Genomic DNA, 40,480 nt, shown 5'->3' with positions numbered 1-40,480 from the left:
GTCGCGTTACTGGATGCAAAAGTGCCTGTGGTGGCGATTGCCATGCCGGGAGCGGTGTATGAGAAAGTGATTTCTAACGCTCAAGAAGCGAAAGCTCGTGATGCGCGTTTAATTGGTGTGACACCGATGAATGATGCTCATGCGGCGGAAGTGTTTGATGATATTCTGCCCGTGCCTTCGGTCGAGGAACTGCTTTCTCCAATTCTGACGGTCATTCCACTACAATTCCTGGCGTATCATATTGCGTCGCGCCGAGGCTTAGATGTGGATCAGCCGCGTAATTTGGCGAAGTCAGTGACAGTTGAATAGTTTAACGAAGCTGTTCTAACGAAGCTGTTCTCGATGTTTGTATGCAAACAATAAAGTCTTGAACTCGCGCGTAAAGTTCTAAACTCGTGCGTAAAGTCTTAAACTAACTGTCACACTGAAGGAAGGTTGTGGCAGTTAGCTTGTCTATATGGAGAATGTTCTAACCTAGAAGATGAGAAAAACGGTGGCTTGTCCCTTGTGTACGCAATCAGCCCATCAAGTTCGTTTGCCATTCAGATATTTTTTGCGACGCAACACTGTGGCTACATTAGCCTAATTGAGACAGTCCCAATTAAGACAGTGAAGCTGTTCCTATAGTAGATATTACAAACATTATAAATATCACAAACATTGCTAAGCCCGACTACCGTTGTCAGTCGAGAGTTTTTTGTTGGCAGTCTTGCGCCTTGTCATTCCTGTTTAACTCGGTGCAGTTCTTTCCAGTTGGCTATTTAGCGGCTGGAACAGCTTAACAACAAAGGTTGTTCCTTCGCCCACTTCACTCTCTACATCAATTTGCCCGCCATGCAAGTCTAAGCAATGTTTTACGATGGTTAGCCCTAGCCCAGTTCCAGGAATTTTGCCCACATTGTTTGCTCGTTGAAAAGGTTCAAACAAATGCTTTTGAGCATCAGAAGGAATTCCAATTCCCATATCTCGAACTTGTAAGGTGACTTGTTCTTCATGACAGGAAAGGTCAAAATAGACGGGGCGATCTTGGGGAGAGTATTTAATTGCGTTTGAAATTAAATTCGTGAGAATGTGCCTGAGGAGTTTTTGATCCAGACAAGCATTCTCGCAGTGCCCCTGACTGTTGAAAAGGATGCGGTGCTTTGAACCTGTGCTAAATTGGATTTCCTCGACTAGTCTTCGACAGAAGCGATCTAAATTTAAAGAGGCTGGCTTAAACTTCAAGCTTCCACCTGCGGCTTGACCAACAGATAATAAATCATCCAACAATTGATTCATCGATCGAACCGATTGTTGAATTATGTATAAAAACTCGCGTCGTCTTTCTTCGGTTAAATTATGATTTTCCTGCTCCAGCAATTGGGCACAGCCCAGAATTGAGGTCATCGGACCTCGAAGTTCATGAGCTGCCATTGACCAAAACCGAGATTTTAGCTCACTCAACTCTTTCTCTTTTTCTAGAGCGACGCGAATCGCAGTTTCTGACAATTTCCGGCGGAGGGCAACTTCGACTGCAACATGCAAGTCCCGCTCATCAAACGGCTTCACGATATATCCAAAGGGGTCTGTCACTTTGGCTCGTTGCAATGTGGCTTCATCAGCATAAGCCGTTAAATAAATGACAGGCGTATCAAAATCGGCTCGAATTTGCTCTGCCGCTTCGATGCCATCCATTTGACCTTTAAGTCGGACATCCATTAAAACTAACTCTGGTCGTAATTCCGCGACCTTTTCAACCGCTTCTTCTCCAGAGGCGACTGATGCAGGTACACTGTACCCCAACTTTTTCAATCGCTTCTCGATATCACGGGCAACAACTCTTTCATCCTCAACGACTAAAATCCTTTCATTAGCCATTTATTGTTCCCTTCCTATACTTTCTAATTCTGAAAATGTAATTCTAAAGGTCGTTCCTGTTCCTTCTGTTCGATCGAGTTCTATAGTGCCTTCGAGTTGTTCAGTAAAGACGCAGACAAGTTCCAAGCCGAGTGATTCTGTGTTACGGAAGTCTAGCTCTAACGGAAAGCCAATTCCATTATCCTGAACAGTTAATATGAATCGATTGTCAGAAGTGGGGGAAATTTCAATAAGGATTTCATTTTCTGAGGTTGGCGTAGGAAAAGCATGTTTTAAGGTATTGGAAACTAATTCATTGATGATTAATCCACAGGGAATGGCTGTATCAATATTGAGCCAAACGCCTGCTGCCTCAGCTCGTAGCGTTGCTGCTTGCGAATTTGCCGTATAGGACCGAAGCAGATTATTCGCCAAGTCACGAATATATTCATCAAAGTTGATTTTGAGTAAATCACTCGATTGATGCAGTTTTTCATGAATCAGCGCCATTGAACGAATTCGATTTTGGCTGTCCTTGAACAGTGCAAGTACCCTTTCGTCCCTGATGTAGTCCGATTGAAGTCTCAAGACACTTGAAATCACCTGTAGATTATTTTTGACCCGATGGTGGATTTCTTTCAATAGGGCTTCTTTTTCCTTCAATGACAGTTTTAGCTGCTCCTCGGTTCGCTTGCGTTCTTTCAGTTCGTTCTGGACTTGCTGATACAGCTCAGATTGTTGAATCGCGATCGCCATATGAATTGCGAGTTGCTTCAATAAATCAACTTCAAACGATCGCCATTGTCTGGGGCCAGAGCAGTGATAGGCACATAATAATCCCCACAAGTGTTCTCCTTGCAGGATCGGGACAACCAGGCTTGCTCGTATATCGTATAGGACCAGAATGTCAATATGACACTGAGTTAAACCAGCTGTATAAATATCCTCACAAACCTGAGTCCGTCCATTCTTATAAGCTTGGGCATAGTTTTGCCCAAAGCACTTATCCTGGATGCTGCTATTGAGTGCAGGCCTCCAACCGTCTTCGACTGACTCGACCACGACGGTGCCACTCCAGTCTGGATGGAACTGGTAGATAATCACTCGATCTGCTTTGAGAAATTGCCGGACTTCCTCGACACTCCGCTGCAGGATGTCATTAAGATTCAGGGACTCTCGGATGTGGAGTGCCATCGCGGCTAGAATCTGGCTGCATTGCAGCTGTTCCAGCAAGCCTACCGGATTTTCTAGCAGATGAAGAGCCAATTCTGAACCCTGTTCTTGAGCCAATTCACCGCTTGATGCCTCAAACTGCTCGATCGATCGCTGCAGTTGTTCCGCAGCGTCATACATCTCATTAAGAGCCAGAACCTCTAGAAAACTTGTGGGTGAGACAACGCCTAAAAGTTCTCCCTGGGGTCCGTATACCCCAAACCGCTGCACTTTTGCTTGCTGCATCTTCCAGTAAGCAACTAATATCGACTCTGAGGATGGGAAGTGCAGGAATGGGCTGCTCATCACTGTCTGAGCTTGTATCTGCGATAAATCTAGCCCTAATGTCCAAAGCTGAAGCACATGCCGCTCTAAAAGTAATCCCACAGGGTGGGAATTATCCTGCGTATCATCTGCTGCTGTCAGCACGACACAATCCGCTTCACAATCAAGCATTAATTGAGCTAACTGGAGAACTGATGTAGCTGCAGGTGCTTGAACGATCGGCGGAGAAACAATTTCTGCTAACTGCTTTAATTTCAGTAGTTCATCTAGTTGTAAGACACAGCGGAGACTCGCCGGGGTGATGATACCGAGCCACTGCTCCTGCTCATCCACAACAGGAAGATGATAAATCTGATGCTGACGGAGCTGAGCGAGGGCAGTAAAAACGTTTTGATCTTCAGTTTGGGTCAAGGCGATGACTGGTTGACGCACAACGTCAGCAACTTTCACTGCCGTTAAATCTCGCCCTGAAACAATCGCCTGTAGGGCGTCTCTCTCTCCGAATACCCCCAGGAGCCGTACCCCTTCTACAATCAGAATGCCACTTGCTCGCGCTTCGCTCATCAGTACGGTATTGAGCGAGAGTTCTAAACCCGGAAGAACACAGCTGCTCTGCGCTTTGCTCATCATCCTAATCGCGCTGCCCAGGGACGCATCAGGAGCTATGGTCAACGGGCGTCGATCAATTGCAGAATCTAAAGATAAGGAAGGGGCTGATGAATTTTGCGGATGCATGAATCAGTGTTTTTAGCAGCAGGGCTTTAACAAGAGGTTTTATTCGGCAGTAGTTAAGTTAACGTAACTTAACTCAAAATGATGAATTGAGCTAATTCCTATACAAACTATAAGTCATGAATCATAAACTTCTTCTTGGCATGTGGCATTGCTGAACCGGAGTAGGATTAGCCCCCCTAGCCTTCCAAAGTTGGAGGGAACTGGTGCTCAAAGCCCCCCTCGCTCTGGGTGTCGTGCTCCGAGGACTCCGTAGCCCTTTACCCTCTTACCCTTGTGCCCTCTGCCCTTTTTTCTCTTCCCTCTGGCGCGAAGTGCCTCAAAATTTTTTCTAAACATCAGCCACCCGTATGCTTCGCAGTTCCCCAAAGGGGTAATCGCCCCTTCCCCACGCTCCTCTCCCTCCTTCCCTTCTCTCGCTTCACCACAGGCGGTTGTGAAATGCCACCTCTCAAGGACTCTTGGACTGGAAAAATATCAGGTCAGGCGTAAATCCTTTTTCTCCCAACCGCATGACAACATCCCGAACAAACGATCGCTCTCCTATCCACAGCGCCTCGATTCATATTTCAATAGGAGCAAAATTTCAATGGGAGCAAACGTGATCGCCGCAATCGCTCGCCAACCCTGAAGAATCTGTCGCAGCAGTAGTTGGCTACCGACGATCAGGTGATCTTCGATCAGTTCGAGCTTGCCCTCCGGTCGGTGGTGCAAGAACGATTCAAAAATTCTTTAGTAGTAGGATACAAGGTACGATCGCCTCCTCATTGTGGGTCGGCTGCCATGTGGAATGTAGTACCTGAAAGCCTTAATTTACAAAGGCATCAAAAATTGGCAATCCATTTTATCACAGAGTAGGATCAAGAAATTGCAACAAATGGAGTAAATTGGCAAACCATTTTTTCGTACCGCCTAAAAACTGTACCTAAAGATGAGGGTTCTAGACGACGAGATTGGCGATTCGTTTTATTGCTATACAATTTTTGTTCTTAAATTGCGCTTAGCCTGGGTTTCTCCTTGCTGGGCGCATTCTTTTAGAAATTCATAAAGCTGTTCTTTTGACGTTTGCGGAAAGGTAGCACTAGCTTCTACTTCTTGATATTGCCCATTGTGCAATTCGTAAATTCTTAGCTGTTTACCGTTGTATCGCCAGAATTCAGCTACTCCTATTTCTGCATAAAGCACATTTTTGTTGACATCGGTGTGAGTAATATCCACTTCGACAATCAGATCAGGAGGTGGATCAACTGCTAAATCAACGGTTTTGCCTCGCACGATCGGCTCATTCGCAATATAAAATCCTTCGTCGGGTTCCGCTCCAACTTGCAAGTCAGGACGATTCAGCGTCGTTGACCCCATGCTTTTAATGTTGAGATCCAGCTCATCAACCAGGATTTTAATAAAATCACTGATTAAACGACTCAGATTCTCATGTGCCTCCAAGGGGGTCATAATCTCTAACGTTCCTTTGTAGTAGCGCAGAAGAGCCGCTCGCTTCTCCCCCAACGCTTCTAGAATTTTCTGGTAAGCCTCCCAACTCACACCATGCAATGTGACGCGCTTCTCGGCAGGTAAGCGATCGATCGGTTGAGCAGAAATGGAATGGGCAGTAGGCATAATTGCACCTTTCCCGGCTTCACGGCTGGCGATGCAGCGTTTTATCTAGATTTGTGTTTACGAGTTTAGCACTGGCACAAGGCACGGTTGGCAGCAAGGACGCATGACAGGCAGAAACGATCGCGTGATGCCCTCATGATAAAGGCGGTATGCGAGCGCTCCCTTTTGTTTGACTGTGTTAGCTTGCGATCGGATTTCTTTTTCAGCCCTACCGCTTGTGCTTCGTTGCTGTTTGACCCAAACTGTCCTTTCATGACACTGTGAAAAGTAACAACGCTTTTGATAATTGATTCTGGGGACGATCAGAGAGACGATCGAACAATTTGTAAAGCGATCGAATAATTTACCTCAGTCAAACTATAATCGCTGAAGGGGAGTCGATCGGTGAGTTTTCTCAATCTGAAGATATTGTTGAGCAGACGAAAGCGATCGAGTGGTGTTGATCGAAAACAAATTTCCCAACAGAACAATCATGCATCTTTTCTGGGAGAACTGTAAGCGACCGATTCGTAACCGGCTGAAACAGGGTAAAGCGTTTTTACGAGGCTATCCCTTTTATTACGCTCGAACGCAAGACCCCGAATTTGCTGACCGCTACGGTTATTTATGGAGTGAATTTAGAACGCCGATTCCCGATCGCGGTACTCCCGAAATTCGTGCCAATCGTCTGTGGAATTTGCAGCTTGCAGCCGAACGGATTCACTGCTTGCGCTTAGCACCGGGAGCAGTTTTCAGTTTTTGCGATCGGATCGGTGAACCTACTTTAAAGAATGGATTTCGAGCCGCTCCAGTCTTTATTCGAGGTAAAGTTTTGACTGATGTGGGTGGTGGTTTATGTTTGATTGCAACCAATTTGTTTAACACATTTTTGCAGGCAGGCTGCGAGATTTTAGAACGTCATTGTCACAGCATTGATGCCTATGGCGACGAACGCTTTTATCCGCTGGGGCAAGATGCTGCGGTTGCCTATGGCTACAAAGATTTAGTCGTGAGAAACTCCAGTCAAATTGCTTTGCAGTTGCGCTTTCAAGTTCTGGGCGATCGGGGTGAAGTGCATTCCAGCGTATGGGGTGAACAGCCTTACTCGATTCAAATTAAGATTGAATCTCAAGTGTTAGAAGAGATTCCTCCTGCCAAAGCAGACGATTGCTCCGGCTGGATTGTGGAAACAACGCGCTCCGTTCAAAAGACTTCCGATCTGTCCCTGTCCCCTCAATGGCAGTTAGACTATCGCACCGTTAGCCATTATGCCCCCTGTGAACGATCGTAGATAATGAGCGATCGTAAAAAAACACTGCTTTCCTGACTGCTCCCATTGCCTCGAACTGTGGCTTAGATATCAAGATTGACGGTGAGGGGAATCGTTTCGGTGTGAATCAGGAGGGTTGTTCTGATGAATCAGCAATCAAGGGCAGAAAACGATGGTAGAAAACGATCGACTGCCTTTGTGATACTGGCTACTTGCGATCGTCTCCGCTTGCTGATGCGTTAATGTGCGATCGATGCTGCCTTGGGGTAACAAGCCCTGGAACTAAATTTAGTTATCTAAGAACCTTTTGCGTTTCGCGATCGTCTATCTTATGAGAGGCGCAGTGGAGATCGGGCAGTGCAATTTAAGATTCGTTCGTGGATTATTGAAATTGGGTTTGGTATTGGCCTTTTGCTGCTAGCAAGTCTGGCTCTGCTGCTGGCGATGGAGCATCATCCTCAAATTCCTCAGCCCCATAGCTCGACAAGACAGATCATGCCAGGCAGTTCTCTAGCGAGAACAATTATCCCTTTGGGAAACAGCGAAGCGATCGGCTGAGAGACGTAGAAACTTAGCGACAATTTAGACACAGGGGAGTCCGCAAAATCTGGTATCCTGCTGTCATTTGTGTTGCTCCCTCTCCCAAAGACTCGGCTATAGTGCTTAAGGACAATTTGAGAAAACGATTCTGAAGAAACGGGTAAAATCTTTCGGCAGTTCTGTCCGTCGTGAGGCGGGTTGCGCTGGTGCACAGCCGAAGGACAGCGGTGGGAAAGGCGAGTGGGGTGAGACGGATGACGAATTCTCCCAATGATAATAAAGAGAATCAGCCTGAGCAGCAAACGTCTACAGCGAGGCAAAACCGTACGGGGGGCAGGCGGCGCACGGTAATTCGGGCGGGTTTCGTCGCGGGGGGTCTGCTGCTCGTGGGGCTGGCAGGTGGCGTGTGGTGGGCATGGCGATTTGTGAACGAGGGTTTGTCTCCCCTGATTGCTCGTCAGGTCAGTACGCAGCTCAATCGTCCGGTGCAGGCAGGCGAGGTCGAGCAGATTTCTTTGACGCGGATTGTCTTTGGTCCTTCTGCAATTCCGGCAACGCCAACCGATCGCGATCGGCTAGAAATGCAGCGGGTTGAGGTCACGTTTAACCCGTTTGAAGTGTTGTGGGATCAAACGCTCAGCGTAGATGTGACGCTGGTAAACGCCCAAGCATTTGCCGACCAGAATGCAGAAGGACAGTGGATCACCACAAGGGCAAGAAACAACGAAAATGCACCTGACCCTTTTATTGCCGTTGAAGTCGATGCGCTGCGCGTGCGGGATGGCACATTAACGCTGCTGCCCTATGGAAACGTAGAGGAATCAGAAGTGGTTGACCCGGATGAGCCGAATCCGCAAAACCCGACGCCCGAACCGCGTGACGATGATTCGCCGGAAACCCTTTCCCGCAATGCCGTTGCCCGTCCGCAAATTGTGATCCGAGATGTGGATGCCGCTACGCTGTTTCGGAATCAAAACAGGCTGATTTCCTACGAAGTCACGGGCAGACCCGATACTGGGGGCGAACTGCGAATCGAAGGCGAGTCTAACCTTGATCGCGAACAAACCACGCTCCGCGCCAGAGGTGAAAATCTGCTGGGTCCTGATGTGAATCTGCTGGTTCCGCTGCCTGTGGAAATTAGAGCCGGACGCTTATCGAGCGATCTGGAGGTGGTGTTTCCCCCCGAAGACGAGTCGCTTCAGCTCAACGGAGTCGTGCAGTTTCAAAACGCGACGGGCAAAATTAAGCAGGTTCCACAGCTCTTGACGCAGGTCAACGGCAGGCTGCGGTTTCGCGGTCAGGATGTGTTCTTTGAAAACGTGCGCGGCAGATATGGCTTAATCCCGACTCGGGTGGGCGGCAGCCTCAACACCCAGCGCAACTACAACCTGAGGGCGCAGGTCGATCGCACCACGATTCGAGATCTCTTCAATACGTTTGACGTGGATTCTCCGGTTCCCGTATCCGGTGAAGTGCGCTCTCAGCTTCAAATTACTGGGGCGATCGATAAGCCAGTGGTTTCGGGCGTGGCGGAGAATTTAACGCCTATCGTTGCCGATCGCGTGACGTTTCAGTCGGCGCAAACTCGTTATCGGGTCGGGGATAGCGTTCTGGCGTTTGATGGGATTCGGGCAGTGCCGCGTGGGGGCGGCTTGGTTACGGGCAGTGGACGCATTGGCTTTGGCGAAAACAGCAGCGTTGCCTTTAATCTACAGGGACAAAACCTGCCTGGTGACACGATTGCCCGTCAATATGGCGCGAATCTGAATAATTTTACGATCGGCTTAGTCGATGCCCAGGCGCGGCTTTCGGGTTCTCCCGATAATCTGGTGACGACGGTAGATTTTCAGGCTCCTCAGGCAACCTATGCGGCACGGGGAAGAGTGCGAATTGCGGGCGATCGAATCCAGTTGCAGGATGGGGCAGCTCTGGTGGCAGGCGGCATTGTTCGGGCAGATGCAGAATCCGTCAACGGACGATTCACCGCAGATGTTCAGACTTCGGGGGTTGCGCTGCGGCAGTTTTCGCCGGATTTGCGGGGCTTGCTGAGCGGTGATTTCCAGCTTGCAGGCAGTTTGAATAACCTGAGTCCAAGGGCGATCGCGGCATCGGGACAGGTGCGGCTATCGGAGGGGCTAGCAATTATTAACTCGCCTTTAACGGCAGATGTGCGCTGGCTGGGCGATCGGCTTCAGGTTCGCAATGCGACGGCGACGGGCTTTCAGGCAGACGGATTGGTGTTTGCGCGGCTGGAAGGCACGCCTGCGATCACCAATCTGGATTTGAATGTGAATTTGCAGGATTATGCGCTCTCTGAACTGCCGATTAATACTCCAGAGCAAATCCGGCTGGCAGGACGCACCAACTTTAGCGGACGAGTCACGGGAACACCCGATGCGCCACGAGTCGCCGGACGGCTGGGCTTAAACGATTTCCGCGTGAATCAGGTTGCCTTTGAACCGCGCCTGACCGGAGACTTTCGCTACACGAATCGCGGTATCAGCCTGGATGTGGCAGGACAGCAGGATCGAGTTGCCCTGACGCTGGACGATCGCAACCGTCCGGTGAGTTTCCTGGTGCAGCAAGGAGAGTCGATCGCGCAAGGACGCACCGCAGGCGACATTCTCACGGCAACGCTGGAAAACTTTCCGCTTCAGGTGTTGGGTCTTGCCCCCGCTGCAGATTACGGCATTGGCATTGTCGCGGGTGAGGCAAGCGGTCAGATCGAGGCGAATATTGCCAATTTGAATAATCCCAGCGTCATCGGGCAGTTGACGATCGATCGTCCGGCGTTAGGCTATATTGCAGCCGAGCGGTTTGCGGGACAGTTCCGCTATGTAGACGGGGTGGCGGTGCTGCAACAGGGCGAACTGCAACAGGGCGGTAGCCGCTATTTGCTATCGGGAACGTTTAATTCGCGATCGGACAATCCGCTGCAAGCTCGCATTGTGGCAGATCAGGGGCGGATCGAAGACATTCTCACGGCACTTCAGTTCTTTAATTTTTCTGACTTTGGGCGTGGGCTACGTTCCCCGGTTTTTGCGACTGCTGCCGAGGTTCAGCCCTTTTCGGTGGGTCAGCCGGATGCCGCTCTCATCAATCAGCTTCGCCGTTACTCAGAAATCAATTTGTTGCTGAGTCAGCAGGCTGCTGCGCGGGAACAGTCTTCGTTTTTGCCCGATCTCTCGAAGCTGCAAGGCGTGTTTACCGGGGCGATCGACATTGCCTCTTCTGCCCAAACTGGCGTGGATGTTCGATTTGACCTCGCTGGGCGAGATTGGCGATGGGAAGATTATCAAGTCGATCAGGTAATCGCACAGGGACAGTTTCAGAATGGCGTGCTGACGCTGCTGCCGCTCCGGTTTCAGTCGGATGAGTCGTTTCTCACGTTTTCGGGGCAGGTGGGCGGTGAACAGCAGTCTGGACAGTTGCTTGCCGAAGGAATTCCGGTAGAGGCACTGCGCGATGTGTTCCGGCTGCCGATCGACATTGAGGGCGATCTAACCGCAAACGCCACCCTGGCAGGCTCGATCGGAGATCCGCAGGTGATCGGGGAAATTCAGCTCAATAATACGATTGTCAACAATACGGAACTGCCGCCGCTTCGCAATTTGTTTGGCTACAACGATGCACGGCTGACCTTTGATACAGACTTTGTGCGTGAGCAGCCGCAGACCACTGCAAACAGTGCGACAAACAATAATGGGACAAACAATCCAGATGGCTCCAGAAACATCACGCCCGAACCCGCCGAACCCACCTCAACCGACGAGTTTTCACTCACGGGCAGCATTCCCTACAAGTTTCCCTTTATGACAGTGGAGCCAGCGTCGAGTGCCTTTAATGTCAATCTGAATGTGCGAAACGATGGGCTGACTCTGATTAACGCCTTTACCGATCAGGTGGCATGGCGCGAGGGACAGGCAGATGTGCAGGTTCAGGCAAGCGGCATTTTGACCGACACTCAGCAAGATCTGACGATCGGCGGCACGGCTGAATTTGCTAATGCTCGCGTTTCGGCGCAGGCTCTGCCCGAAGATATCACCAATCTCAACGGCACGATCGTCTTCAGAAACGATCAGGTTCAGGTGCAAAACCTGCAAGGTGAGTTTAGCGACGGGCAAATCGTAGCGCAGGGAACGCTGCCGATCCTCCTGCCGCTGACCGTGAATAACCCCGACAACCAGCCGCCGCTCACACTCAATCTGGACAATATCGCGCTCGATCTGCAAGACCGCTACGAAGGTGATGTCGCCGGACGGGTCATTCTCACCGGAACAGCTCTGGCTCCAGAAATCAGCGGCGAAGTTTTGCTAAGCGATGGGCAAGTGCAGTTACCCGAAGACAATGGCTCAACGATCGCCGCCGCCCCAACTTCCCAGTTTGGCAATACAGAGTCCTCGCTTTTCACACCCCCTCTCTTGCAGAGTCTGCGGCTCACGCTAGGTGATGATTTGCGCGTCACCCGCGATCCGCTGCTGAGCTTTGTGGTGACAGGAGATTTAATTGTGGATGGCACGATCGACGATCTGCGCCCGGAGGGAACTGTGCAGTTGCGGAGTGGTCAGGTCAACCTGTTTACAACGCGCTTTAATCTCGATCGCGATTACACCAACACGGTCGTTTTCCAGCCCAGTCGCGGGCTTGATCCATTACTGGATGTGCAGTTAGTTGCCTCTGTCCCTGAAATCACCCGATATCCGGTTCCCAATACTTCTCCGTTTGCCGCTGCTGAAGTTGCCGATCTACCCTTAGCTGCCGATTTTGGTCGCCTGGAAACTGTGCGAGTGCAGGCAAGCGTCGCCGGACCTGCCAGCCAGGTGTTCAACAATCTAGAGTTAACCAGTAGCCCCAACCGCAGCGAAACCGAAATTCTCGCGCTGATCGGCGGTGGCTATGTTAGCACCCTGGCTCAACAAGGCGGCGTGACAACCGCGATCGCCTCCCTTGCCGGATCAGCCGTATTAAGCCAGCTCCAAAACCTGATTAGCAACGCCCTCGGCTTAACCGACTTCAGCCTCTTCCCCACTACCCTCGTTTCCGATGATGCCCGCACTTCCACCCTGGCGATCGCCGCTGAGCTGGGCTTTGACATCACTGACAACCTTTCTGTTTCCGCTCTGCAAATCCTCACCGCCCCCGAACCTACCCAATTAAACCTGCGCTACCGCCTCACCAATGAGCTCTCTGTCCGAGGCTCCTCCAACTTCCAGGGAGAAAGCCGCGCCATCCTGGAATTCGAAACTCGCTTCTAACCTCGCCCCTCCATCCCTCTACCCCTCCACCCCCTCCGCATCCCCCACTCGGTAGAATAGAAAAGGAGAACCTCACCGATATCGATCGCCCCCAATGCTGGATTCGCTGCAAACTTTCCTTTATCACCTTGCCCATTCCGCCGATACGTTGGTATCCGATCAGCTCGTTCACCTGAGTCCGGTCAGCGTTGGGGTGATTTTTCTGGCGGGACTGCTTACCAGTCTCACTCCCTGTATGCTGTCGATGTTGCCCATCACGATCGGCTATATCGGCGGCTACGAAGCCAGAAGTCGGATTCAGGCAGCCGTTCAGTCAGCATGGTTTGCGCTGGGCTTGGCGACTACACTGGCAGGGCTGGGTATTGCAGCGGCGATCGTCGGTCAGGTTTACGGTCAGGTCGGGATTGGTTTACCGATCGTCGTCAGCATGATTGCAATTTTGATGGGGCTGAACCTGCTGGAGCTACTGCCATTGCAGTTGCCCAATTGGGGCGGAACCGAATGGATTTCAAAAGAGCTACCGGAAAGCGTGCGATCGTATCTGGTCGGCTTAACGTTTGGCTTAGTCGCTTCCCCATGCAGCACCCCCGTTCTCGCCACCCTGCTGGCATGGATCACCGAAACCGGAAACCCGCAATTGGGCGCAATGCTGCTGCTGGCTTACACGGCAGGCTATGTCTCTCCCCTGGTATTGGCAGGAACATTCACTGCATCGATTAAAAAACTGTTAGAGCTGCGTCGCTGGTCGGGCTGGATTACGCCTGCAAGCGGTGCGTTGCTGGTCGGGTTTGGCTTATTCTCGCTGCTGTTTCGATTATTTCCCACAGGGGTTTAGCACAGCGAATTTCTAAGAGGAGGTTTGAATTACGATCGCGATTCGAACCGTCCCCCTTAACCCCCCTCGATTCTGGAGGAACCGAGCCGTCCCCCAACCTCTCACCAGTTAACCCTTTACCTGTGAAGCATTTCCGATCTAGTTCTCAATTCAAAGCCTCCCGTTTATACCCATCGATAGCGGATTTAGGGGCTGTAGCACTCCAATCCTCACAGACATTTCCTAAACAATAACTTTTCAAATTTCCACGTTTATTATTCTCTGTTTTTTCTGTCCTCAAAACTATCTTTAACCATGTCTGCCGATTCCTCCTTTCGCTCTGCCCTGGCTCAATTCACAAATGTTCCCAAACAATATTTCAAAAAAGAACTATTGCCGTTACTTGCCGATTTGCGATTGGCGATCGTCCTCCTTCTCGTAATTGCCATTTTTAGCGTCTCTGGAACCGTGATTGAGCAGGGTCAAACCCTTGCCTTTTATCAGGCGAACTATCCTGAAGATCCAGCTTTGTTTGGCTTTCTAAGCTGGAAGGTCATTCTCACGCTAGGATTCGATCATGTCTACCGAACCTGGTGGTTTCTGGCACTGCTGATTTTGTTTGGCTCCAGCCTCACTGCCTGCACCTTTACCCGCCAGTTTCCCGCCCTCAAAGCTGCCCGTAAATGGAAATATTATGAGCAGCCACGCCAGTTTGAAAAGCTTGCCCTGAGTGCCGAAGTGGATAAGGTTTCGATCGACTCACTCTCCCACCTGCTGAGCCAAAAACGCTATCGCATCTTTCAGGAAGGCGACAAGCTCTATGCGCGGAAAGGCATTACCGGACGCATTGGTCCGATCGTGGTTCATGCCAGTATGCTGCTCATTTTGGTGGGGGCAATCTGGGGCGCAATGACGGGCTTTTTTGCCCAGGAAATGATTCCCAGCGGCGAAACGTTTCAGGTGAGGAATATCTTTGATGCAGGGCCGTGGGCAGCGGCGCAGGTTCCCAAGGACTGGTCAATGCGGGTGAATCGCTTCTGGATCGACTACACACCAAACGGCACGATCGATCAGTTCTACTCCGATTTATCCGTTCTCGATCAGCAAGGGCAGGAAGTCGATCGCCAAACCATTCATGTGAATAAGCCCTTGAGACACAAAGGAGTTACTTTCTATCAGGCCGATTGGTCGATCGCCGCTCTCAAGTTCCACATCAACAATAGCCCCAGCCTTCAACTTCCGATGGCGCAGCTTGAAACTGGAGGCGCAGGTCGCCTGTGGGGAACCTGGATTCCTACCAAACCGGATTTAACGGCAGGCGTGTCGATCGTTGCCAAAGATCTTCAGGGCATTTTGCTGGTCTACGATATGCAGGGCAAGCTGATCGCAACCGTCCGCGAAGGAATGTCTACTGAGGTGAATGGCGTGACGCTGGCGATCGAGCAGGTGGTTGGCAGTACGGGACTTCAGATTAAAGCCGATCCGGGTATTCCACTGGTTTACACCGGGTTTGGCTTGCTGATGCTGGGCGTTGTCATGAGCTACGTTTCCCACTCGCAAATCTGGGCACTGCAAACTGCAAACAGAACCTACATCGGTGGCAAAACGAATCGGGCACAGGTCGCATTCGAGCGGGAGATGATCGAAGTCCTGGAACAACTTGAAACGCCCCAGCCTGACACGACTGAAGCGTTTGCAGAAGCAAAATCCTGATTGACTGACAAATCTAGATCAAGCGACAGAGGCACATCACGGCGGCTCCCATCTTTCGATTGCTTTTACAGCAGGTTTCCAGCGGCTTTGGCAAGCAAGTTAAATTTACCGGATGAGAGTGAAACCATCGCTGCGACCAAGCTGACAACGATCGCGATCGCCCCAAATGACTCGTTCAGCTCTTTGAGCTTATCCAGTGCCTCTTTTAAGTCTTTGGACGCATCGTTGATCGTCTTTTCATAACTACTCATGCCAGCAATAATCTTTGTTAAAAGAGTACTGTTGAGTTTGGCTCGAAGATTAATCAGCTCAAGTTCCAGGGCGTGAACTGTGGGTTTGGCAGGGCTACTTTTTGCCAGTAGATCTGTCACTTCTTTCACCAGATTTTTCTTTTCTGAATCGGTCAAGCCAGTCCTATCTGCCACTGCTTTCACATAGTCCAGAACTGCGGTTTGATCTGCTAACTCCCATTTAACTGTGGAAATCTTGCCTGCTTTGAAGAGTGCTGTTCGTTCAGCAAACGAAGCATCTCCAATTTCTTTGACTGTCGTAATGAGTTCGGCTAACTTTGTTGTGCTTGACATAAGATCTCCTGAAGAAACTTGTTAAAGATCGCTCAATCGAAGACAGGAATTACTGCTTGAAATCAACTCGTTTCATTTTTTCAATCATGGGAGCCGTAGTTCTTTCGTAATCCTTCAAGATGTTGACAATTCTGCTGACATCCGACGGCGTGAGCTGAATCGACACGGGTTCCTGATAACGCTGAGTCGCACGCTCGGCACAAAAAGCATCTTGTTTAAGCGGATCAATTTCTGGCTGTTTCTCCTGATTCAACTTCGTTAAGTCAAGCTTTTCTGCAAAGACTAAACTAATCGATTTGTGGCTCCCACGAGTTGCGTCCAGAACTTTTACAAATTCTTCAGCAAATGCTTTCTTCTCGTTAATCTTGTCGATCGCCTCGTTATATTCGCGATCGAGCCGAAGCAAGCTAAGAGCCTCAGACGGTGTGAAAACAGTGCCTGGTGGTGGCGTCAGGAGTCCGAAATATTGTCGATGCTGGTCTGCTTCTAGCTGAAGCTGATTCACATAAACAACCGACGCAATTTCGATTAATCCCTGGGTGTAGCTGTCAATCGCTTCGTCTGTACAAACCATCACCGGGGGAATTGTGTCTCCGCGAATGTCAGCCGCAACCGCATCAAAAATGACGTTCAGGATACTTGAACCTTGTTCCAGAATTGTGCTGACTGGCTCTGGAACCGAGCCGCTTGTATCGCTCAGCGAGGTAGACAAATCTCCCAACGCGCCCTGTAGCTTTTTCTGATTTTCAGGCGTAATCACGCTGGAGCGATTGTCCGCTAGCATCATCAGATTGTTCAGGTAAGCGATTATCACTTGATTTGCATCTGCGATTCGCCATCCCTAACTCACGATCGTTTTGCCGACAAGCCTCTTCTGCCGCCGCTCTAGTATTGGCAATATCTGGAAATGTGTCGATCGGAACCCTGGCACGCCTGAGGCAGGACTGATAGTAATCAGTTGCCATTTCCTGTGATTTTGCCGCAATTTCTTTGGAGTTCTCGCCTAGCTTTCGCACATTGCTAAAGTCTCGGCATCCCACCAGAGACATTCCAACCAAAAAGCAGAGAGAAACTGTCCTGAACCTGAATTTGAATTCTTTGTGACGCATCGAAACGACTCCCATCGAAAAGCACTAGGCTGGCGATCGTCCACCGTCTGACATAGCAAGTTGAGGAGATTGCTTTAGCTGCTGAATGCTATGTACCGAGCGACCTTTGACGATTTCTGCCTTTGTAAGAACTTATCCAGCCTATAAAAGAAAAAACTGAAAGTCAGCTAACAAGCATTAGGAACTTTCAAGGAACTAAGGTAAGAAAGTGAGGTTATACGGTTAGGAAAAAAGAGCGAATGAGCGGTGAGCAGCAGTTTTCTCCAGAAGAAAATCGGATTGGGAAGGTTTATCTGGTGGGTTCCGGCGTGGGGACGATCGACCTGCTTACGGTCAAGGCGTATCGGCTGATTAGTCAGGCAGAGGCGATCGTGTATGATGCGCTGGTGGATCAGGAAATTCTCGATCTTGCGCCCCCAGGCTGTGAAATTTTGAACGTGGGCAAGCGAGGCGGACAGCCCAGTACCCCTCAAGCGGAGATAAACCGTCTCCTAGTCAGCCTTTGCCAGCAGGGAAAGCAGGTGGTGCGGCTCAAGAGTGGCGATCCGTTTATTTTTGGGCGATCGACCAGCGAGATTCAGGCATTGATGGAGGCAAGCTGCCCGTTTGAGGTGGTTCCGGGCATTTCCTCGGCGTTAGCGGCTCCGCTCTTGGCAGATATTCCCCTGACCGATCCGGTGCTGAGCCGAGGCTTTGCAGTGGTGACGGCACATGAACCTGATGCATTGAACTGGCAAGCGTTGGCACAGCTTGAAACGCTGGTCATTTTAATGGGCGCAAAACAGCTCCCGACCATCATTGAGGAATTGGTGCGGCACGGGCGATCGTCTACTGCCCCGATTGCGATTGTTCGCTGGGCAGGACAGCCCAATCAGCAAATTTGGACAGGAACGCTGGAAACGATTGTGCGGCAAACCGATCGCCAGTCTCTCTCGCCTGCGGTCATGGTGATCGGAGAAGTTGTGCGGCTGCGCCCCTATCTTCAGTTCCCCTTAAACAGGCACAATAGTCGTGATCAGTAAGATCAGTAGATTTACATAAAAACAACGATAGCGATAGAACCGTGGTAAACCTTTTTCTTCCCCGACTACCGCTGCCGCTTGCGGGCAAAACCGTTCTGGTTACGCGAGCGGCTGGACAATCGAGCCAGTTTACGCAACTGCTCCAGCAGCAGGGTGCAACGGTGATCGAGCTGCCTGCAATCGAGATCACGCCCCCCTCAAGCTGGCATGGCTTAGACCAGGCGATCGATCGGCTGCACGAGTTCGACTGGCTGATACTCACCTCGACCAACGCCGTCGATTATTTCATAGAACGATTAATGGCTCAGGGTAAATCCCTCAGTGTGCTGTATCAGCTCAAAATCGCGGTGGTCGGGCAAAAAACGGCTGCCTGTCTTCAGCAAAAAGGAATTCAGCCCAATTTTATTCCGCCCAACTATGTTGCTGATTCACTGGTCGAGCATTTTCCCGATCGCGATCGGTTGCCTGAACTAAAGCTGCTGTTTCCCAGAGTCGAGACGGGTGGACGGGAAGTGCTGGTGAAAGAGCTATCTGCACAGGGCGCAACAGTGGTGGAAGTCGCAGCATACGAGTCGGGCTGTGTTCGCACGATCGCTCCTGAAATTGCCCAGGCACTGCAAAAGGACGCGATAACCTCAGGCGAAGCTCCCTTGCACATTGATGTAATCACGTTTGCTAGCTCTAAAACGGTGAAATGCTTTCATCAGCTTGTGCAAAGCATCGCCCCTGCTGCATCTCAGCCGATTCCTTCTCCCCGCACCTGCCTTGCCTCGATCGGGCCCCAAACCTCGATCGCTTGTCAGATGTACTTCAAGAGGGTCGATGTAGAGGCAGCCGAGTACACCCTGGAAGGACTCACGCAAGCGATCGGGCAATGGGTTACCGGAGGAAATTGCTCTAACCGCTATGACTGATTCAAATCAACCATCGGGGAATTCACGTTCAAATTCTGCATCTTCTCGTCAGCGCATTATTGGCATTACTGGGGGCGTTGGCATGGGTAAAACAACGGTTTCGGGCTATCTCGCACAAACCTATCAAATTCCGGTTCTGGACGCCGATCTGTATGCCAGAGAAGCCGTTCATCCCGGATCGCGGGTGCTGCGCGAAGTTGTCGAACGCTATGGAAAAAGTGTACTCCAGTCAAATGGGCAGCTCGATCGCCGTCGATTAGGCGACATCATATTCAGCAGTTCGGCAGAGCGGCTCTGGCTGGAGCAACAGATTCATCCCTACGTGCGCGATCGAATGCAGAGCGATTTACGCCTACTCCCTGCAGACACTTATCCGATCGTCGTGCTGGTGATCCCCCTTTTGTTTGAAGCCCGTATGACTGATCTAGTCACCGAAATCTGGGTGGTGCGAACGTTTCCAGACCAGCAGCGACAGCGGCTTCGGCAGCGCGATCAGCTTGACTCAGTCCAGATCCAGGCACGGATTGATAGCCAAATGGCGATCGAGCGAAAAGTTCAGCAGGCAAACGTGGTGCTGGACAATACCGGAACGCTGGAAGACCTGTATCACCAGATTGATGCCCAGATCTGCAAAGCTCAGGACGGTGCTTAAATAGGTGCTTAAACAGGGGCTCAAACGGGGGCTTAAACAGATAACTGAATCTGCGATCCCTGCTCGGTTTTATGAACTTCGATCCGGGTCTGAAACGCCTCTTTCAGGTGGGGAATGTGGGTGACGGTGAGAATGCAGGCAAAGTCCGGGGCGATCGCATTAATGGCAGCAATTAGCCGATCGCACCCCGCATCGTCCTGCGTTCCAAAGCCCTCATCGATAATCAAGAGCTGTAAGGCAGTGCCCGATCGCTGTGCCAAAAGTCTTGCCAGGGCTAAGCGAATCGCAAAATTGACCCGAAACGCCTCGCCGCCGGAATAGGTTTCATAAGGGCGCGTGCCCTGGGTATCGCTGATCAAAATATCCAGCGTGTCGATCAGTTTATTGGCAGATTGATGATTCCCTGACTGTGCCGATTTGCGGCTACGCTGGGTGACAAACTGTACATGAAGCTGGTTTGCGCTGAGCCGTCCCAAAATTTGATTGGCTTCGGCTTCGAGCTGGGGCAGCACGTTTTCGATCATGAGGGCCTGAAGTCCGTTTTTGCCGAAGGCTTGCGCGAGTTCCTGATGCACCCGGTACTGGCGGTGCAGGGTTTGAAGCTGTTCGACCAGGGCGGTTTGCTGATTGCTGAGTACGAGGAGCTGCTGTCGCTGCTGTTCAAGCTTACCCAGGGCGGCAAATTGGGTATCGAGGCGCGATCGTCTCAGCAGCAAATTTTGCTCGATCGATCGAATGTCTGCTGCAGGATCGGGCGTTTGGGCGAGGGTGTGATCGATCGCCTGAAGCTGGGCGGCAAGGGTTTGAAGGGCCTGGGTGCGATCGTGCCAGAGTTCGGTCAGGTCACGCATTCGCTGACGCAACTGAGGATAGTGCTGCTGTGCCTGAAGCAGTTCCTGATAGCGCAGCGGGATATCCTGCGCCTGTTTGAGCGTTTGCCGCAAAGCCGTATGCCGTTCCAGGTCATAGCCGATTTCCTGAATGTGACGATCGATTGCCTCGATTTGCTGCTGCAAGGGCGAATGGGGAATCTGCTGAAGCTGCTGTTCCAGGGCGGCGATCGTTTTGGCAATGTGCGGTTCGCGTTCGAGGAGCTGGCTTTGTTTGCGCTGAGCCTGCTTTAGCTCTGCCTGCTTGACTTCTGCCCATCGCCAGCGATCGACCTGTCCCCGTGCCAGGGCATGATTGCGATCGTCGTAGCCGAGTTGGGTAAGCCGCTGATCCAGTAACCGCAGTTCTTCCTGAAGGTCGGCGGCGTAATCCTGCTGCTGAAGTGATCGTTCCAGATGGATTTGTTCTGATATCACCTGCTGAAGTCGGGTTTGTGCTTCCGAAACGCCGTAAAGCTGCTGCTGTAACTGTCCGCGCCGCTCCAGAACAGTGCCATACTGCTCTAGCTCGATCTCCACTGCCCGATATTCCTGCCGCAAGACGCGAATTTCACGATCGGAGGTCGTGAGCTGCTCCCGAATTACCCAGAGCTGATTGCGGATTTCCTGCTGTTGTGCCTGATGCCGCTCGATCACCAAATGCCAGTGATCCTCATCCAGAGGACGATCGCACAACGGACAGGGCGGAAAGGCGGAAGGGAATCGAGATTCAATTGCTGCCACGACCGAGAGTTGCGCGTCTTCGCCGTCGTGGATTGCGGGTCTACTCGCCTGAAGCAATTGCTGAACGCCTGCTTGAATCCCAGATTCGGCGGCATCGTGCTGAAGCATTCGCAGTTTGTGATCGAGTTCGGCGAGTTCTCGTTCGCATTTGCGCTGCTGTTCCTGCAAGCGTTCCATAAAGGTGCGCCGCTCCATGCCTTTCTCGCGAACCTGCTGCTGATAAAGGCGGCGTTTTTCCAGATAGCTGATCTGTTCGGAAACCGTCAGGGTTGCTTTTTGCAGGTGAGGCTGGGTTTGCTGCTGTGCTTCTAGCTGCTGCCGTAAGGATTGGACTTCCTCAAGACGGGCTGTGAGCTTTGCTTGAGCGCGATCGAGCTGAGTCTGCACTTGCTGTCTGCGCTGTGTCAGCGGAGAAGCCTGCATCTGTATTTGATCAAGCTGTGCGAGGTGCGATCGCGCCTGCCGGAGTTGTTCCAGTGCCGCTTCGATTTCGGGTGCTCGGCTGAGAATCTGTCCAATTTCTTGCTGCTGTTGGGCGATCGTCTCTTGCTGTAACTGTGCCTGCCGAAGCTGGTCTTTAATCTGCCCCAGGGCTGCTTGCTGCTGTTGCTGGAGTTGGCTCCGCTGTGCCAGAGCATTCTGATGCGCCTGAAACTTTGCCGTGAGCTGCTCTTCTTCGCGCTGAAGCTGCTGATATTGGGCGTACTGTGCGCCGATCGCCTCCCCGTTTTGCAAAAGCGACTCAAGCTGAAGCTGCTGCTGCTGAAGGGTTTTTAGCTCCTGCTGAAGCCGCTGGCAGTCCTGCTTTAGGGGATGAACCTGCTGCTGCTGAAGGGTTTGCTGCTGCATCCACGCCTGCCGCTGCTGCTGCAACTGACGCAGTGCTGAGAGCCGATCGCCATCCTGCTGCTGTTCGGTCTGCAACTGCTGAATGGTGTCGCGTAGGCTGGCTTCGTCTGCTTCTAGACTGGGCTGTGCCAACTGAGCCGCGATCGATTCTAGCGTGCGTTCCAGCACGGTCATTTCCGCTTTGAGCTGGCGCGATCGTTCTTTTGCCTGCTCGGCTAAATCATCGTACTGTTCTAGCTTGAGCAGATCGGCGAGAATTTGCTTGCGATCGGTAGGACGCTTGAGCATAAACTCGTCTGCCCGTCCCTGACGCAAATAGGCGGAGTTGATAAACGTTTCATAGTCCAGCTTCAAATGCTGCAAAATCAGCTGCTGCGTTGCCCGAATTCCCTTTTCCGTTAAGGTGCGAAATCCATTGGGCGTTGAAATCTGAAACTCTAGCGAACTGGCTTGCCCTCGCCGCCGGGTGCGAATCACGCGATAGGCGTGCTGCTGATACTCAAACACAAAATCCACCTGGGCCTCGATCGCTCCCTGGTGAATTACATCATCTTCGCTCAATGCCCGACTCGCGCCCCAAAGTGCCCAGGCAATTGCTTCTAAAAGCGATGATTTTCCGGCTCCGTTTGCACCACAAATACAGGCAACATTTAAGCCGCGAAAATCGAGCGTTGCCTCGCGGTAGCTCAGAAAGTTTTTGAGAGTAAGCTGCTGCGGAATCACGGAGAGCAAGCCATACGCATATTCATAAGATAACAGTACGACTGCACTTTAATACAGCCGAACTTAAGTTGATTAGGAGGATTTGTTGTGATTTGGAAAGTGATTTTTGGGGAAATGAGGGCGGCTCAGTGATTAAATAGTGCGCTGCGGCGAGTTTATTTTGAGGGGGATTAAGGAATTGGGCGATCGTGGGTTGAATTTAATTAGGGCTGGTATCCGAGTTGCCTGACTCGATTGAAACTCGATGGAAAAGGAGTGAAGAAAACTAAGGGCGTTGCTGAATCATGCAATGAATTTGACTTGAAACGCTCACTAGGGCAAAACTTTCAACGCTCAAAATCTGCCAGAATTGACCGATTTAGGGAGCTGCCCAGCATAGTCAAACCCAACCGTTTATCCTTTAATTCAGCAACGCCAAATAATTCAGCAATGCCAAAGCAGGTTCTTTTCCTGCCGAAACTTCCACCCCTGCTCGATCGTCACTTGTCATGTCATCCGAGATCAGCTGGATTGCAACTCGGAGTTCCTGAAAATATCACGATGTTCAAGATGTTCACGATGTTTAAGTCTTCTCTTCGCAATAGATTTCTTTTAGGGTTAGTCACCGTCGCAGGTTTAACGGCTGCCGTCACGCCTACGATCGCCGCTCAGCTTGAAGCAACGGCTCCCCGGCCTCAAAGGGTAAAAGTTTTCTTTCCCAAAAATCCGCAGCAGCAAAGCGACCTGAGCTATGTAGAACCTGTGTGGCGACAGGCTCAAACTGCAAGCGTGGCTCGGTTTGCCGTGAGCCAGGTGGTGGCAGGGCCAACTCGCCAGGAAAGACAGCAAGGGTTTATCGCACCCCTCACCTTACAGGGCAATTCTAACTGTGGCGGCAGAGACTTCACGCTGTCGATCACTTCAGCAACAGCAAGGCTCCAGTTTTGTCGGCAGGTGGTGTCAGCCGGAGTGGGGGATGATGCGCGGATAATGAGTTCTCTAAATGCCACGCTCAAACAATTCCCAACGGTTCGATCGGTAGTCGTTCTCGACCAAAACGGAAACTGTGTGGGAGATATGAGCGGAGAAAACCTTTGCCTGCGCCGCTAAGCCTGCGAAGAACGACGCAACGCCTGCAAACTTTCACGCAAAAAGGGCAGTGTGCTCACAGCAATAAAGGCAGCAGCAAGTAAGCTCACGATCGCATCTGCCCATTCCCAATGAAACACCAAAATTAATAGAGCGGAGATAACGACGGCGATCGAACTCACGGTATCGGCGAGAATGTGTAAAAACGCGCCGCGAACATTCAAATCAGAATGGCTGTGAGCATGAAAAAGACGAACAGTGAGCAAATTAAACAGCAACCCAACGATCGCCGTCAGCAGCATCGCTTCGCTCACGATCGCAGTATGGCTCTGAAACCGATCAATCGCTTCCCAGGCAACCCAGCCTGCCAACACCAGTAGCCCAATCCCATTGGCGATCGCAGCCAGCACTTCCGCCTGTCGAATATTCAGAAAAGACGGGTGACGGTTTGCTAACTGCGCCACACAGGTTGCCAGCAGCGATAGCCCCATTGCCAGACAGTCAGACAGCAAATGACCTGAATCGGCAACCAGCGCAAGACTGTGGCTCCACCAGCCCATGCTGTATTCAATCAGGGAAAATCCGCCTGTTAAGATCAGCCCCAGCGTCAGCAGTTGCAGCTTGGCGGCAGGGTTAGAATTTTCTTCAGGAATGGGTAATTTTCCTTGAAGCGGGTCACAGTTCAGGCATTCACAGGGCTGCATCATGGTCGGTAAAGTCACGCTCTCCTCATTGCTGGACGAATTTACTGACGAATCCACTGACGAATTGAATTTGCGTAAAGTTGCGCTGCTCAAAGGTTAGCCTCGATCGGTTCGTCTGGCAATGGTTGGTCTGGCAATGATTGGTTTAGTAACAGTGGATTTGGAATGGGTTGATCTGGCAGAGGGTTGCTTTGCCGGACGTTGCTGAATCAGGCAATGAATTTCACTGCACAAATTCTTCCCCGTTTCCTACGATTAAACGACGGGGTGTGGAAAAAATCTGGCGCATCGTTTAGCAAAGAGCAGTCTTGATGCAACTGGAGGCAGCGGGCTTCAGGGCGTTTTGTATAATAAGTTAAATCAGGGGAGCTAAGCCGTTGATTGGGGTTTGTTTTATCCCGCTAATTTTTAAACGCAGAATGAAAGGGGCATTTTTTGTCTCATTACGAACTAATCATTCCTTGGAAAGGCAACATAAGCATATTAGTATCGCCGCTTGCTGTTTAGGTTTATTGTTTATTGATTCACTGTTTAGGTTCTATCATTTGGGTTCACTGTTGTAAAAGTTTGGGTTCGCTGTTGTAAAAGGGTCATTCGCCAACTGAAAATCTTGTGGCACCTGCAAATTCGGGCTCCTCGCTTTCGCTTGAGAAGATTCTAGAGAACATTTCCGCTCTTGCCCTTCAGATTCAACAGTGCAGGGATTTAGAGGAGATTCTACAGTGGGCGATCGCTGATACCAGAAGCCGACTGCAAACCGATCGCGTCTTGATCTACTGCTTGCGAGAAGATGGGAATGCTGTCATTGCCTATGAGTCTGCTGGTGCGGAGTGGACACCGCTGATCGGGCAGGTGATTTGTGATCGCAGTTTTAATGAAATCTGGGTCGAACGATACCGCCAGGGCGAAGTCGCAGTGATTTGTGACATTCGAGCAGGAGATTTGCCAGCCAGCTCGGCTGAACGGTGGGAATGGTTGCAGGGGCAAGCCAATCTGGTCGCGCCGATTGGGAGCCAGGGCAACTTGTGGGGACTGCTGATTGTTCATGACTGCCGCAGCCCGGGTGAGTGGCAGCCGATCGAAATGCAATATTTGCAGCAGGTCGCGCTTCATCTGGGCATTGCGGTTCAACAGGCAAATTTGCAGCAATCTCAGCAGGGGCTAGTCGCTGAGCTAGACGATCGCCAACGGCAAATCTATCAGGCATTGCAGACCAGTGAAAATCGTTTGTCACTTGCCTTGAAAGCAGCAAACGCGGGGATGTGGCAATGGGATCTGATAACCAATCAAACGTTTTGGTCAGAAGAGAACTACCGCTTGTTGGGCTATGAGCCGCAGATCCATAACCCCAGCTATCAAAACTGGCTTAACGCGATTCATCCAGACGATCGAGAAGCTGCCGATCGGTTTGTGACCCAGGCATTAGCAGAAAAACGGAACTGCAGCATAGAATATCGCGTGCTCTTGCCGGATAACCAAGTGCGCTGGTCTGCTGATATAGGTGAAATTCTATATGACGCAGACGGCAACCCCACGGGCATCATTGGCATTCAGATTGACATTACCGAGCGCAAGCGGGTCGAAAACGAACGCAAACAGGCTGAGCTTGCTCTGCAACAGCTTAACCAGGAACTCGAACTTAGGGTGCAGAAACGCACGCTCGCCCTTCAGCAAAGCGAGGCTTGCTGGCAGTTTGCGCTAGAAGGGGCAGGCGATGGCGTGTGGGATTGGAATATTCAAACCAATCAGATCGCCTTTTCCTGGCAGTGGGGAGCGATCTTGGACGATGCTGAGCCTGGGGGAATCAAGACACTGGAGGAATGGAATCGTCGAATTCATCCTGATGATCGCGCCTCGTGCAACGACAAACTGGCTGACCATCTCAGCGGCAAAACTCCGATTTATCAGAATGAATACCGGGTTTACTGCAAAGACGGCAGCGAAAAGTGGATTCTCGATCGCGGCAAGGTCGTGGAGTGGACGGCAACGGGCAAACCGCTAAGAATGATCGGCATTCATACCGATATCACCGATCGCAAACAGGCAGAGGAACAGCGACAAGCCCTAGCCAATCGCCTTAAGCTGGCGGTAGAAGCAGCCCATATGGGGGTTTGGGATTGGGATCTGGTCAACGATTGCCTCGTTTCAGACGATCGCATTCATGAACTTTATGGCATTCAGCTGCCTGGAGCAGTCGACTCCTACGCAGCCTGGGAAGCCTGTGTTCATCCTGATGATCTACCGACCCGCCGTGCGGCTATCCAGCAAGCTCTTGTAGAAAAAACAGCGGTTAAATCAGAGTTTCGGGCAATTTTACCAGACGGAACCCTGCGCTATATCGAATCCTGTACGCTGGTGCTGCGCGATGCAGCGGGCACTCCGATTCGGATAATTGGCATCGATCTAGATATTAGCGAACGCAAGCGCGTTGACAACGAACGAAAAGCTGCCGAAGCCGCCCTGCGAGAACAGCAGCAGTTAACTGAGCAAATTGCGGAATCGACTCTGGCAATTTTGTATATCTACGACTTGATTGAACAGCGCAACGTCTACTGTAGCCAGCAGGTTGAAGCGGTATTGGGATACTCCTCCGCCGAGGTTCAGGCAATGGGTGATCTGCTGTTTGTGCTGCTGATTCACCCCGATGATATGCCCAGAGTCATCCAGAATCAGCAGAATTTTTCTCAAATGCAGGAGAATGAGTTTCTCGAAACCGAGTACCGAATGCGGCATAAATCGGGAGACTTTCGCTGGCTACTGGGTCGAGACAAAATTTGGAACCGCACTCCTGCGGGAAACCCCAGACAGGTGGTTGGCGTTGCCGTTGACATTACTGCGTTAAAGGAATACGAAGCAACGCTGCATCAGCAGGCAGAACGGGAACGGCTTCTGACCACAATCGCCCAAAATATTCGTAAAACGCTGGATCTAGAGCAAATCCTCGACACGGCGGTCATAGAAGTTCGGCGGCTGCTTCAGGTCGATCGCGCGATTATTTATCGCTTTGAAGCCGGCTGGAGCGGCTTGGTTGTGGCTGAATCCGTGGCGGAAGGATGGCAATCGCTGCTGGGCAGGCAGATCACTGATACCTATTTTGCAGAAACCCAGGTACAGCTGTACTTTCAGGGACAAATCACTGCCGTCGATGACATTTACCGTGCCAGCCTGACTCCCTGCTATCTCGAAATGCTGGAACAAATTCAAGTGCGGGCGTTGCTGGTGGTGCCCATTCTTCAGAACGACCATTTGTGGGGGCTTCTGGTGGCACATCATTGCCACAACACTCGCCAGTGGGAATCCTTTGAAATGGCATTGCAGGAGCAGTTGGCAACCCAGCTTGCGATCGCTATTCAGCAGTCAGAACTGCATCAGCAGGTGCAAATTCTCAACGCTGAATTAGAGTTGCAGGTGCAGGAGCGAACCGCTCAACTTCAGCAGTCTCTCCACTTTGAGGAATTGCTGAAACGCATTACGGATAAGGTGCGAGACAGCCTGGACGAACAGCAAATCTTGCAGGTAGTTGTCGAAGAGTTAGCCAAGGATTTACCGATCGAAGCCTGCGACACTGGAATTTACAACGCCGAGCAGACGCTTTGCACCATTGTGTACGAGTTTACCAATACTCTCTCTCCGATTCAGGGACAAACCTTTGAGATTGCCAAGGCTCCTCACAGCGAGATTCATCTCTCTCTTTTGCAAGGACAACTCTGCCAATTTTGTGGGCTGACGACCAATACCCTTCGCTCCGGGCAGCAATTGTTGACGATTCTGGCTTGTCCCATTCGGGATGAAAAAGGAATTTTGGGAGAGATCTGGCTGTTCAAATATTCGCAGGAACTGTTTAACGAGCTAGAAGTGCGGCTTGTGCAGCAGGTTGCCAATCAATGTGCGATCGCCCTGCGTCAATCTCGGCTTTTCCAGGCAGCGCAGCAGCAGGTGCAAGAACTGGAGCGGCTCAATCAGCTCAAAGACGACTTCCTCAGCACTGTTTCCCACGAACTGCGAACGCCAATGTCCAATATCGGTATGGCAACCCATATGCTCGGAATTAGCTTGGAGCAGTTGGGCATCCTCACCAATGAGTCAAATCCGATCGCTCGCTACTTCAATGTGCTGCGAACTGAGGGACAGCGCGAGATTAGCTTAATTGACAATCTGCTCGATCTCACCCGTCTGGACGCGGGGACTGACCCGCTCAATTTCACAAGCATTGGGCTTCAGTACTATCTTCCCCATCTTGCTGAAAGTTTTGTTGAACGTGCCCGCCAGCAACAGCAGCAATTCGCCATCCACATCCCGTCCGATCTGCCTCCCCTCATCACCGATATGTCCTATCTGGGGCGCATTCTCAGCGAACTGCTGAACAATGCCTGCAAATATACCCCCTCTGGAGAAGCGATCGCCCTTGCTGCCCAAGCCACACCAGAACATTTAGCAATTCGGATTAGCAACTCTGGTGTCGAAATTCCTCCAGCGGAACATGAGCGGATCTTTGACAAGTTCTACCGTATTCCCAACAGCGACCCCTGGAAATACGACGGGACAGGACTGGGATTAGCGTTAGTGAAAAAGCTTGTTCAGCGATTAGGCAGTAGAATTCGCGTGGAAAGTGCAGCTGGACAAACTGCCTTTATTGTCGAATTTAAGATTTCTGCTTAATGTGTCCACCGGGCACGATACCCTCGCGCATCCAGATGGCAGAGAGCCGGAAAACTGCTGTAGCGTCCTAATCCGCCTGTCCACCAGGGGTCGAGTGCCCGATAAACCTGATCACCCGTCAGCCCATCGCAGTAAAAATCGATCGCATCCCCAATGAGGTGACGGCTAAACGAAGCTCCGCCCACGTCCTGATTAATTGCCGGAGGACGATACCAGCTTGTTACCCGAAATGGACGACCAATGCGGTCGCGGGCTTGCTGGGCTAAAGCTGCAATTCGCACAATGCCGTCTACCGTCGCCTGATTGGGTGGCATTCGGGTTCCGCCGTGGGTGGCTTCTGCCCAGGTAAAGCTGCCGTTGGGCATAATTGCCGCATAAAGCTGAATATTCTCCGGTGTCCAGCGGGTCGGACGGGGAGGCAGAGGCGCAGGTTCAGGCGCAGGGGCAGCGTCGGTTGATCCACGCCCAGCCGTTTCCATTCGCCGCACATCTTGCAGTAAAGACTGAAGTGCCTTTTCGCGGGTATCCAGTCCTCGCCAGAGCTGCACCAGTCGAATCAGCGCCTCTCGCTGCTGGTCAGTTTCGCGATAAGTAACGGGCACACGGCGCATAAAGTCCAGCAGAGCGCGATCGAGCTGAGTCGCCGCATTGATGAGCTGTGTGCGATCGGGATTGCTGGCGGTCAGAATCTGCGAATTCACGCCCAGAGCCGTCAGAGCCGAGGTGCGCGAGTCTAACCCTGCCCAAAGGCGATAGGTTTCTGTGAGTGCGTTGCGCTGATCGCCCCGTCCCTGATAAAACTGCGGAATGCGCTGCACAAACGCCATCAACGCCGGATCAACAATTTGAATATTCGTTTCTGCCGAGAGATTATTTTGCAGCGCGACGATCGCCTCTTCCCGCGAATCGAGCTGCCGCCAGAGCTGCACTAATCGCACCAATGCCTCTCGCTGATGAGGGTATCCGGCAAAAAAAGGTGAAACCTGCTGCATAAACTGAAGCAAAGGCTGATCCAACCGGGTCGCATCCAGGGTCAGCAAAGCCGGATCGTTTTCCGGGATTCGGAGCAAGCCTGCGATCGTCGCCTCACGAGTATTCAGCTTGCGCCAGATTCGTACCGCTTCCAGCAAAGATTCCTGCTGATAGCTCAGTCCCAGATAATAGCGCGGCAGTCGTTCCACAAATCGCAGCAGCGCATTGTCGAGATAATCTAAGTTCTGCGGCAACTGGCTTCCGCTAAAGTCGATCGCCAAATCTGCAATCAAAGCCTGCTTTAGTGCATCCCGATCGCCGGGTTCTAATCGAGCAGAAGTCGGCTCACTCACCGGCGGAATGTAGCCCAGCGCAACCGTTTGAATGAATCGATCGCTATACCGCCCCTCTGCCCCATTCCACAAATCCGCCCCCTTCCACCCCTGAGCCGTCAACTTATCCGTCAGGCTGCGAATCGTATTTGCTGCAAACTGTACCTGTTCTGGAAACGTATCCACCTGCTCCGGCGGAATCCGATTGGCAGGCGAAATGCCCAACCCCGTTTCTCCATCGCTCAGTGCAGGACGACGCTGGACAGCATAAAGGGCGGCAAGAATGGGTTTATGAATCCCAGTGCGGGCGGCTTCGAGGAGATAGTAGTAGTTGCGCTGCTCTGGGTTGAGTCCTGCCATAGCGATCGGTGGGGGGAATCAGATGGTCTGTTTTATTTTGCCTGATTCGGGGGTGAGTGGGTGAGTGCAGGGTGGTTTTGGGAGGCGATCGGGAGAATAGGGCGATTGGGTGGATTACGGCAGTGGCAGGTAAGGACGATCGCCAAAGTCGGGCAAGGAAACATCCTGCTGCTCAAGCTGAGCCAGAGCGACCTCGATCGCCTTTTCGAGCTGAGAGTCTTTGCCCTGTCGCCAGTCTTGCGGGGTGATTTCGACTTCGATATCGGGGTCAGTGCCGTAGTTTTCAACACCCCAGCCCACATCTTTGAACCAGAAAGAATACTCAGGCTGCGTCACCGTGCTGCCATCCACCAAGGAGTGAGTGGGTGAAATGCCAATGACTCCGCCCCAGGTGCGTTTGCCGATCAGCGTACCGATTTTCATCAGCTTAAAGCAGTGGCTGAAGATATCTCCGTCTGATCCGGCTTGTTCGTCAGTCAGGGCGACGATCGGCCCTAGAACGGAATCGCTCGGATAAGGTTCGGGCTTGCCCCAGCGCGGCACATCGTAGCCAACTCGCTCTCTCGCCAATTTTTCGAGCAAAAGCTGAGAAACATGACCGCCGCCGTTATAGCGCACGTCTACGATTAAGCCCTGTTTGTGGACTTCTGCGAAATAGTAGCGGTGAAACTCTGCATAGCCACCCGCGCCCATATCTGGGATGTGCAGATAGCCAATTCTGCCCTGGGTTGCTTCTGTCACCTGGCGATGGTTGCGCTCGACCCATTCTCGATAGCGAATGTGGGTTTCCCGGTTCAGCGTTTTGACTGAGACAGTGCGCGTCGTCGGTTTCGGTTCGCTGGCTGTGTTATCTGTTGAATTATCTGGTGCGTTCTCTGGGGGTGCAGTTTCAGTAGGGGCAGTTTCAGTAGGGGCAGAATTGGTTTGGGCGGTTTCGGCATCAGTTTCAGCTTCTTCAGGACGGGCGGCAAAGGTGAGGCTTACTTCACAGCCTGACTGGTGAACGAGCAATTCCTGGGGCGATCGGTGTAACCCCACCCGTTGCCCGTTGACCGCCAGCAAAATATCACCTTTCTGCACATTCAGCCCGACCTGATTCAAAGGTGAATCGTGCTCGGTCCAGGAGTCTCCCTGCACGATGTGGGTAATGCGATAGCCGTCTGTATCTGAGTCGTACTGGAAATCTGCACCCAAAAAGCCCAGGTGATAATGGGGTTCGTGGCGATAGTCGCCGCCGTATTCGTAGGCATGGGACGTGCCCAGTTCGCCCTGCATTTCCCAGATCAGGTCAGAAAACTCCGATCGCGTTGAAATCCGATCGAGCAACGGACGATAGCGATCGTACACGCGCTCCCAATCCACACCGGACATATCTGCCGTCCAGAACTGCTGCTGCTGAAGCCGCCAAATCTCTTTAAACATCTGCTGCCATTCCTGGGCGGGCGTTACAGAAACCCGAATGCGATCGAGCTTGAGCCAGCCGCTTTTCTTACCCGGTTCTTCTTTGGCGCGTTCCTTATCTTGGGGATTGGTGGAACAGACCCGCAGCCGATGACCCGATCGATAAATCACCGTCTTGTGATCTCTTGAAACTCGGAAGCTCGACACTTCACAGGCGAGGCGTTCCTGCTTTTGTGCTTCAAAGTCATAGAGTTCTAGCGTTGCTTTGCCGTTGCCGTTGCCCCGCTCCAGGCTGCCCGTAACCGGATATGCCGTAAACAGGACTTTCCCTTCTACGCCCCAGATTTGCCCGTAGCGTCCTTCGCTGACCGGGAATCCTAGAATGCGGCGATCGATTCCTTCGAGGTCAACTTTGACAGGCTGAATTTTCTTTTCTGCCTGCTCCGAATCTTTCTCTTTTCCTTCTTCTTTCTTATCGTTTGTCTTGTCCTCTTCCTTTCCATTCAGCAGCTTTGACTGCATCACAAACGGATTCGGTGTCTCTTTTTGCAGCGAGATTAGGAACGGACGCATTCCCTTTGGAAAGCCCAGATCAAAGTAGATTGAGTCATACACCGGATTAAAGTCGCGCACTGAAAGGAAATAAATAAACTTACCGCCCGGATCAAAAGCAGGCTGTACATCCCGGAAGCGGGGCGGTGTTAGACGATGCAAGGTTCCGTCTTCCAGGTGACAGAGCTTGATCGAGAAAGTGAGCTGACTCTCGGCGCAGCTATAGGCAACCCATTGTCCATCTGGCGACCAGGAAAAACCCTGGATCCAGGCAAAATCGCTGCGATCGAGGATTCGATGCTCCCTGGTATTCAAATCAATCCAGATCAGCTCGTGTCGATGGTTAGTCAAAACTACCTGATCGGCGGTCGGCGATACCTCTAGCCCGTTCACCCGCCCAATATCCAGCCCTTCCAAAACTTCCGCTTCTGTATCCAGATTCAGCGATAGGATTTCCAGTGCCTCAACTCCAGTGCAATCGCTCACCGATACCAATCGCTTTTTGTCATTTAGCCAGCGCGTTAATCGATAGCGTCCGGCTTCAGATTGCCCCAGCGACAGCACTGCCCCTTCCCAATTGCTCAAGGCAAACGGTTTGCCTCTGGTGCTCAGCGTCGTGGAATGTCCTTTTGGGTGCAGGTCATAGCTGTCAAGAAACTCGCTTGCTTCGACAAACTTGCGCTGTCGCTGCACTCTGGGACTGTAGAAGTCAACTTCAATTCGAGTGTTAGTGTTGGCTGCGGGATCAAAGCAGTACAGCTCTGCTCCTGCATGGTAGATAATGCACTGTCGATCGGTAGAAGCGTGGCGGGCATAGTATTTGCCGTGATCCGTGTGACGCTGCAAATCTTCCCCTTCAGGGGTGCAAGAGTAGATATTACCGATGCCTTCGTGATCTGAAATGAAATAAATGCGATTGCCTACCCACATGGGTGCAGCCAGATTACCGTTGAGCTGAATCAGCAGCCGAAAGTTACCGTCCCCCTGCACATCAACCCACAACACGCCCATAGTGCCGCCCCGATAGCGTTTCCAACGTGCCGGGTCCGCAATATTTCTGCCGATAACGATACCCCCGGCACGACCAAAGCTCACCGCATTCGCCACACCCCAGGGAAGCTCTTTGGGTAGACCGCCCTCAGGATCGATCGTGTACAGCTGGGGCAGTCGAAAAAAGGGCTGCGTTGCGCTGCTGCAAAACACAATTTGGCCGTCGGGAGTCCAGCCTGCGGTTGAAGCGAAACCCGTAAACGTGAGCCGAGTGGCTTCGCCCCCGGTTGCGGGCATACAGTAAACCTCTGGGTGTCCTTCTTCCCGCCCGGTAAACGCCAGCAGCTCACCATTGGGAGAGAGAACAGGATGCCTCACTTCACCCAGATTTGCCGTTAACCGGACTGCCGCACCGCACGATAGCGGAACCGTCCACAGGTCATCTTCGCAGACAAACACAACACGATCACCGCTCAGGGTGGGATAGCGATAGTAACCAGCTTGATTCATGGAATTCGATCGGCTAAGAGAGGCAATTTCCTGATTTTAGACAATCTCCGCTAATTTGAGCGATTTATTGTTTCTCTGGGTACTTGACAAAAAGTAAAACAAATTCACCACAGTTTTCTTTTAGTCATATCCTCACTCGTATAGCTGAGTATCGTTTAAGTTTACTTAGGCTTCAATTTGCTACCGTCTCAATCACACTTCCCCTATCCCCATTGCTCGCCTGTTGTTCAATGCCTTCAGCAGCCATAGTTCACGCAGGAGGATTGATTAAAGTTTTTACAGAAGTTGTTTCTGATACTGACGTAAACCGTGAATTTGCGGTTTGAGGTCGAGTAAGTGAGGTCGAGAAATCAATAAAGTTTCTACAAAGACGATCGATTCTCTCGGTTACAGGCAAACACAATCATTATTCAGGCTCTCAAAGTACTGTGAGGCAAGCTTTTTAGTAGGGTTAGCAACTTTTGTTCTCCTTATCCTTCAGGATCACTCAGAAGGAGGCGTAATAAAGTTTTTACGAAGACGATCGTTTCATGCCTTTTTCTCTACGGGAGATCAAGTATTATCTTTAGTTCAATTGCATTAAGAGACGCTGAGGCTTTTTTAGAAAAGGTACTGCTCTTAACCACCGCGCCTTGATTTTTTTGGAACGTCCATAACGTGAGGTTGGAGACTGAATTGAACATAATTAAATCGAAATTAAATCGAACACTGTAGCTTCATAAATTCCAGATTGGTTTTGATTGGCTTAATTGGTTTCTATTGCTTACCCTGAATCCCCTTACCAAGCTATTTGCAGCACGGAGATACTGAATATGCTTCTTACAGATCGCCTCCGGGAGTTATCTACTCAAAATCCTTACTTCACGGTTACAGAAAATTTCTTCAAGCCCTTGCCCTATCCCGTCTATTTCGTAACCAAAGACCCCAAATGGCTTCCCTTAATTAATAACCCCGATTTGGCGTTTGACGATTCGCTTTATGAACTGTGCGTCACTGGACATGACATGTGGTCGGCTCAGGCATATCTCGATCTAAAGCGGCGCAGCTTTGATGTTCATTTGGTGTCAGAGCCAGTACCAGGAAAAATTTGTATTATTCCTTACTATTACCTTCAACCTAAAGATTGGCTATTTAAAAGCTATGTTATCGGCTGCCGATACGATACGCCTCACCCCCAGATTTGCAATCAGCGAATTGTTATCAACCCGCTACAGGTTCGAGATCAAACTCATCACTACTTACCCCATCGACCTCAGCCCAATCTTCAACCTCGTGATGCTTCACGGGGCATAACGCTCAAAAATCTTGTCTTCAAAGGGCACTCTTATAATCTTGCAGAACCGTTCAGAACTCCAGAGTTTCTATCAGCATTAGAAGCAATGGGAATTACTCTGAGGATGAGTACCGAAAATTTAGATTCAAGTTTTGCGGATTGGGCAAACTACACTGAGGCGGATGCCGTAATTGCAGTGCGGAATAACACCGTTTACGACATTTCTCTAAAGCCAGCTCTGAAGTTAATCAATGCTTGGTTTGCAGGATGTCCAGCCATTTTGGGTCCAGAGCCAGGATATCAACAAATACGCCGCTCGGAACTGGATTACTTTGAGGTACGCACCCCTGAAGAAGCGATCGCAGCTCTCCAGCGGCTCCAGCAAGATCCCGAACTTTATCTAGCAATGGTTGAAAACGGCTTTAAGCGCGCTCAAGAATACACTCTCGATCGCGTCATCCTGGAATGGCATCACTTCTTGACTGGACCGATCGCTCAAGGATACGAACAATGGCTGCGTCGATCGGCGATCGAAAAACAGTTTGGGCGCCCCCTGCACTATGCGGGGCAAATCGTTCGCCAGAAATTGGCAGAGAAGGAGTATAAGCACAAGATTCATCACGGACCTCGAATCCTTGAGGGAGCGCAAAGCAGCGTCTAAATTTTGCCTGCTCCTAACTTTTGCGTCTGGCTTTTGCTTCTAACTCTGCGAGTGATGTCCCTTGCCCTGTTGGTTTCCAAGAATAGGGCAGGGAAACCTCGTTTAGCGATCGAGTTTACGAAAGCAGCTCAAAGTCCCCTACTCCTGGGGAGCATCCCGTAAAGCAACAAAAAAGGCGGCAGAGCCGCCCCGGTTGTTTTATCGGAGGTTTACCAGATCATTTGCACTCCACAGGAGTTCTAACTGGCTTACTTGTCTTCTGTGAATTCGGCATCGATCACGTCATCGCCGCTGGGAGCCGAACCGCCCGTGCTGCCGCCATCATCGCTCGGACCTGCGCCCGGTGCGCCTGCGCCCTGATACAGATTGCTGCTGATGTTATAGAGCAATTGCTGCATTTCGTTCGGCAAGGAGCGCATCTTGTCGTAGTCTTCGGCGTTGATGGCCTGACGCAGTTCTGCCACCATGTCTTCCAGCTTGGTTTTGTCGTCTGCGGGAATCTTATCGCCCAGATCCTTGAGCTGCTTCTCAGTCTGGTATGCCAGCGATTCAGCCTGGTTCTTGATGTCGATCTTCTCGCGTCGCTCCTGGTCAGCCGATGCGTTCATTTCGGCATCGCGCACCATTTGCTCAACCACATCCTTCGGCAGCGTCGAAGCACCCGTAATGCTGATCGACTGCTCTTTGCCCGTGCCTTTATCCTTCGCGCTTACGTTCAGAATGCCGTTAGCGTCGATGTCAAAGGTGACTTCGATTTGAGGCACGCCACGAGGAGCCGGGGGAATGCCATCCAGACGGAAGGTTCCAAGGCTCTTGTTGTCGTTTGACATCTGACGCTCGCCTTGCAGAACGTGAATCTCTACGTTGGTTTGGCCGTCAGCTGCCGTCGAGAAGGTCTCAGATTTCTTGGTGGGGATGGTGGTGTTGCGCTGAATGATCGGGGTCATCACGCCGCCAAGGGTTTCAACGCCCAGCGAGAGCGGAGTCACGTCCAGCAGCAGAATATCTTTTACTTCGCCTGCCAGCACGCCTGCCTGAATTGCCGCACCGACTGCCACCACTTCATCTGGGTTCACCGACTGGTTGGGGTCTTTGCCCAGGACACGCTTCACAACTTCTTGCACAGCGGGAATCCGAGTTGAACCGCCCACCAGGACGACTTCATCGATCTGGCTCTTGTCCAGCTTTGCATCGCGCAGCGAGTTTTCAACGGGAATGCGGCAACGATCGATCAAATCAGAGCAAAGCTCCTCAAACTTGGCGCGCGTCAGAGTGACATCCAGGTGCTTAGGACCGTCCTGCGTTGCAGTGATGAAGGGCAGGTTGATTTCGGTCTGAGTCACGCTGGAGAGCTCGATCTTGGCTTTCTCGGCTGCCTCAGTAAGACGCTGGAGTGCCTGCTTATCTTTGCGAAGTTCAATGCCTTCGTTGCGCTTAAACTCTTCTGCTAGGAAGTCTACGATCTTCTTGTCGAAGTCGTCGCCGCCCAGGTGGGTGTCACCGGAGGTCGATCGCACTTCAAACACACCGTCGCCCACTTCCAGGATCGATACGTCGAACGTACCACCGCCTAAGTCGAATACCAGAACCGTCTCGTTGGTCTTCTTATCCAAACCGTATGCCAGTGATGCAGCAGTCGGCTCGTTGATAATTCGCAGCACTTCCAGACCTGCGATCTTGCCTGCGTCTTTGGTTGCCTGACGCTGGGAGTCGTTAAAGTAAGCAGGAACGGTAATCACTGCCTGAGTAACGTCTTCGCCCAGATACTTGCTGGCATCTTCCTTCAGCTTCCGCAGCACTTGGGCGGAAATTTCTTCGGGGGCGAACTGCTTGCCTTGCGCCGTACAGTCAATTTTGACGTTGCCGCTAATGTTCAGCACTTTGTAGGACACTTCGGTCATCTCGTTGCCGACTTCATCAAAGCGACGACCGATAAACCGCTTCACCGAGTAAAAGGTGTTCTCCGGGTTCATCACTGCCTGACGCTTTGCAATCTGTCCGACAAGACGATCGCCATTTTTCGTATAAGCAACAACCGAGGGTGTCGTGCGGAACCCTTCTGCGTTTGCAATAACGGTCGGCTTACCCCCTTCCATCACTGCCACACACGAGTTGGTTGTTCCTAAGTCAATTCCAACAACTTTAGCCATATACCTTTCAAATCTCCGGTTCTAGAGTTCTCGATGATCTGGTTGCTCACAAACCAAATGGATTGGGGTGTCCGTCCCTCGGCTGCCGGGTGTCCCGGTCGTCCTTTGTTCTAAGCAACGAGACTGCAATAAACAGCCAAACGCCGCCACAGCTCAGGATGCAGCACTACCTCTATAGTGTGTATTTTTGCTCATTCCTTGAAGGCGGGTTTACCGAACAAGGGGTGGGACGGTTTGATAATTCGGGATTGATGAATGAGTTTGTCTATTCTGTAAAAGATCCAATCTGTAGAAGATCCAAACGGCAAGGGTGCTGATAGAACAAAACCACGATCGATCGCAGAACAGATAGGCTTTATCCGAAATTTCAAATCCCAAACTCAAAGCTCACATGGTCTTAGTGTAAGAATTTCGATCGGGTGGCGCGTGGGGGCGAACCGTAACAGACAGGTGGTATTTGCCGTGCCGAGATAGATTTGGCTTCCGAGAGGAGAGCCATAGTCTCTGTAAGGGCAGGTTTTGCCAGAGGAGTAATGTTGGTTACGCTTTGTTGATGCGATCGCCCGTAACCGTAGAAGGCAGTTTCCCTGATGTTGTAGTGATACAGTCACCCAGTAATTCGCAAGGTTCGAGTATCACTGCCCAACCGGACAATCTCTATAAAATTTCTAAGTAGAATCTAAGTGTATTTTTTAACCTTTGTGTAGAATCTACGTAGGAACTATATTTTTTTGTGGAAATAAGTAAACTGTGAACAGTTGACCCAGAAATGAAAACGTTAGCGGGGCATCTTCACTCGATTTGCTCCAATCACTCCCGTCTCATCAGATTGCATCAGGGAATGTTGGGATGCCAGGGGTGGTTTATCAGAGCATCCGTAGAATCAGGCTTTTTGCATCAGGATCACAGTTTGCATGAGTTGACTCCGCAGCGTTAGCTCAAGGTAGGCGATCGTCTTATTTGTGCGATCGTCTCATTTCAGGTGGTCAACATTCAGGGACTCCTACCATTCACCTTTTTCAGGAGTATAATCCTATGTTGACGTTGAAGAACGCAGCAACGAAAGTTTCAGCAACCGCTTTTGGAACAGCAATGCTCACTGTGGGTGTTTTGCTAACATCGGCAACTGCTTCCGATGCCGCAATTATTGCATTGGGTGATTCCCACTCACCTTTTGGAACAAATACGATCGCTAATCTTGGCTTTAACTTGGTCAATGTGACGGACAGTGCTGCTCCGAACGGAACTACAATTTCCTCGCTTTTAGCACCTAATGGAATCACGGTCACTTTCAGCCCAGAGACTGGTAAAAGGACAGTTCCTGATGGATGGTCTACATGGAGCAATGGTTACACAGGTCCTGTCTACAGTGATTCCGTGACGACAAGCCTCACGCTTGCTTTTTCATCCCCTATCACTGCCTTCGATTTCTTTGCTGAACCCAATCCTTTTGACTTCCGCAATATTACAGCAACGACTGCAAGTGGTGCGACCTTGACCCAATCTGTTAACGGTTTAGCGGGAGCCAAATATTTCGGGTTCTACTCGGACAATGCTACTGACGAAATTACTTCAATTACCATTTCGAGTTCAGATAACTTTGCAATTGGTCAAATGCGACTTGCTGCTACGCCAGTTCCGACTCCTGCCCTCCTGCCAGGTTTAATTGGCATGGGCATTGCAACCTTCCGTAAGCGCAAAGGGGAAGCGGCTCAGGAAAGCAGCAAAGCTTAATTTGCGTTAACCCATTAAGTCTTGAGTCGGAGGATTGAGTCCAGCTTCAGGTGAATGCCTGGATGCCGGGAGCCAACCTCCGGCTTCTTTTGTGGGAATCGATTTTGGGAAAACGATCGCCCTTCACCCACACACCCCCTACGCGATCGAAGCAAACAGCCCCGACCAATCGATCGCCTCAGGACGATTCCCCTTATTCACCATCTCAAAAATCTTGTTTGCCGCATTCGGGTTATGCAGGGATTCTACGCAAGCAGCCGCCACATCGATTCGGCTGGTTTGCCCGGAGAGCGTGTCGCCGGTGCCGATCGCAATTCCCTTTTTACCGCCTGTGGTGGCTTTCATCAGCGTATTGAGGTCATAGGACGTAAAGGGACCGTCGATGAGTTGTCCGG

The 40,480-nt window shown here is 51.2% G+C and carries 25 protein-coding genes and 1 pseudogene; 13 read left to right on the top strand and 13 right to left on the bottom strand.

What is annotated here, in order from left to right:
- The coding region (locus H6F80_RS16435; protein ID WP_190792605.1) for an SIS domain-containing protein at positions 1-309 on the top strand (309 nt) is incomplete at its 5' end.
- A gap of 420 nt (positions 310-729) precedes the next feature.
- Here the strand turns inward: H6F80_RS16435 and H6F80_RS16430 are convergent.
- The 4 genes from H6F80_RS16430 to H6F80_RS16420 all read right to left on the bottom strand — a co-directional run bounded on the left by H6F80_RS16430 (position 730) and on the right by H6F80_RS16420 (position 5,682).
- Complete coding sequence (locus tag H6F80_RS16430) at positions 730-1,857, bottom strand: hybrid sensor histidine kinase/response regulator (protein WP_190792604.1); 1,128 nt, start codon at positions 1,855-1,857, stop codon at positions 730-732.
- The gene (locus tag H6F80_RS16425; RefSeq protein ID WP_199296625.1) at positions 1,858-4,005 is read right to left on the bottom strand and encodes a histidine kinase dimerization/phosphoacceptor domain -containing protein; all 2,148 of its coding nucleotides are present in this window, start codon (positions 4,003-4,005) and stop codon (positions 1,858-1,860) included. It abuts the gene before it with no gap.
- Between the two features lie 603 nt (positions 4,006-4,608).
- Complete coding sequence (locus H6F80_RS29455; protein ID WP_206755081.1) at positions 4,609-4,779, bottom strand: hypothetical protein; 171 nt, start codon at positions 4,777-4,779, stop codon at positions 4,609-4,611.
- Between the two features lie 258 nt (positions 4,780-5,037).
- A complete protein-coding gene (locus H6F80_RS16420; RefSeq protein WP_190792602.1) occupies positions 5,038-5,682 on the bottom strand; it encodes a Uma2 family endonuclease in 645 nt (214 codons plus the stop codon).
- 472 nt (positions 5,683-6,154) lie between these two features.
- On the opposite strand from H6F80_RS16420, the gene H6F80_RS16415 reads away from it, so the two are divergent.
- The 5 genes from H6F80_RS16415 (at position 6,155) to H6F80_RS16395 (ending at position 15,253) form a co-directional block, all read left to right on the top strand.
- Positions 6,155-6,952: a VanW family protein gene (locus H6F80_RS16415; protein ID WP_190792601.1), complete on the top strand. Its 798-nt coding sequence runs from the start codon at positions 6,155-6,157 to the stop codon at positions 6,950-6,952.
- 336 nt (positions 6,953-7,288) lie between these two features.
- Complete coding sequence (locus H6F80_RS16410) at positions 7,289-7,489, top strand: hypothetical protein (RefSeq protein WP_190792600.1); 201 nt, start codon at positions 7,289-7,291, stop codon at positions 7,487-7,489.
- Between the two features lie 236 nt (positions 7,490-7,725).
- A complete protein-coding gene (locus H6F80_RS16405; protein WP_190792599.1) occupies positions 7,726-12,726 on the top strand; it encodes a translocation/assembly module TamB domain-containing protein in 5,001 nt (1,666 codons plus the stop codon).
- Positions 12,727-12,820: 94 nt separating this feature from the next.
- Complete coding sequence (locus H6F80_RS16400; protein ID WP_190792598.1) at positions 12,821-13,561, top strand: cytochrome c biogenesis protein CcdA; 741 nt, start codon at positions 12,821-12,823, stop codon at positions 13,559-13,561.
- A 294-nt stretch (positions 13,562-13,855) separates the two neighbouring features.
- Positions 13,856-15,253, top strand: coding sequence for a cytochrome c biogenesis protein (locus tag H6F80_RS16395; protein WP_190792597.1), 1,398 nt, complete (start codon positions 13,856-13,858; stop codon positions 15,251-15,253).
- Between the two features lie 65 nt (positions 15,254-15,318).
- Here the strand turns inward: H6F80_RS16395 and H6F80_RS16390 are convergent, their stop codons facing one another.
- Genes H6F80_RS16390 through H6F80_RS16380 form a run of 3 tightly spaced genes read right to left on the bottom strand, consistent with a single transcriptional unit; the run spans position 15,319 to position 16,895 of the window.
- Positions 15,319-15,837: a hypothetical protein gene (locus tag H6F80_RS16390; RefSeq protein WP_190792596.1), complete on the bottom strand. Its 519-nt coding sequence runs from the start codon at positions 15,835-15,837 to the stop codon at positions 15,319-15,321.
- Between the two features lie 49 nt (positions 15,838-15,886).
- A complete protein-coding gene (locus H6F80_RS16385) occupies positions 15,887-16,624 on the bottom strand; it encodes a hypothetical protein (RefSeq protein ID WP_190792595.1) in 738 nt (245 codons plus the stop codon).
- Entirely contained in the window at positions 16,584-16,895 is a 312-nt protein-coding gene (locus tag H6F80_RS16380) for a hypothetical protein (protein WP_190792594.1), read from the bottom strand. Before H6F80_RS16380 ends, H6F80_RS16385 begins: the two co-directional genes overlap by 41 nt.
- Positions 16,896-17,185: 290 nt before the next feature.
- Between H6F80_RS16380 and cobA the strand changes: the two genes are divergently transcribed.
- The 3 genes from cobA to coaE are packed head-to-tail and all read left to right on the top strand — an operon-like array spanning position 17,186 to position 19,534.
- Entirely contained in the window at positions 17,186-17,968 is a 783-nt protein-coding gene (gene cobA / locus H6F80_RS31380; RefSeq protein WP_190792593.1) for a uroporphyrinogen-III C-methyltransferase, read from the top strand.
- A gap of 41 nt (positions 17,969-18,009) precedes the next feature.
- Positions 18,010-18,882, top strand: a complete 873-nt coding sequence (locus H6F80_RS31375; RefSeq protein ID WP_190792592.1) for a uroporphyrinogen-III synthase — start codon at positions 18,010-18,012, stop codon at positions 18,880-18,882.
- Positions 18,875-19,534, top strand: a complete 660-nt coding sequence (coaE, locus tag H6F80_RS16365) for a dephospho-CoA kinase (protein WP_190792591.1) — start codon at positions 18,875-18,877, stop codon at positions 19,532-19,534. Before H6F80_RS31375 ends, coaE begins: the two co-directional genes overlap by 8 nt.
- Positions 19,535-19,566: 32 nt before the next feature.
- Here coaE and H6F80_RS16360 read toward each other — a convergent pair whose 3' ends face one another.
- Complete coding sequence (locus tag H6F80_RS16360; RefSeq protein WP_190792606.1) at positions 19,567-22,719, bottom strand: AAA family ATPase; 3,153 nt, start codon at positions 22,717-22,719, stop codon at positions 19,567-19,569.
- 558 nt (positions 22,720-23,277) lie between these two features.
- On the opposite strand from H6F80_RS16360, the gene H6F80_RS16355 reads away from it, so the two are divergent.
- On the top strand, positions 23,278-23,808 hold the full coding sequence (locus H6F80_RS16355) for a GerMN domain-containing protein (protein ID WP_190792590.1): 531 nt from the start codon (positions 23,278-23,280) through the stop codon (positions 23,806-23,808).
- Here H6F80_RS16355 and H6F80_RS16350 read toward each other — a convergent pair.
- Positions 23,805-24,509: a cation diffusion facilitator family transporter gene (locus H6F80_RS16350; RefSeq protein WP_190792589.1), complete on the bottom strand. Its 705-nt coding sequence runs from the start codon at positions 24,507-24,509 to the stop codon at positions 23,805-23,807. The two genes, H6F80_RS16355 and H6F80_RS16350, sit on opposite strands and share 4 nt — an antisense overlap.
- A 594-nt stretch (positions 24,510-25,103) precedes the next feature.
- Between H6F80_RS16350 and H6F80_RS30845 the strand changes: the two genes are divergently transcribed.
- Positions 25,104-29,150: a PAS domain-containing protein gene (locus H6F80_RS30845; protein ID WP_190792588.1), complete on the top strand. Its 4,047-nt coding sequence runs from the start codon at positions 25,104-25,106 to the stop codon at positions 29,148-29,150.
- Here H6F80_RS30845 and H6F80_RS16340 read toward each other — a convergent pair.
- Together H6F80_RS16340 and H6F80_RS16335 are read right to left on the bottom strand one after the other, a co-directional pair.
- On the bottom strand, positions 29,147-30,814 hold the full coding sequence (locus tag H6F80_RS16340) for a D-Ala-D-Ala carboxypeptidase family metallohydrolase (RefSeq protein ID WP_190792587.1): 1,668 nt from the start codon (positions 30,812-30,814) through the stop codon (positions 29,147-29,149). The two genes, H6F80_RS30845 and H6F80_RS16340, sit on opposite strands and share 4 nt — an antisense overlap.
- A gap of 114 nt (positions 30,815-30,928) precedes the next feature.
- On the bottom strand, positions 30,929-34,267 hold the full coding sequence (locus tag H6F80_RS16335; protein WP_190792586.1) for a S41 family peptidase: 3,339 nt from the start codon (positions 34,265-34,267) through the stop codon (positions 30,929-30,931).
- Positions 34,268-35,079: 812 nt separating this feature from the next.
- On the opposite strand from H6F80_RS16335, the gene H6F80_RS16330 reads away from it, so the two are divergent.
- Positions 35,080-36,201, top strand: a complete 1,122-nt coding sequence (locus H6F80_RS16330; RefSeq protein ID WP_190792585.1) for a glycosyltransferase — start codon at positions 35,080-35,082, stop codon at positions 36,199-36,201.
- Positions 36,202-36,449: 248 nt separating this feature from the next.
- Here H6F80_RS16330 and dnaK read toward each other — a convergent pair whose 3' ends face one another.
- Positions 36,450-38,351: a molecular chaperone DnaK gene (gene dnaK, locus H6F80_RS16325; RefSeq protein ID WP_190792584.1), complete on the bottom strand. Its 1,902-nt coding sequence runs from the start codon at positions 38,349-38,351 to the stop codon at positions 36,450-36,452.
- Positions 38,352-39,386: 1,035 nt separating this feature from the next.
- On the opposite strand from dnaK, the gene H6F80_RS16320 reads away from it, so the two are divergent.
- Positions 39,387-40,085 (top strand): PTPA-CTERM sorting domain-containing protein, encoded by a 699-nt coding sequence (locus H6F80_RS16320; protein ID WP_190792583.1) that lies wholly within the window; start codon positions 39,387-39,389, stop codon positions 40,083-40,085.
- 138 nt (positions 40,086-40,223) lie between these two features.
- On the opposite strand, the pseudogene H6F80_RS16315 reads toward H6F80_RS16320, so the two are convergent.
- Positions 40,224-40,480, bottom strand: a pseudogene (locus H6F80_RS16315) (SDR family oxidoreductase); the annotation flags it as partial.

The organism is Leptolyngbya sp. FACHB-711 (genome assembly GCF_014695615.1).
Lineage (GTDB): Bacteria > Cyanobacteriota > Cyanobacteriia > Elainellales > Elainellaceae > Leptolyngbya_A.
The sequence above is the reverse complement of the archived record's forward strand: the minus strand, read 5'-3'. Positions and strand labels throughout refer to the sequence as shown.

What these genes read in the sequence shown, in the direction of transcription:
- H6F80_RS16430 (WP_190792604.1), bottom strand. Translation starts at nt 1,857, where the DNA reads ATGGCTAATGAAAGGATTTTAGTCGTTGAGGATGAAAGAGTTGTTGCC.
- H6F80_RS16420 (WP_190792602.1), bottom strand. Translation starts at nt 5,682, where the DNA reads ATGCCTACTGCCCATTCCATTTCTGCTCAACCGATCGATCGCTTACCT.
- H6F80_RS16415 (WP_190792601.1), top strand. Translation starts at nt 6,155, where the DNA reads ATGCATCTTTTCTGGGAGAACTGTAAGCGACCGATTCGTAACCGGCTG.
- H6F80_RS16405 (WP_190792599.1), top strand. Translation starts at nt 7,726, where the DNA reads ATGACGAATTCTCCCAATGATAATAAAGAGAATCAGCCTGAGCAGCAA.
- H6F80_RS16400 (WP_190792598.1), top strand. Translation starts at nt 12,821, where the DNA reads ATGCTGGATTCGCTGCAAACTTTCCTTTATCACCTTGCCCATTCCGCC.
- H6F80_RS16395 (WP_190792597.1), top strand. Translation starts at nt 13,856, where the DNA reads ATGTCTGCCGATTCCTCCTTTCGCTCTGCCCTGGCTCAATTCACAAAT.
- H6F80_RS16390 (WP_190792596.1), bottom strand. Translation starts at nt 15,837, where the DNA reads ATGTCAAGCACAACAAAGTTAGCCGAACTCATTACGACAGTCAAAGAA.
- H6F80_RS16385 (WP_190792595.1), bottom strand. Translation starts at nt 16,624, where the DNA reads ATGATGCTAGCGGACAATCGCTCCAGCGTGATTACGCCTGAAAATCAG.
- cobA (WP_190792593.1), top strand. Translation starts at nt 17,186, where the DNA reads ATGAGCGGTGAGCAGCAGTTTTCTCCAGAAGAAAATCGGATTGGGAAG.
- coaE (WP_190792591.1), top strand. Translation starts at nt 18,875, where the DNA reads ATGACTGATTCAAATCAACCATCGGGGAATTCACGTTCAAATTCTGCA.
- H6F80_RS16355 (WP_190792590.1), top strand. Translation starts at nt 23,278, where the DNA reads ATGTTTAAGTCTTCTCTTCGCAATAGATTTCTTTTAGGGTTAGTCACC.
- H6F80_RS16340 (WP_190792587.1), bottom strand. Translation starts at nt 30,814, where the DNA reads ATGGCAGGACTCAACCCAGAGCAGCGCAACTACTACTATCTCCTCGAA.
- H6F80_RS16335 (WP_190792586.1), bottom strand. Translation starts at nt 34,267, where the DNA reads ATGAATCAAGCTGGTTACTATCGCTATCCCACCCTGAGCGGTGATCGT.
- H6F80_RS16330 (WP_190792585.1), top strand. Translation starts at nt 35,080, where the DNA reads ATGCTTCTTACAGATCGCCTCCGGGAGTTATCTACTCAAAATCCTTAC.
- dnaK (WP_190792584.1), bottom strand. Translation starts at nt 38,351, where the DNA reads ATGGCTAAAGTTGTTGGAATTGACTTAGGAACAACCAACTCGTGTGTG.
- H6F80_RS16320 (WP_190792583.1), top strand. Translation starts at nt 39,387, where the DNA reads ATGTTGACGTTGAAGAACGCAGCAACGAAAGTTTCAGCAACCGCTTTT.